Annotated in this window: 50 protein-coding genes (2 of these 50 running past the window's edge); 19 read left to right on the top strand and 31 right to left on the bottom strand. The window is 53.2% G+C overall.

Features of this window, described 5'->3' with window-relative positions:
* The 4 genes from astB to ACX1CU_RS09655 all read right to left on the bottom strand — a co-directional run.
* Positions 1–1098: the 5' portion of an N-succinylarginine dihydrolase gene (gene astB, locus ACX1CU_RS09670; RefSeq protein ID WP_459402344.1), read on the bottom strand. 243 nt of this gene lie to the left of the window's left edge; the window shows 1098 of its 1341 coding nt (coding positions 1–1098); it begins with the start codon at positions 1096–1098; its stop codon lies beyond the left edge, outside the window.
* An 18-nt stretch (positions 1099–1116) separates the two neighbouring features.
* Positions 1117–2589: a succinylglutamate-semialdehyde dehydrogenase gene (gene astD, locus ACX1CU_RS09665; protein WP_459402343.1), complete on the bottom strand. Its 1473-nt coding sequence runs from the start codon at positions 2587–2589 to the stop codon at positions 1117–1119.
* Positions 2589–3623, bottom strand: coding sequence for an arginine N-succinyltransferase (gene astA / locus ACX1CU_RS09660; protein WP_459402342.1), 1035 nt, complete (start codon positions 3621–3623; stop codon positions 2589–2591). Before astA ends, astD begins: the two co-directional genes overlap by 1 nt.
* Before the next feature lie 80 nt (positions 3624–3703).
* Positions 3704–4918, bottom strand: a complete 1215-nt coding sequence (locus tag ACX1CU_RS09655) for a bifunctional succinylornithine transaminase/acetylornithine transaminase (RefSeq protein ID WP_459402341.1) — start codon at positions 4916–4918, stop codon at positions 3704–3706.
* Between the two features lie 653 nt (positions 4919–5571).
* On the opposite strand from ACX1CU_RS09655, the gene ACX1CU_RS09650 reads away from it, so the two are divergent.
* A complete protein-coding gene (locus ACX1CU_RS09650; protein WP_459402340.1) occupies positions 5572–6546 on the top strand; it encodes an alpha/beta hydrolase in 975 nt (324 codons plus the stop codon).
* Position 6547: 1 nt separating this feature from the next.
* Here the strand turns inward: ACX1CU_RS09650 and ACX1CU_RS09645 are convergent, their stop codons facing one another.
* Complete coding sequence (locus ACX1CU_RS09645; protein ID WP_459402339.1) at positions 6548–7966, bottom strand: aminotransferase-like domain-containing protein; 1419 nt, start codon at positions 7964–7966, stop codon at positions 6548–6550.
* A 145-nt stretch (positions 7967–8111) separates the two neighbouring features.
* Between ACX1CU_RS09645 and ACX1CU_RS09640 the strand changes: the two genes are divergently transcribed.
* From ACX1CU_RS09640 to ACX1CU_RS09630, 3 genes are read left to right on the top strand one after another with little or no spacing between them, the layout of a single operon-like run.
* The gene (locus tag ACX1CU_RS09640; RefSeq protein WP_459402338.1) at positions 8112–9512 is read left to right on the top strand and encodes a cytochrome ubiquinol oxidase subunit I; all 1401 of its coding nucleotides are present in this window, start codon (positions 8112–8114) and stop codon (positions 9510–9512) included.
* Between the two features lie 2 nt (positions 9513–9514).
* Positions 9515–10522: a cytochrome d ubiquinol oxidase subunit II gene (gene cydB, locus ACX1CU_RS09635; RefSeq protein WP_459402337.1), complete on the top strand. Its 1008-nt coding sequence runs from the start codon at positions 9515–9517 to the stop codon at positions 10520–10522.
* A gap of 14 nt (positions 10523–10536) precedes the next feature.
* Positions 10537–10680 carry a DUF2474 domain-containing protein gene (locus ACX1CU_RS09630; protein WP_459402767.1) on the top strand — a complete coding sequence of 48 codons (144 nt, stop codon included), beginning with the start codon at positions 10537–10539 and terminating at the stop codon, positions 10678–10680.
* Between the two features lie 22 nt (positions 10681–10702).
* On the opposite strand, the gene ACX1CU_RS09625 is transcribed toward ACX1CU_RS09630, so the two are convergent.
* The 13 genes from ACX1CU_RS09625 to ACX1CU_RS09565 all read right to left on the bottom strand — a co-directional run bounded on the left by ACX1CU_RS09625 (position 10703) and on the right by ACX1CU_RS09565 (position 25760).
* The gene (locus ACX1CU_RS09625; protein WP_459402336.1) at positions 10703–11728 is read right to left on the bottom strand and encodes an NAD-dependent epimerase/dehydratase family protein; all 1026 of its coding nucleotides are present in this window, start codon (positions 11726–11728) and stop codon (positions 10703–10705) included.
* On the bottom strand, positions 11725–12030 hold the full coding sequence (locus tag ACX1CU_RS09620; RefSeq protein WP_459402335.1) for a hypothetical protein: 306 nt from the start codon (positions 12028–12030) through the stop codon (positions 11725–11727). Before ACX1CU_RS09620 ends, ACX1CU_RS09625 begins: the two co-directional genes overlap by 4 nt.
* A gap of 327 nt (positions 12031–12357) precedes the next feature.
* Complete coding sequence (locus ACX1CU_RS09615; protein WP_459402334.1) at positions 12358–14229, bottom strand: carbohydrate binding domain-containing protein; 1872 nt, start codon at positions 14227–14229, stop codon at positions 12358–12360.
* A gap of 5 nt (positions 14230–14234) precedes the next feature.
* Positions 14235–14978, bottom strand: coding sequence for a glycosyltransferase family 2 protein (locus ACX1CU_RS09610; RefSeq protein ID WP_459402333.1), 744 nt, complete (start codon positions 14976–14978; stop codon positions 14235–14237).
* Positions 14979–14985: 7 nt separating this feature from the next.
* Entirely contained in the window at positions 14986–16041 is a 1056-nt protein-coding gene (locus ACX1CU_RS09605) for a glycosyltransferase family 4 protein (RefSeq protein WP_459402332.1), read from the bottom strand.
* A gap of 1 nt (position 16042) precedes the next feature.
* Positions 16043–16948, bottom strand: coding sequence for a glycosyltransferase family 2 protein (locus tag ACX1CU_RS09600; protein ID WP_459402331.1), 906 nt, complete (start codon positions 16946–16948; stop codon positions 16043–16045).
* Positions 16949–16956: 8 nt separating this feature from the next.
* Positions 16957–17946, bottom strand: a complete 990-nt coding sequence (locus ACX1CU_RS09595; protein ID WP_459402330.1) for a hypothetical protein — start codon at positions 17944–17946, stop codon at positions 16957–16959.
* 165 nt (positions 17947–18111) lie between these two features.
* Complete coding sequence (locus ACX1CU_RS09590; protein WP_459402329.1) at positions 18112–18960, bottom strand: ATP-grasp fold amidoligase family protein; 849 nt, start codon at positions 18958–18960, stop codon at positions 18112–18114.
* The gene (locus ACX1CU_RS09585; RefSeq protein ID WP_459402328.1) at positions 18954–20240 is read right to left on the bottom strand and encodes a flippase; all 1287 of its coding nucleotides are present in this window, start codon (positions 20238–20240) and stop codon (positions 18954–18956) included. The genes ACX1CU_RS09590 and ACX1CU_RS09585 overlap by 7 nt, the downstream gene beginning before the upstream one ends.
* Positions 20241–20244: 4 nt before the next feature.
* Positions 20245–22428, bottom strand: coding sequence for a polysaccharide biosynthesis tyrosine autokinase (locus ACX1CU_RS09580; RefSeq protein ID WP_459402327.1), 2184 nt, complete (start codon positions 22426–22428; stop codon positions 20245–20247).
* Positions 22429–22510: 82 nt separating this feature from the next.
* The gene (gene wecA, locus ACX1CU_RS09575; RefSeq protein ID WP_459402326.1) at positions 22511–23560 is read right to left on the bottom strand and encodes a UDP-N-acetylglucosamine--undecaprenyl-phosphate N-acetylglucosaminephosphotransferase; all 1050 of its coding nucleotides are present in this window, start codon (positions 23558–23560) and stop codon (positions 22511–22513) included.
* 141 nt (positions 23561–23701) lie between these two features.
* Entirely contained in the window at positions 23702–24664 is a 963-nt protein-coding gene (locus tag ACX1CU_RS09570; RefSeq protein ID WP_459402325.1) for an NAD-dependent epimerase/dehydratase family protein, read from the bottom strand.
* 223 nt (positions 24665–24887) lie between these two features.
* Positions 24888–25760 (bottom strand): winged helix-turn-helix domain-containing protein, encoded by an 873-nt coding sequence (locus ACX1CU_RS09565; RefSeq protein WP_459402324.1) that lies wholly within the window; start codon positions 25758–25760, stop codon positions 24888–24890.
* A 763-nt stretch (positions 25761–26523) separates the two neighbouring features.
* On the opposite strand from ACX1CU_RS09565, the gene ACX1CU_RS09560 reads away from it, so the two are divergent.
* A complete protein-coding gene (locus tag ACX1CU_RS09560) occupies positions 26524–26703 on the top strand; it encodes a hypothetical protein (protein ID WP_459402323.1) in 180 nt (59 codons plus the stop codon).
* A 256-nt stretch (positions 26704–26959) separates the two neighbouring features.
* On the opposite strand, the gene cbl is transcribed toward ACX1CU_RS09560, so the two are convergent.
* Positions 26960–27913 carry an HTH-type transcriptional regulator Cbl gene (cbl, locus tag ACX1CU_RS09555; RefSeq protein ID WP_459402322.1) on the bottom strand — a complete coding sequence of 318 codons (954 nt, stop codon included), beginning with the start codon at positions 27911–27913 and terminating at the stop codon, positions 26960–26962.
* A gap of 315 nt (positions 27914–28228) precedes the next feature.
* Positions 28229–28927 (bottom strand): gamma-glutamylcyclotransferase, encoded by a 699-nt coding sequence (locus tag ACX1CU_RS09550; protein WP_459402321.1) that lies wholly within the window; start codon positions 28925–28927, stop codon positions 28229–28231.
* Positions 28928–29291: 364 nt separating this feature from the next.
* Between ACX1CU_RS09550 and ACX1CU_RS09545 the strand changes: the two genes are divergently transcribed.
* Together ACX1CU_RS09545 and chaA are read left to right on the top strand one after the other, a co-directional pair.
* Positions 29292–30110 (top strand): siderophore-interacting protein, encoded by an 819-nt coding sequence (locus tag ACX1CU_RS09545; RefSeq protein WP_459402320.1) that lies wholly within the window; start codon positions 29292–29294, stop codon positions 30108–30110.
* A gap of 434 nt (positions 30111–30544) precedes the next feature.
* On the top strand, positions 30545–31651 hold the full coding sequence (gene chaA / locus ACX1CU_RS09540) for a sodium-potassium/proton antiporter ChaA (protein WP_459402319.1): 1107 nt from the start codon (positions 30545–30547) through the stop codon (positions 31649–31651).
* 86 nt (positions 31652–31737) lie between these two features.
* Here the strand turns inward: chaA and phoH are convergent, their stop codons facing one another.
* Together phoH and putP are read right to left on the bottom strand one after the other, a co-directional pair.
* Complete coding sequence (gene phoH, locus ACX1CU_RS09535; protein WP_459402318.1) at positions 31738–32526, bottom strand: phosphate starvation-inducible protein PhoH; 789 nt, start codon at positions 32524–32526, stop codon at positions 31738–31740.
* A 717-nt stretch (positions 32527–33243) separates the two neighbouring features.
* Positions 33244–34728 (bottom strand): sodium/proline symporter PutP, encoded by a 1485-nt coding sequence (putP, locus tag ACX1CU_RS09530; RefSeq protein ID WP_459402317.1) that lies wholly within the window; start codon positions 34726–34728, stop codon positions 33244–33246.
* A gap of 643 nt (positions 34729–35371) precedes the next feature.
* Between putP and putA the strand changes: the two genes are divergently transcribed.
* The 4 genes from putA to ACX1CU_RS09510 all read left to right on the top strand — a co-directional run bounded on the left by putA (position 35372) and on the right by ACX1CU_RS09510 (position 41322).
* On the top strand, positions 35372–39343 hold the full coding sequence (gene putA, locus ACX1CU_RS09525) for a trifunctional transcriptional regulator/proline dehydrogenase/L-glutamate gamma-semialdehyde dehydrogenase (RefSeq protein WP_459402316.1): 3972 nt from the start codon (positions 35372–35374) through the stop codon (positions 39341–39343).
* 275 nt (positions 39344–39618) lie between these two features.
* Positions 39619–40287 carry a CsgG/HfaB family protein gene (locus ACX1CU_RS09520; protein WP_459402315.1) on the top strand — a complete coding sequence of 223 codons (669 nt, stop codon included), beginning with the start codon at positions 39619–39621 and terminating at the stop codon, positions 40285–40287.
* A gap of 19 nt (positions 40288–40306) precedes the next feature.
* Positions 40307–40669, top strand: coding sequence for a DUF4810 domain-containing protein (locus tag ACX1CU_RS09515; RefSeq protein WP_459402314.1), 363 nt, complete (start codon positions 40307–40309; stop codon positions 40667–40669).
* Positions 40666–41322 (top strand): DUF799 domain-containing protein, encoded by a 657-nt coding sequence (locus ACX1CU_RS09510; RefSeq protein ID WP_459402313.1) that lies wholly within the window; start codon positions 40666–40668, stop codon positions 41320–41322. Before ACX1CU_RS09515 ends, ACX1CU_RS09510 begins: the two co-directional genes overlap by 4 nt.
* Positions 41323–41394: 72 nt before the next feature.
* On the opposite strand, the gene ACX1CU_RS09505 is transcribed toward ACX1CU_RS09510, so the two are convergent.
* Positions 41395–42024 carry a TetR/AcrR family transcriptional regulator gene (locus tag ACX1CU_RS09505; RefSeq protein ID WP_459402312.1) on the bottom strand — a complete coding sequence of 210 codons (630 nt, stop codon included), beginning with the start codon at positions 42022–42024 and terminating at the stop codon, positions 41395–41397.
* 201 nt (positions 42025–42225) lie between these two features.
* Here ACX1CU_RS09505 and ACX1CU_RS09500 point away from each other — a divergent pair, with 201 nt between their 5' ends.
* A complete protein-coding gene (locus ACX1CU_RS09500) occupies positions 42226–42480 on the top strand; it encodes a YdgH/BhsA/McbA family protein (RefSeq protein ID WP_459402311.1) in 255 nt (84 codons plus the stop codon).
* Between the two features lie 23 nt (positions 42481–42503).
* Positions 42504–43442: an NAD(P)H-dependent flavin oxidoreductase gene (locus tag ACX1CU_RS09495; RefSeq protein WP_459402310.1), complete on the top strand. Its 939-nt coding sequence runs from the start codon at positions 42504–42506 to the stop codon at positions 43440–43442.
* 64 nt (positions 43443–43506) lie between these two features.
* Here ACX1CU_RS09495 and tcyN read toward each other — a convergent pair whose 3' ends face one another.
* The 7 genes from tcyN to ACX1CU_RS09460 all read right to left on the bottom strand — a co-directional run bounded on the left by tcyN (position 43507) and on the right by ACX1CU_RS09460 (position 49894).
* A complete protein-coding gene (gene tcyN, locus ACX1CU_RS09490) occupies positions 43507–44259 on the bottom strand; it encodes an L-cystine ABC transporter ATP-binding protein TcyN (RefSeq protein WP_459402309.1) in 753 nt (250 codons plus the stop codon).
* 3 nt (positions 44260–44262) lie between these two features.
* Positions 44263–44925, bottom strand: a complete 663-nt coding sequence (gene tcyL / locus ACX1CU_RS09485; protein ID WP_076941343.1) for a cystine ABC transporter permease — start codon at positions 44923–44925, stop codon at positions 44263–44265.
* The gene (gene tcyJ / locus ACX1CU_RS09480; protein ID WP_459402308.1) at positions 44925–45725 is read right to left on the bottom strand and encodes a cystine ABC transporter substrate-binding protein; all 801 of its coding nucleotides are present in this window, start codon (positions 45723–45725) and stop codon (positions 44925–44927) included. The genes tcyL and tcyJ overlap by 1 nt, the downstream gene beginning before the upstream one ends.
* Before the next feature lie 154 nt (positions 45726–45879).
* Positions 45880–46866: a D-cysteine desulfhydrase gene (locus ACX1CU_RS09475; RefSeq protein WP_459402307.1), complete on the bottom strand. Its 987-nt coding sequence runs from the start codon at positions 46864–46866 to the stop codon at positions 45880–45882.
* A 315-nt stretch (positions 46867–47181) separates the two neighbouring features.
* Entirely contained in the window at positions 47182–47691 is a 510-nt protein-coding gene (gene fliZ, locus ACX1CU_RS09470; RefSeq protein ID WP_459402306.1) for a flagella biosynthesis regulatory protein FliZ, read from the bottom strand.
* 53 nt (positions 47692–47744) lie between these two features.
* A complete protein-coding gene (locus ACX1CU_RS09465; protein WP_459402305.1) occupies positions 47745–48467 on the bottom strand; it encodes an RNA polymerase sigma factor FliA in 723 nt (240 codons plus the stop codon).
* A 173-nt stretch (positions 48468–48640) separates the two neighbouring features.
* Positions 48641–49894, bottom strand: a complete 1254-nt coding sequence (locus tag ACX1CU_RS09460) for a FliC/FljB family flagellin (RefSeq protein WP_459402304.1) — start codon at positions 49892–49894, stop codon at positions 48641–48643.
* Positions 49895–50241: 347 nt separating this feature from the next.
* Here ACX1CU_RS09460 and fliD point away from each other — a divergent pair, with 347 nt between their 5' ends.
* Genes fliD through fliT form a run of 3 tightly spaced genes read left to right on the top strand, consistent with a single transcriptional unit; the run spans position 50242 to position 52446 of the window.
* On the top strand, positions 50242–51648 hold the full coding sequence (gene fliD / locus ACX1CU_RS09455) for a flagellar filament capping protein FliD (RefSeq protein WP_459402303.1): 1407 nt from the start codon (positions 50242–50244) through the stop codon (positions 51646–51648).
* 25 nt (positions 51649–51673) lie between these two features.
* On the top strand, positions 51674–52084 hold the full coding sequence (gene fliS, locus ACX1CU_RS09450) for a flagellar export chaperone FliS (protein ID WP_459402302.1): 411 nt from the start codon (positions 51674–51676) through the stop codon (positions 52082–52084).
* Complete coding sequence (fliT, locus tag ACX1CU_RS09445; RefSeq protein ID WP_459402301.1) at positions 52084–52446, top strand: flagella biosynthesis regulatory protein FliT; 363 nt, start codon at positions 52084–52086, stop codon at positions 52444–52446. Before fliS ends, fliT begins: the two co-directional genes overlap by 1 nt.
* A 1533-nt stretch (positions 52447–53979) precedes the next feature.
* On the opposite strand, the gene fliE is transcribed toward fliT, so the two are convergent.
* Positions 53980–54294 carry a flagellar hook-basal body complex protein FliE gene (fliE, locus tag ACX1CU_RS09440; RefSeq protein ID WP_459402300.1) on the bottom strand — a complete coding sequence of 105 codons (315 nt, stop codon included), beginning with the start codon at positions 54292–54294 and terminating at the stop codon, positions 53980–53982.
* A gap of 242 nt (positions 54295–54536) precedes the next feature.
* On the opposite strand from fliE, the gene fliF reads away from it, so the two are divergent.
* The 3 genes in view from fliF to fliH are tightly spaced (each overlapping or abutting the next) and all read left to right on the top strand, a layout consistent with a single transcriptional unit that may run on beyond the window.
* Positions 54537–56201 (top strand): flagellar basal-body MS-ring/collar protein FliF, encoded by a 1665-nt coding sequence (fliF, locus tag ACX1CU_RS09435; protein ID WP_459402299.1) that lies wholly within the window; start codon positions 54537–54539, stop codon positions 56199–56201.
* Positions 56198–57190: a flagellar motor switch protein FliG gene (gene fliG / locus ACX1CU_RS09430; protein WP_459402298.1), complete on the top strand. Its 993-nt coding sequence runs from the start codon at positions 56198–56200 to the stop codon at positions 57188–57190. Before fliF ends, fliG begins: the two co-directional genes overlap by 4 nt.
* A protein-coding gene (gene fliH / locus ACX1CU_RS09425) for a flagellar assembly protein FliH (RefSeq protein ID WP_459402297.1) crosses the window boundary here: on the top strand, positions 57183–57671 show its 5' portion. 198 nt of this gene lie beyond the right edge of the window; only the first 489 of its 687 coding nucleotides appear in the window; the start codon lies at positions 57183–57185; its stop codon lies off the right edge, out of view. The genes fliG and fliH overlap by 8 nt, the downstream gene beginning before the upstream one ends.

Below are 57671 nucleotides of genomic sequence, written 5' to 3'. Positions count from 1 at the left end.
ACCGCCGTTGCGCATGCTCTCACGCAGATCGAACGCCTTGATCTCATCAATCGGGCCGCCGCTGGCCACCATTTCCGTCAGATAGTGCCAAACCCCCTTGTGCTGGCGGGACTCTTCCGGCACCACGATCATCATTCGGCCATCCGCTTTGGTCAGCAGTTGGCTGTTGAACAGGTAGGTTGCTACCGCATCCGCCACGCTAACGCGCGCGCTAGGCACTTCGATCGCCACCAGTTCAGAACCCGCCGCGGCCATCTTGCGCCGGACTTCATCCAGCCCGCGCTGCTGATGCAGGAAAGCCTGCTGATGATGAAAGAGAACCTGCTGATTGCTGACCGCAATCACATCGTTATGGAAGACCCCTTGATCGATCACCGCCGGGTTCTGCTGCAAAAAGACCGTCTGTTCTGAGTCCAACTGGTGCAAACGAGCAACCGCTTCGCTGGCTTCCCGCGTCTGCCGCGCCGGATAGCGCGTTGGTACCTGTTCCCCACCGAACTCCTGCCTGCCGTAAACGAACACCTGCACACCGCGCTGGGCGTAGTCGCCCCCTAGCCGGTTATGGTTAGCCGCCCCTTCATCGCCGAACAGCGCCACCTGTGGCAACGCCTCATGATGCACAAAGTGCTGCCGATCGCTGAAAATCGCCCGCAACACGGCAGAAGTGGTTTCAGCCTCGATCGCCCGGTGGAATTTGTTATTCAGGTTGGCAGCGGTAAAGTGCACTTTACCATCGGCGCTGTCGGCAGAAGGTGACACCGTCGCCGCATTGGCGGTCCACATGGCAGAGGCCGAACTGAGCGCAGAAAGCAGCTGCGGCGCCGTACGCATCGCCTGAGCCAGCACGCTTTCATCAGAGCCGCTGAACCCCAGTTTGCGCAGCATCGGCAGATGCGGGCGTTCCTGCGGCGGCAATACCCCTTGCTGAAAGCCCAAATCCGCCAGCGCTTTCATTTTCAGCAAGCCCTGCTTAGCCGCCAGCTTCGGGTTGGATACCGCGTTGCGATGCTGGGTCGAGGCTTCGTTACCAAACGACAGCCCGGCATAGTGGTGCGTCAAACCGACTAACCCATCGAAATTGACTTCATATCCCGACATTGTTCTCTCCTCAGGGCATCAGTTAAACGACAAACCGGGTGACAGGCTGGTTGGCAGCGTCAGGCTGGGGCTTTCCAGCGACGCCATCGGCCAGGCGCAGTAATCTGCCGCATAGAACGCACTCGGGCGATGGTTGCCCGAAGCCCCGACGCCGCCAAAAGGAGCGGCACTGGAAGCACCGGTCAACGGCTTGTTCCAGTTCACAATACCGGCACGCGCTTCCAGCAGCAGTTGTTCGAACTGCTCACGCTGCGGTGACACCAGCCCAACAGACAGCCCGTAGCGGGTGTTGTTGGCGATGCGCAATGCGTCGTCAAAGCTGTCGTAACGGATGATGGTGGTCAGCGGGCCGAAATACTCTTCGTCCGGCACATTAGCAACGCCCGTAACATCAATAATGCCAGGGCTGAGTAAGGCGCTGCCGCTCGCCAACTGCCGCAACGTCAACAAGACCTTGCCCCCTAACGCCAGCAGCTGCTGCTGTGCTGCCAGCATCTTCTCGGCTGCGGCAACCGAGATTACCCCGCCCATAAACGGCTGCGGTTCGGCATCCCAGCGGCCGATACGTAAAGCACCAGCGACTTCAACCAAACGCTCGATAAAGGCATCGCCTTCCGGCCCGCGTTTGACCAGAATACGGCGCGAACAGGTACAACGCTGCCCGGCAGAGATAAACGCCGATTGGATCGCCAGGTTCACCACCGCATCACGATCTTCAATCTGTTCGACGATCAGCGCGTTATTGCCACCCATCTCCAACGCCAGGATTTTTTCCGGCTGCCCGGCCAGTTGACGATGCAGGTGGTAGCCGGTATTGGCACTGCCGGTAAACAGCAGCCCATCGATATTCGCGCTGGCGGCCAGCGCCTCACCGGTTTCACGCCCACCCTGCACCAGATTGATCACCCCATCTGGCAAACCGGCCTGCAACCAGAGTTTCAGCGTCGCCTCCGCCGTCAACGGCGTCAGTTCGCTCGGTTTAAACACTAAGGTATTGCCCGCCAACAAGGCCGGGACGATATGGCCGTTCGGCAGATGGCCGGGGAAGTTATACGGCCCAAACACCGCCAGCACGCCGTGCGGGCGATGGCGCAGCACCGAAGCACCGTCGGCCATGGCCGTTTCTGTTATGCCGGTGCGCGTCTGATAGGCTTGCAGGGAGATCCCCACTTTGCCGATCATCGCCTGCACTTCGGTCAGGGTTTCCCAGCGCGGCTTACTGGTTTCACGGCTGATCGCTTCCGCCAACGCCTGCTTATGCTCTTCCAGCAGCGCCGCAAAGCGTTTGACCAACTGTTCGCGCTGGGCAAACGGCGTACGGGCCCAGGCGGGAAACGCACCGCGCGCGGCTTCACAAGCGGCGGCCACATCGGCTGCATCCGCCGCGTTAGCCTGCCACAACGGTTGGTTATCTACCGGATCGGTTTTACTGAATTCAGCGCCATGGCCTTCACGCCAAGTTCCGTTAATCAACAATGCTGGGTGTGACATTACGCCTTCTCCTGTGCAATAAGCGTGATTACCCGCACCTGGCTGCCTTGTTCAACGCCAAGCGCCGCTGCGGTTTCGGCGTTGATGCGCAGACGATCGTCATGCAGATCGGCATGCACCAGCAGTGCGCGGTAATGGGGATAGTTGTCGTTAGCCACCAGATACACCGGGGCATCACTGTTCATTGGCACATCATCCAGTACCACTTTTACCAGTTTGCTGCGCTTCACCGCGCGGATCTCGTCAATCTCCGCCTCCAGCGTTGGGCCACCGTCAAAGATATCCACGTAGCCCTGATAGCGCAGCCCTTCGGCCTCCAGCAACCGGCGCGCCGGGGCGGTGTGCGGATGGACTTCACCAATCACATTCCTGGCATCTTCAGCCAGGAAATCAACATATAACGGATGTTTCGGCATCAGTTCGGCGATAAAGGCTTTCTGCCCGGTGCCGCTCAGGTAATCCGCCTTGGCAAACTCAATGGAAAAGAAGTGGCGACCGACGCTTTCCCAGAACGGTGAGCGGCCGTTCTCGTCGGAAAAACCGCGCATTTCGGCAATCACTTTACGGGAAAAGTGCTCGCGGAACGCTGCCATAAACAGGAAACGCACTTTAGACAGCAGCTTGCCGTTCTCGCCGTGACGATAGTCGGGATCGAGGAACAGCGTGCACAGTTCCGAATGGCCGGTATGGTCATTGCTTAAAAACAGCGTCGGTACCGATTTGTACACGTTAAGCTGTTTTGAAGCATGCACCTGCGTGCCCACGCGGAAACTGTACCAGGGCTCAGATAACCCCACAGCCACCTCGATGGCGCTGACGCCAACCACTTGTTGGCGCTCGGTATCTTCCAGGGCAAACAGGTAACATTGTTCGCTTTTCGGCAGTTCGCCTTGCCAGGTTTTTAACGCCCGCTCAATACGTGCCGACAGCGTATCTTCATTCTGCGGCAGAGAAGTCAAACCAATACCGGATTTACCGGCAAGCGTCAGTAAGTCAGCCAGATCGCGACGCGCTATAGGGCGGATAATCATCATGATGCGAACCTCGAAAATCGTCCCCAGGGTTTTTCACGCCAGCCAGGGATAGGCTGCACCACTTGGGTGCAGCCGCTTTATTAACTGCAGATCCGCGCAACCGCACGCGCGAACCGCGCCAGCCCTTCTTTAACATCCTGTTCCGGGATGATCAGCGAAGGGGTGAAGCGCACCACATCCGGGCCCGCGATCAGGGCAATCACCCCTTCCTCGTTGGCCAGTTGCGTGATCTGTTTAGCCTTACCCGCATAATCCTTGCTTAATACACAGCCAATCAGCAGACCGCCACCGCGGATTTCCGCAAAGATCGGATACTGTTGATTGATTTTATTCAACCCATCGATAAACCACTGGTGACGCTGTTTTACCCCGTCCAACACTTTCGGGGTGTTGATCAGAGAGAACACCGTACCGGCCACCGCCGTTGCCAGCGGGTTGCCGCCGTAGGTGGTGCCGTGAGTGCCGACGCCCAGCGTTTTCGCCAGTTTGTCCGTGGTGATCATCGCCCCGATCGGGAAGCCGCCGCCCAGCGCCTTGGCGGTGGTTAACACATCCGGCACCACGCCGTATTGCATATAGGCATACAGATGCCCGGTGCGGCCCACGCCGGTTTGTACCTCATCAAAAATCAGCAATGCGCCGTGGCGATCGCACAATTCACGCAGCCCCTGCAGGAACAGCGGATCGGCGGGCAATACGCCGCCCTCGCCCTGGATCGGCTCGACGATCACCGCGCAGGTGTGGGCATTAATCACTTCCGCCGCCGCAGCCAGATCGTTAAACGGGGAATGAACGATCCCAGCGGGCAACGGTGCAAAATCCTGCGAATACTTCGGCTGGCCACCGGCAGAAACGGTAAACAGCGTGCGGCCATGGAAAGCATTGTTGAACGCCACAATCTGGTTCTTTTCGCTGCCGTTATTATCCAGCGCATACTTGCGCGCCAGCTTCAGCGCGGCTTCGTTGGCTTCCGCCCCGGAGTTGCAGAAAAACACTTTCTCAGCAAAGGTGGCGTCGATCAGCTGTTTTGCCAGGCGCAACACCGGTTCGTTGGTGTAACCATTGCCCAAGTGCCACAGCTTGCCTGCCTGTTCCACCAGCGCCGCTTTGACCTGCGGATGAGCATGCCCCAGCGCGTTCACGGCAATACCGCCGGCAAAGTCGATATAAGACTTGCCCTGCTGATCCCAGACGTGTGATCCCTCTCCCCGCACCAGAATAAAATCAGCGGGTGCATATACTGGGACCATCCAGTCATCGAAAGACTGGCGGGTAACTGCGATTGGCTGTTCCATAGTGACCTCATTAACTTCAGCAAAGGCTGAATTTTGACTGTAAGGGCCGTTCCTGCACCGGAAGCAATGCAACACCACAAAAAATCGTCTTGCTGATGAGATTTTCTGACCGACGATAATTCTTCTTATCAGCGGCCATTCAGATACAAACCTGTTACATAAAATCGATTTTTCGCTATATCTGTCGCATTTAGCACCCCGGAACGGGGAATAAATGTTAACGAGTAGTTAAAATACATGTCGTTTCATAAAGAGTGTAGAGCAGCTATCGTGCCAAATCGGGTTTTTTAGCGTATTTTGAAATTTTTTTCGTTAAAACAAGAAGTTATAATGCATAAATATTCAATATTTATGCATTGGTAATGAATGATGGAAAAAATACGGTGTGAAATCATCGTTGGCAGCGAAATCCTATTCAATCGCAAAATTCTTCTGTTTCTCTGATCGCGCTCGCAAAAATAATTTGGCCCGTTGGCGGAAGATTCACGCTTTTGCACCACGGCGGTGCATTAGGCGCACTCAATTGAGGCGTTCCGCCGCGCGATTCAGTCATTACGCGCCCTGACATATTTTTGCCCGTTCGCTGTCGTACAAAAATAAAGGCATTAACTACACTTTGATTGCGCCATCTCTCCCACTGTTGAGGCTCCAGCATGCCGAAGAAAATCGTTGATCTCAGCCAGCCAGCCGCAGAACAGGGCACCGCCGCCTTTTTGCAGGCGTTGAATAGCGGTGTGGGCAAACCCATGGAGCAAATGAAGCCGAAAGAAGCGCGTAAGGTGCTGGAGGCGGTGCAACGCAGCGTCGAGGTACCGTTGCGTGACGTTGAAATTGAAGAAAAAACTATCCGCGTGGCGGGCAAGGATATTCTGCTGCACATCGTGCGCCCGCCCAGAGTGAAGGGGAAATTACCGGCGTTTATGTTCTTCCACGGCGGTGGCTGGGTGCTGGGTGACTTCCTCACCCATGAGCGGCTGGTGCGAGATCTGGTTTACAGCTCTGGGGCGGTTGCGGTGTTTGTCAATTACACACCGTCACCGGAAGCTCACTATCCCAGTGCGATTCATCAGGCCTACGCCGCCACCGAGTGGGTGGCGGAATTTGGCGAGAAAATCAACGTCGATAGCACGCGCCTGGCGGTGGTTGGCAACAGCGTGGGCGGCAATATGGCGGCGGCGGTCAGCCTGCTGGCAAAAGAACACGCCACGCCAGCACTGCGTTGCCAGATCCTGCTGTGGCCGGTTACCCATGCCAGTTTTGATAGCGGGTCATATCATCAGTTCGCCGAAGGCCATTTCCTGACGCGCAATATGATGAAATGGTTCTGGGATCATTACGCCCCTGATAAAGCCTTGCGCAAAGAGATCTACGCCTCACCGCTCAATGCCACGCTGGAACAGCTGAAAGGCCTGCCGCCAGCGCTGATCCAAACCGCAGAGCTGGACGTATTGCGTGACGAAGGCGAAGCCTATGCCCGCCTGCTGAACGCTGCGGGCGTTGAGGTCACGGCCACCCGCTACAACGGTCTGATCCACGATTATGGCCTGCTGAACCCGCTGGCCCACGTACCGGCGGTGCATTCCGCCCTCCACCAGGTCGGGCGCGCGTTGAAACATTATTTGGCCTGATTCATGCCACCGGCTCCAGCTCACGAATCAGTCTGGCTAAGGTTTTGATCGCCATTTCAAACTTATCGCACCAGGCAAAAGAGGCATTGAGACGGAAACAGTGGTTGAAATGGTTGCCGGTGGTAAACATCCGTCCAGGGGCAATACTGATCCCTTCAGCCAAAGCACGTTGATACAGCACCATGGCCGAGAGTGCCGGATCCAACTCCAGCCAGAGAAAATAGCCGCCGTCTGGCTGGCTAACCTTAACCGTGGCAGGAAAGTGATGGGCAATCGCCTGGCACATCACGCTCTGGCGCTGGGCCAGCAAACGGCGCAGGCGGCGCAAGTGGGTATCGTAACCGCCGTGCAGCAGATAGTCGGCAATCGCCATCTGGGTCGGCACGCTGGTCGACACCGTACTCATCAGTTGCAAACGCTGGATCTGCGGTGCATAACGCCCCGCCGCCACCCAACCCACGCGAAAACCCGGAGCCAGACATTTGGAAAACGACGAGCAGTGCAGGATCTGCCCACCGCTGTCCAGCGCTTTGGCGGGTAGCGGTTGCTCTGCGCTGAAATACAGCTCACCGTACACATCATCTTCAATCAGGGAGATTTGGTGATCACGCAGCAACGTCACCAGCCGCTGTTTGTTCTCCTGCGGCAAGGTGGCACCTTGCGGATTCTGGAAGTGGGTCATCAACCAGCAGGCCTTGATCGGGTACTGTTCCACCGCTTGCTGTAGCGCATCCAGATCGATGCCGTACTGCGGATGGGTAGAAATCGCCACCGCCTTCAGCCGCAGCCGTTCCAGCGCCTGCAACGCGCCGTAAAATGCCGGGGATTCGATAGCGACATAGTCGCCCGGCTGCGTCACCGCCTGCAGGCTGAGGCTCAACGATTCCATGGCACCGGCAGTGATCACGATCTCATCCGGTGCCACCTGCATGCCGCTCAGCGCATAGCGCTGGGCAATATGACGGCGCAGCGCATCGTTGCCCGGTGGCAGGTTGGCCAGTGAACTGTGTGGGGTGAATTTGCGCGCGACGTTGCTCAACGCCCGCGCCAGCTTCGGCTGCATAAACAGCGTGGCATCGGGAAAGGCCGAGCCAAAGGGCACAATGTCTGGGTCTTTGCACGCCTGCAACACCTCGAAGATAAAGGTGTTGATATCGACCTGTTCACTCAGCAGCAGTTTCTCACCGCTTATCGGCTGCGGCAGTGGCTGCGGGCGAGCCGCGACGTAATAGCCAGACTGCGGCCGGGCGACAATCCAACCCTGGCTTTCTAACAACTGGTAGGACTGCACCACCGTCATCAGGCTCAATCCCGCGCGTTTACCGCTTTCACGCAGCGAAGGCAGTTTGTCACCCGCACGCCACACCCGATTCTGGATTTGCTCGCGGATCTGCTGAGCGAGCTGTTCGTATCTGGTCATTCGAACCCAACTGTTATAGGTAAATATAAAATATCTGTCACTATTATAGTTACTCTACTCTGTGCTCTACTGAATACCAAGCGTTGGTTTGGAAAATTACAGCTATACTGAGAAGGTCAATTTATGCACAACCGTAGGAGGCGTCATGTTTGGTCTTGACGCATTGGAATTAGCACGTATTCAGTTCGCCTTCACCGTATCCTTTCATATCATTTTCCCTGCCATCACCATCGGCTTAGCCAGCTATCTGGTGGTGCTGGAGGGATTATGGTTAAAGAGCGGTAACCGTACCTATCGCGATCTCTATCATTTCTGGTCAAAAATTTTTGCCGTTAACTTCGGTATGGGAGTGGTGTCCGGCCTGGTGATGGCCTATCAATTTGGTACCAACTGGAGTTTCTTCTCTGAGTTTGCCGGCAGCATTACCGGCCCGTTGCTCACCTATGAAGTGCTGACCGCCTTCTTCCTTGAAGCCGGTTTTCTGGGAGTGATGCTATTTGGCTGGAACCGCGTCGGCCCTGGGTTGCACTTCTTTTCCACCTGCATGGTGGCACTTGGTACGCTGATCTCCACCTTCTGGATCCTGGCTTCCAACAGTTGGATGCACACTCCACAGGGGCACGAGATCGTCAACGGCGTGGTCATCCCGGTCGACTGGCTGAGCGTGATCTTCAACCCGTCGTTCCCTTACCGCCTGTTGCATATGACCACCGCGGCGTTCCTGTCATCGGCCTTTTTTGTCGGCGCTTCCGCTGCCTGGCACCTGTTGCGCGGGCGTGATACCCCGGCCATGCGCAAAATGCTGTCGATGGCAATGTGGATGGCGCTGATCGTGGCCCCGATTCAGGCGGTTATCGGTGATGCACACGGCTTGAATACGCTGAAGTATCAACCGGCAAAAATCGCGGCAATGGAAGGACACTGGGAAAACCACCCAGGAGAAGCTACGCCGCTGATCCTGTTTGGCTGGCCGGATATGCAGCGAGAAGAAACCCGCTTCCAAGTGGCGATCCCGTATCTTGGCAGCCTGATCCTGACTCATAGCCTGACCGAACAGGTGCCCGCGCTGAAATCCTTCCCGCCGGAAGATCGGCCGAACTCCACCGTGGTGTTCTGGACGTTCCGCATTATGGTGGCGCTGGGCATGCTGATGATCCTGGCAGGTTTCTGGAGCCTGTGGCTGCGCTGGCGCGGCAGGCTCTATCACTCCAGGCCGTTCCTTCACTTCGTTTTATGGATGGGGCCATCTGGCATCCTCGCCCTGCTGGCGGGCTGGTTTACCACCGAGATCGGCCGGCAACCCTGGGTGATCTACGGGCTACTGCGCACCAAAGACGCCGTATCTGCCCACGGTGAATTGCAGATGAGCATCAGCCTGCTGGCCTTTATCATCGTTTACAGCTCGGTGTTTGGCGTGGGTTACTCCTACATGATGCGTCTGATCCGCAAAGGCCCGCAGGAGCATGAAGGTGATGAGTCCAACAGCGATGGCACACCGTCCCGTCCGCTTTCAGCGGTGAAAGAAACCTTGGACGACAGGAGCTAAACATGAATATCGATCTTCCGCTGATCTGGTTTGTGATCATCGTGTTCAGCACCATGATGTACGTGGTGATGGACGGTTTCGATTTAGGCATCGGCATTCTGTTCCCCTGGGTGAAAAACAGCCGCGATCGCGATGTGATGATGAACACCGTTGCCCCGGTCTGGGACGGCAATGAAACCTGGCTGGTGCTCGGCGGTGCGGCGCTGTTTGGCGCTTTCCCACTGGCCTATGCGGTGATCCTCGAAGCCTTGGCCATTCCGCTCACGCTGATGCTGTTTGGCCTGATTTTCCGCGGTGTCGCCTTCGAGTTCCGCTTCAAAGCCAAAGAGGAGAAACGCCATATCTGGGATAAGGCGTTTATCTGGGGCTCAATTTTCGCCACCTTCAGCCAAGGGGTGGTCGTGGGGGCAATCCTTAACGGTTTCCAGGTGGAAGGCCGCGCTTATGTGGGCGGTGCGCTCGACTGGCTGACGCCGTTTGCGCTGTTTTGCGGATTAGGGCTGGTGGTGACCTATGCTCTGCTGGGTTGCACCTGGCTGGTGATGAAAACCGCGGGCGAGCTGCAAGCGCGCATGTACCGCCTGGCGACACCGTTATTAATCACCCTGCTGCTGGTGCTGCTGGTGGTCAGCCTGTGGACGCCTATCGCTCATCAGGAGATTGCCGCCCGCTGGTTCAGCCTGCCGAACCTGTTCTGGCTGCTGCCGGTGCCGATTCTGGTGCTGCTCAGCGCCTGGGGGATTTGGCATGGCGTGCAACATGGGGCTCATTATTCACCGTTCCTGCTGACGCTGCTACTGGTGTTTCTCGGCCTGAGCGGGCTGGGCATCAGCATCTGGCCACTGCTGATACCGCCATCCATTACCCTGTGGCAGGCCGCCGCACCGCCACAAAGCTTAGGGTTTATGCTGTTCGGCGCGCTGTTCATTATCCCGATCATTCTGGTTTATACCTTCTGGAGCTACTACGTGTTCCGCGGCAAAGTCAGCCATGAAGATGGGTATCACTAATGATGAAGAAAACGATGGAAGATAAAGCGCCCGCCACTCCCTGGTGGCAACGCCTCGGCTGGCTGGTGATTATCTGGAGCGCCAGCGTGCTGGGGCTGTTTGTGGTCGCCTCGCTGTTTCGCCTGCTGATGGGCATGGCGGGGATGAAATCTCATTAAACCTGGCGGCTCTGCGGAGCCGCTACTTCCGCCCCACGGCTGCCAAAACCCCCTGCTGCTTTAGCCACTGCCCGGTCAGTTCAATCCCCTGCTCCATGCTGTAGAGCGGCCGATAACCCAGCTCTTCGATCGCCCTGGTGTTATCCAGCGTCATATCAAAATAGGTCGTCGCCACGCCATAGCGCGTCAATGCGGGCTCTTGGTCGGTGACAAAAGCCAACATTTCCATCCCGCATGCCAATGACAGCAACAGTGGATAAGGCACCGCCTGCAAGCGATATTGCCAGCCGAGTTGTTTTATCAGCAATTGATCCAGCACTTCTGCCAACGGCTGCGGCTGCTGATTGGTGATGTTATAAATGCTGCCAGAGGTCAAATTCTCCTTGCGGCTGGCCAGATCCAGGGCATGCACCACGTTGAGCACAAAGGTCAGATCCAGGCAGGCCTTGCCGCCACCCGGCAGGCGCAGCGCCCCTTTATCACGCCGCAACTGGGCCAATATTCGGGGCACGTTCACCCGATCGTGCGGCCCAAACAGGCCACGTGGCCGCAAGATAAGGTAGGTAGTTTGCGGGTAAAGATGCAGCAGCGCCGCGATGCTCTGCTCGGCGGCAAACTTGCTGGCGGCATAATGATTGGCAAAGCTGTCAGCAAACTCACCTTCCGCAATATTGTGGCGGTGTTGAAAATCAAAATAGACTGCGGGGGTTGATATATAAATGAAGCGCCGTATACCACAACGCCCGGCCACCTGAGCCAGTTTATCGGTCACATAGGTATTGATCTGATAAAATTCCGAGCTTCTTCCCCAGGGGGAAGATTTGGCCGCACAGTGCCAGACCACATCGCAACCGACCATCAATTGCTCACACTGCTCCACGCCTGCGCGGGTCAGATCCAGCTCGGTAAATTTCGCGCCCTGCGCCACCAACAAACGCCCGACAGCCTCATCGCGCCCGGTTGCATGCACCTGATACCCGGCGGCCAGTAGCCACTCCGCCGCGTTGCGCCCCAGCCCACTGGTTGCCCCAGTCACCAGCACTCTCATGGCAGCAGCACCCTGCCACCCAGAGTCCCTCCTGCGGCGATATCCATCAGCACTCCACCGCTGGCAGGGATCGACGTCGCTGGCGTGATAGGCAATCGCTTGCGCGTATGTGCGATAGAGCGCCGGTCACCGCGCAAAGTGATATCAGCAGAAACGATGGGATCATGAGTAAACTGATGGTGGGATAGCGCATCGTTTAAGGCTACCACCACAAACGATGTAACACCATGCATTGGCAACGCCGGTCCTGTGGTAATGGCTATGAGCGGCAGTACGATGTGGGAGAGACTTTCAATCGTCATTTTAGTTATTCAGTCTACTTGTCCATAATTCGACTCAACCAACATCAAGCGTTATTAATCAAAAATAACACGCTAATATTGACCAAGCCCTTGATTAAAATCAGTATAAAAAAAACGCTAAAAGTGATTTTTACTGATTGATTCCGTTCATTTAACTAATGCCTCAAACCAGGTTAATTTGGGCGCGCGACAGCGTAAATCAACGGCGAAAAGAGATCCACAGGATCTCGATAAGTTAGCTCTTAACTGATGAGTAAAAACGCACTGCGGATACAAACAAAGAATCAATATTGGCGAACCTGATAAAACAACGGTGAAAACCTTACGTTACGGGAAGGTTTTTTCTTGACGGTGCAACCATATCACATTGCTGCCAATCGAGGGTAAGTTGGCCGTTATCTGTTGTTCGCCCTGCCATGTCCAGCCGATAGGCAGCACAAAACGGGTTGATACGGGTTTATAGTAAGGATTGGCAAGCATCAGTAAACCCCGATCGCCGTGCATAAACAGACGTGCAGCAACCTCAGTATTGTCTCCTGTCAGCAACTGGCTCTGGCCAGACAGCAGATAAGGCATAAATTCGCCGATCTGCTGCGCAACCGCCGCCACATCACCCCAGATGCCATCGAACTCCTGCTGGGAAAACTGGCCGTTCTTTTGTTTATAAAACAGGTCGGTATACGAATAAAACAGCAGCCCCTGAGCGCCGCCGATCAACGCCTGCCAAGCCTGATTGCGGATTTCCTGCTGCGAAGGCTGATGCGCTTTACGGCGGCTGTCGTAAGCCGCGTGATCCATAATCTGAATCACCACCCATGCCCCTTTCACTCCGCGCGCCGCCTGGGTGGTTAGTCTGGCATAATCACCACTACGCGTTAGATCGGGATCCACACCCACCGGATAAGGATCGGTTGCCAGGATATCGGAACTGTTGAAATAGGCATTGAGATAACCGGTTCTATTCAGTACCTGAAACGTGGGATGATTGCGATCCAACCGTTTGATCTGCTGGTTTTTCTGCTCAATCTGCGCGATATATTCCTGCCCCAGTTCATCGTTGATGTACCAGGCCAACAGATTAGGCCGATCCCGCAAGCGCTCGACCAACCACTGGGTCAACGCCGGATAAGACTGGCGTGTCGGCGGCGCAAAGCGCGTGCCGGGGTACAGATCTTTGACGGAGTAGATCACCTGCAAGCCATGCTTATCGGCCTGACGAAAGAAGGCGTAAGGATCTTTACCACTGCCGTAGTTATAGTTCAGCACGGTGTTGAAACCGGCCGCCGCGATGCGCGACAGATGCCGATCCTGCGTCATATTGGCGTAAATACCCAATGGGAAAAAGCGTTTACCGCCCCGTAGCACAAAGCCCTGCCCATCAAGGGCCACGCTCGCTGCCGGTTGCCCAATCTGTAATAGCAGATCGCTGCTGTGCTGATGCCGGGTCGCCAGCTCAACGACCTGCTGATGCAAACGATACTCCCCTTGCGCCAAACCATCCGGCAGCCTGAACAACACCCGTTGCTGCTGTTCAATCCAGTAATGCTGACTAGTGACTTTCACTACCACACCATCACGGGTGAGCAAGGTGCTCTCCAGTTGCACCCGTTGCGGCTGGGCAAGCTCAATCAACGTGGTCACTACCCGCTGCTGCGGATCTGCCCACTGATAAAGCTTGGGCTGGGCTGGCCGGAGGCAGGCATAGAGATCGTCGAACCAAGCCGTGCCGGTAGTGCCTTTGCGCAGGTAAACCCCCAGCGTGGTTCGAGCAGCCTGTTCCGGCACGGTGTAAACCGCCCCGATCGGTTGCCAGCCGCTATCGCCGGTTATCCCTGGCGGATAGCTGCCCTCAAGAAAGCGCCCTTGTCGATCAAAGCTTTGCAGATAAACACTGGCACCTTGGTCTTGGGCAAACCCCTGCACATTACGGCTTTTCACCCAACCGCCGAAATCGATCGCTTGCCCCGGTTTCACGTTCAACAACTGGCTGAAGGTGTGATAACGCTCAGGGTCACTATTCTGATAACGCAGGCTGGCGCGCCCGCTGTGCGCGTCTGCCACCACCTGCGCTTCCGCCAGTTTCCAGCCGCTATTGCCTTGCTCAAAGCCGGGGTTAACCAGCAGATTCGGCGTACAAATCTCAGCCTGTAAAGCAGTTATGGTCAATAACCCGGCTAACAGCACTGCCTTACGCTTCATCGAGTTCATTGCCTTTTCATTACGGCATTAACTAAATAGGCGAAAAACAGATAGCAGGATTTCTGATACGACAGCCCCAGATAGTCGCGATAGATTTTCCACTGCCAGTCGGCGGCCTTCACTTTGTTACCGGATAACGACTGGGCCGACAGGCGATAAAACGCCAAAGGCTCCGGCACACAGTAAGCCAGCTGGTTACGCGCGTTTTGCAGGATCGCCAACCACATGGCGTAATCCTCATGGCCGATACTTTTCTGATACACCTTGCCGATCCGCCGCTGGTTGTAGATGCCGGTCAGGTTGCCAATCCAGTTGCTTTTTAGCAAGTCCTGATAGCCGATAATCTCCTCAGAACCCCGGTAGTTTTTCACCCGTTCAGGATCATCTTCGAAGGTATAGTAATGGGAGCACACCACGTCGTAGCGGCCGGATCGCAGGATCCCCACCTGCCGCGCCAGTTTGTCTGCACGCCAGACATCATCGCTGTCGCAAAAAGCCAGATAGTCGCCGCGTGCGGCTGCAATCCCGATGTTGCGCGTTGCGGCCACGCCCTGATTGTGCGCATTGCGAATATAGCTCAGGCGCGGGTGAATGTAGGGCCGTACGATGTCTGCCGTCTGGTCGGTGGAGGCATCATCAATCACATACAGGTGATAATCGGTAAAACTCTGATTCAATACGCCCAAGATCGACTGCTCAATTGACGCCGCGGCATTGTAGGCGGGCATAATGATCGATACTTTTTCCATGTGTTCCTCACGTAATAATCTGCTGCCATTGGGGATAAATACGTTCGGGCGTAAAGCGCCCGGCTTTGAGCAGCGATGCCTGTGAACAGCGCTGGCGTAGATCGGGATTGGCAATTAGCGCCAAGGTTTTGGCGCAGAACTGGGCCTGATCGCCATCGGCAATCAAATAGCCGTTAAGCTCGTCATCTATCAGTTCCGCCGGCCCGGTCTGGCAGTTATAAGCCACCAGCGGCAGGCCGAAACTCATGGCTTCAATCAGCACCATCGGCAACCCTTCATAGCGTGAGGTCATCAGATACAACCCTGCACGCTGGTACCAGGCCGCTATATCAGCGGTAGCTGGCAGCAGTTGCACCGACTCCTGCAATTCAGCCTGATCGATTTGCCGTTGTAATGCACCACGCTCGGGGCCGTCGCCGATGATCACCAACCGCCACTCAGGGGCCTGCTGGGCGATCTGTTGCCAAGCGGTAATCAACCGGTCAAACCCCTTCTGATGGCTTAACCGCCCGATCGCCAGCGCCAGAGGTTGCTGTTGCTCGGCCCGTGGAGATTGCACCGGAAAAGGAGACACGTTTTCGATCACCAGACACTTGCGCCGTGGCACCCAACGGGCAATGGCATCGCGATCCTGCCGAGTAAGGAAAATCACCCGATCGCTGAACCGATATACCGCCAGCTTGAGCCACTTCATCAGACGCGGATATTGGTGAAAACTGACGTGTTCACTGAGCAGCAAGCGGCTGTTAGGGCATAACAGGCGTAAATAAGGCGCAATCATCACCGAAAGACGCCCCATCGACACCGGGATGATGGCGTGGAAGCCGCCACGGCGCAGCGCCAAAGCCAAGTGCCAGGGCCAACCGCCGCGGCGGCCCGGCATAAAGCGCAACGTAACGGCGGTGTCGAGTGGGAAAAACGCCCGATCGCCGCTAATAGAAAACAGCGTGACCGCATAGCCAGGTAACCGTGCCAACGCGTTAGCCAAGCCGCTGGCGACACGCTCAGTGCCCCCTTTACCCGCGATATTTTCAATCACTATCGCCACCTTACGCTGCTGCATGTTATCTCCTAAAATTGTTACGAGCGCCGCGCAGCAGTCTGCCGCCCAGCGGAAATAGCCCTAACCGGGTCAGGCAATCGCCATAGAGCTTGATCAGTTTGAATTTACTGCTGAGGGTGTGGCGCAAGATGCGAGAAGAGTAATAGTTGAAGGCCAACTGATTCTCGTTGTAGAGCGATACCAGCAGGTGTTTGCAGGCAAAGCCGCTGATGTGGCGATCGCTGGGGTGTAGGAAGGCATCGATAAACTGTTCGCTGGCCTCCAGATTCAGCTTGGTGGTCATACGCCCGCGGCGGCCGACATCGAGAAACACCCCGCTGCCCGTATCATGCACCACATTCGCCCCCTGCTTGGTGGCATTGACCAGAAACCCCCAGTCCTGATGTTTGCCAAGAAATTCCGGGAACAGGAAACGACGATCGCGTTTTTTGCGCAGGCTGATAGTGGAAGAGCGAATATCCCCCATTTCCAGAAACAGAAAGTCCTCGCCTGCCGAGCCTTTTTTATAATTAAAGGCAAAGTCCCTGACCGAATCACCGCGGACTTCAGCATAATTGCCAAAAATAATGTCGATATGCTGATCTTCATGGCGCTTCAACCGGCGCATAATATAGTGCGTGGTGAAGTAATCGTCAGAATCCAGAAAAAAAACCACCTCCGCCTGTGCCAGCCTGGCACCAATATTGCGGGATTCGGCGGCATTACTTTTCTTTTTTTTCTCATACAGCATAATGTGACGATGAGCTGCCACCAGTTGCTTGATCTGGGCAATATCCTCGTCGTCCGAACAGTCATCCACCAAAATAATTTGATAATCAAAACCGCTGCAAGCAGCGAAAATACGCGCCAGATTCCTTTCCAGATAATCTGCGCTGTTATATATCGGCATAACAATTGAGAAATCCATTCCCTACCTCAGTTTTTTAGTTGATAAAAACTTTTAGCCTGGTAAAGCAATAACAGCGAAATATTAAACACCGGCACCAAAAAATACGTTTCGGTCAGGGTGGTTAACAAAAAAACCGCGACTACCCAGCGCATAAAACGGCTGAGAAATACCAAGTTGCGTAATAGTTGGTAATAGCAGAACAACAACAAGAGTGAAGCGATGACACCTGCGGAATAAAACAGGGCAAAGTAAAAGAAATCAATCGGCTTATAGGCTTCTATATTCTGCCCAAACAGCAGATTGGGCAGCCCTTGAGCCTGGTACATCTGCCAGGAAAACCATATCCGGCCGGTCAGTGCCTGATTAAGCAATTCATCCAGCAGCGGATTTTCCCCCCAGCGCAACACGCTGATAAACTGCATGCCGAGTATCAGGCCCAGCAGCAATGTGCACAGTTTTCTACCGGGTGTGATGCGTAATAATGGAGCCAGCCAAAACAGGGCCAGCAGCAACAGCGCCAGCGCCAGATAGGTCCGCGAATAGCTGTAGACCAATAGTGGCAACAGGAGCAGTGCGTAAGCCAACGCAATAATATTTTTCATCCCGACACTCATCGCCACGCGGTCCAACAAACACAGCAGTACGGCAAACAGTGAGAATAGGTAATAAGCCAGCGTATTGGGATTATCAAACCCTAACGTTAATCGGTTACCATAGCGCTCATCCAGATAGACAAAACTGTCGGTATAAAAAATAAAAGGAACGGCCACCAATATTACTGCTGAGAAATAGGCCAGAATAAATATCACCCCGCCACGAGCAAACCCTATTCGCTTGAACAAAATCAGAAAGGCAATGCTGTACACCACACCAAAGAGATAATCTCCGTGCCCGCTGGAAAAGTTGATCATAAACAGCAATATCACCATGCCCAATAATACTTTCTCACGTAGCGTAGCGATCACCAAGGCATAGCCGATATACAACAGCAATGCGCCATTAAAACCCTTTACCACCTCACTCACCAAAACATTATTAAATGCCCCGGAAGTCAGGAACGTTTTACAGAAAAAACTCAACAAAAAAGTAAATACCACCGCGGGCATTACCTGAGTTTGTGCCGATTGATCCAACAACCGGGTTACGAATATCGGTTTGGGAAGTATTTTCTGCATAGGTGATTACTCAGTAAAATAGCTACCCCATTCCTGCTCGATATTCTTCGGCATCAGCCTGCATAACCCGGCACCGGCAGTAAACGTCAGTTCACCGAAATAAACGCGCTCATCAATCTGATAAAAATCCACTCGCACATAGGAGAACTGCTCTGCTACCTGCTGCGCCAGAAACAGCATTTCATCCAACCGACTCGGGCACTCCGCCGGTATTTCGGCATTCGGCAGACCGAGGCGGATCTCGGTCCGATTCCAGTTAACGTCGAAGATATCGCGGCGAGGAGAGCCGTAGCGCTGATAGTCCACCTGGATGAAAAAGCGGATTTCGCCGTCGCGGTTAAAACAGTGGAATTTAAAATCCTTAGGCACCTCGCCATTTTCCAGCAGCAGGCGCTCCACCATGATGCAAGGCTCAATGCCCTGATAATGTTTTTCGCGGCTTTGATGATAGAAATTGCTGCGCATCCAGTGGCAGGCCAGATCGTACAGTTCGGCGTAGCTGACCTGACTTTTATCAAACACCAGTTTGTTGTAGCCGCTGCCATGATTTGCTTTCAGCACAAAGGCCTGAGGCAGCTTGCTGAAGGTGTCATAGCTCAGTTCATTACCATGGGCATACAGCTCCACCAGATACTCTTCCCCCCACAGACCCGCGATAAATTCTCGTACTTTGTATTTGTCTGACAGCGTGGTGTAGATGCTGCGCGGGTAAACCTTACGACGCATGATCTTTTCGCTGAAGCCGACGGGATGTGCAAAACGAGGGAGCCTTTTGTAAAACATCGCGTACTTCACCTGGTGATGCAGCGCATCAGGCAAACGCCTGGCAATGCTTTTAACTAATGTACTTAACATGCTCTTTCCTTAAGCTTGCTGATAAGACGTGGCAGACAGTAAAAACAGGTCAGTTGCAGCCGGGTAATCTTTCCGCCACGGAAAAAACTGTTCAGAACGAAAAATGACAGGAATTCAGCCAGCAGTGTGGAAACCGCTGCCCCCGTTAGGCCGTAGCGTGGGATCAGCACCAGATTCATCAGCACATTGGCCAGCGCCACCAGCGGCATCTTGATAGCGATAAAACGGTAGCCGGAGAACAGGACGATGCTGCGGTAGGACACCGTTCCCAATAGCGAAAACAGCGAAGTTAGCGCACCGATGGCCAGAATATCCGCCGCCTGCTGGAAGGCCTCGCCGTACAGTAATTCGACGATCGGCCCGGCAAACAGCAGCGATACCAATAGCACCGGCACAGACAGCACCAGCACCAGCAGATACAACGCCCGGATGCGATCTTCCTGCTCTTGTGGCTCACGGCAGCCCGCAATGCCCGGCATCAGCGAAGTGATTAACGCCATCGGCACAAACACCCAACCCTGGCTCAGCGTCATGGCCGCGCTATACCAGCCAACGGCCCGATCGTCCATCAGGTTGCCGAGCATGATTTGATCGATGCGGATATAAATCACGATCGATAGGCTGGAGATCGCCAGTGGCAGCCCAACCGACAGCAGATAGCGGCCATAGCCTCGCGCCTGGCGGCGTGAAAACGTTGGCTCTGCTGGCTGTTCCCGCTGAAACAGCCAGCGGCGCACCAGGTAAGGCAGCGCACTGCTGAGGATATAGGGCACGGCAAACCACACCAGCGGCAACGCCGCGCTCACCAGTAACAGCCGGACGGCGATGGAGAGCAATAGCGCCAGATTATTGATCAAGGTATTGCGTTTCGACTGCAATCTGGCGTCGTAGTAAATCTTGTACACGTCCTGAATGGAGAAATAGGCGCTGACCAGCAACAACAGCGTCATCAACTGCTGGGGTAGCGCCTGAGTCGCGGCACTCCACGCCAGCAAGGGCAGCGTTACCAGCAAGAACAACCGCTGACGCAAGCGCATCGACGCCAGCATTAATCGGATACCGCTGTGCGGCCGCCGGGCGATGCGATTAAAAATGATGCTGTCGGCCCCCAACTGCACCAGCGGCACCACAATCGCGACGGTTGCCAGCAGGTAGTTGAGTGTGCCGAACTGCGCTGGCCCCAGATAACGCGCCACGTAGATCGACACAAAGATCCCCGATAGGCTGAGCGAGACTCGCTCCAGCATCAGCCACAGGGTATTGACGAGGATTGCCTTCATGCCGCTATGCATCCCCGCCCGGCTTCGCCGCTGCCGAGTGGCTCGGATAGGCAAAATGGTAATAACCGGTTTCCGCCGCCGTTTTCTTCACCACGCCGTTGAGGATCACCCCTTTGACCAGCACACCATTTTGCTCAAAGCGCCGCAGGCTGGTATCGACCTGCTTGAGGGTATTGACGGCAAAATGCACCACCATCATCACCGTTCCGGCATGGTGGCCAATAATCGCTGCGTCGGTCACCGCCAACACCGGCGGAGTATCGATCAGCACCAGATCGTAATGTTGCCCGGCCCAGCGCAGGAAATCGGCAAAACGCGGATGCATCAGCAGCTCCGATGGGTTCGGCGGCACCTGCCCGCGTGGCACAAAATCAAGATGGGAAATATCGGTAGTTTTGATCGCATATTCGGGGGCGATCTGCCCCGCCAACATATCAGACAACCCGTCCTCACAGCGGATGTTCAACCAGCGATGCAGGAAACCTTTACGCATATCAGCGTCTATCAGCAACACCCGCTGGCCAGCTTGTGCGATCACCACCGCCAGATTGCTACAGGTAAAACTCTTGCCGCTGGCCGGGCTGGCACCGGAGACCATCAGAACATTGTTTTTCGCTTCCATCATGGCGAAATGCAAGCTGGTACGCAGGCTGCGAAAGGCCTCCACCGCCAGATCCCCCGGCTCTTCCCGCGCCAGAATCGGCAGCCTGTCACCGCGGTTTTTGCTTAATTGCTGTTGCTGGCTACGGTTGCGCTTCTGCTGCCACAGGGATAGCGGTACGGTGACGTATACACTGATACCGTTTCTTTCCAGCACATCGATCCCGCTGATGCCGCGATGGAATGCGGCTCGCAGTAATACCACGCTGGCTGACAATACGCCGCCCACCAGCACCGCCAGGATCACAATCAGTATTTTTTGCGGTTTCACCGGTTTCAGGGTGGTTTCCGCTTCATCAACAATGCGGATATTCCCCACCGTGCCAGCCTTGGTGATGCTCACTTCCTGCTGCTTGTTCAGCAATTGCAGATAAACCTGCTGATCCACCTGTACGTCACGGGTCAGGCGCAGGATCTCTTGCTGGGTTTTCGGCAGTGTCTGTACCTGATTGCCCAGACGCACTTTCTCTGACTCTAACGTGGCGCGTTTTTCCAGCAACGCGCGGTAGGCCGGGTGCTGGTAAGTGTAGAGTTTGGAGATTTCCGCTTCTTTGAACGTCAGTTCATTGAGTTGAGATTCCAGTTGCACCTGGGTATCCAGCACCGATTTGGCCTCCAGCGACAGGTCCACCGAATCATTCTGCTGGCGAAACTGGTTCAACTGATTCTCTGCCTGGGTCAATCTGGCCTGCGTCTCTGGCAATTGCTGCTGTAGAAACGCCAGCGTTCGCTGCGCCTCTGCGGTTTTGCGATCGACATTCTGTTGCAGGTAGTGGCCGGTGAGGCTATGCAGGATCGCCTGTGCCTGTCGCGGATCTTCACTTTCCAGCTTGAAGCTCATGATGCCGCTGTCTTTGCCACCCGGCACAATACTCAGGTTCTTGCGCAAATCATCGGCGGCGGTCTGCCGAGCCACTTTGGTGACGGTGAACGTGGTACCGGGCAGCGCATCCAAGGCCTTGAGCTGAATACGCCATGGCCCTTGCTGCTCTGGTTGCCCAGCGCTGCCGCTCAACAACACGCGATCGCCTTGACTCAGGCTGAAACGCTGCTGATCCAGCACCGTCAACGTCAGTTTTTCTCCCAGCATCAACGCCGGGACCACCAACTCGGCAATGGTCACCGCAGGCGGCGTATCGCCCTGCAAGCGGGCAATACCTTTGCCAAACAGCGGGAAATAATCTGCCTGAACCCGCACCGTCAAACCCAGTTCATCGACGGTTTTCCCCAGCACAAAGCGCGAGGTCACCAGGGCAATTTCATCCTGAGTGGCCAGAGTCTGGCCAAGCTTCGCGTTCTGGGACTCCTGCAGCAGTGAGGCACCGCTATTCGGCTGCTCCACCTGCACCAGCGTGGTGGCCTGATACACCGGCGTTGCCAGCAGGGCATAACCGACCCCGATCGCCGCTGCCAGTACGGTGGCCAGCAAAATATGCCAGCGGCTATCCCATAAAGGGCCAATCAGCCGTTCCCAATCCAGTTTTTCATCCGGTTCTGCCAACACAATCGGCATTACGTTATTCTTCATGGTTTCATTTCCCTGATTACCCGTCTGTGCGCATAACGCCAGCCTCAGCGAGGCCGCTTAAACAAAGTTGCTGAGGTAAAAATCAGCCGTCCACAGAGGGATCCCCCGCATAGGATGGGCTCTGGCAAGATTCGCGTAGCAATACGAAATAACCGAGGAAACAAAAGATGTATGCCAGCAGCATTAAATTTTCCGGCAGCAACAGCATTTCACTGATAATGCCCACACAGGCCATGGACACTGCCAGCAGGCTGCTCATCCCCAAAGCCTGACGAGAATTGAGGCCCCGTCGCATCAGGATATGGTGCAAATGATCGCGCCCGGCACGGAACGGACTCTGGCGGCGCAGCAGGCGGCGAGCCATCACTTGCACCATATCCATCAAGGGAATCGCGATCGTCCACAGCACCGTGACCGGCCGCATGGCGGGTTGCTCCCCTTGGGTAGCCAATAAGAGCAACCACAGCACGGTAAACCCCACCACCATGCTGCCAGCATCGCCCATAAAGATTTTGCCAGCAGTGCCAAATACGCCAAGATTGAACAACAGGAAAGCCGCTAGTGAAGCCATCAGCGCCAGGCACCACAACGCCAGATCGCCCTGTTGATTCAGGCTAAACAGTATCGCCAGCGTCGAGAGAGTAATGCACGACAACACCGCCAACTGCCCATCGATACCGTCAACCATATTGAACGCATTGATAGCCCCCCAAACCGCCAGCGGCGTGAGTAACAAGGAAAAATCCCCCAGCCGCCATTCGTCATGCCCCCATAAATAGCCTAGCGTATTCAATTGCATCCCAGCACTCCCTATCATGATCAGCGTTATCACTCCCTGGACGATAACGCGCGGGGTGACCGGTAAATCGAAACGATCGTCCAACACGCCCAGCAGGAGCAGTATGCTGACACACAGTAGGTAAGAGGCGCTGTGTGGCAACCACTCTGGCTGCCACAGGGTGACCAATAGCATGGTCAGGTATAGAGCAATCCCACCGACCAGCGGAATATGCCCGTGATGCTGTTTGCGGGCATTAGGTTTATCCATCAACCCAATCCACGGTGCGGCATAACGTATTATCGCCAACAACAATAACGCAAGAATAAATATTCCTCCTTGTTGATATAACATGCTTCCCCCAGCCAATAAGTGCATTATCATCCTTGAACTACTGCCCCTGAACGTTATCAACAAGCACAGGCAAACGTGTCGCTGTGCAATACTCCTGCTGCCGCTGTTAACCTGCGCAATTACGGCACTCTCGATATCGGTTTATCTTTGAATAAACTCATGCTTAATCGTTTTTTCGATTGCCAAATTGAGATCAACCGGCGCGACAAAATTATTCTTTATATTGGATTTAAATTGAGTTCTGGCGCAGAATTTTTGTACTCTGACGCGGCTGACCGGGAACTTCTTGCGACTGACTTTACTGATAAGATCAAAAGCCGCCGCACCGCACATTCCCAATAAATAGGGAATGCGAATCATCTTATTTTTTTGACCAAGAGAGGACGAGATAACGCTGACCAGTTGATTCATGGTCAAATCAGGTTTATCGGCATAATTACTCACCAGATAGGCTGATTGTTGATCTAATGCGTGTTCCAGCCGGGCGGCAATATTTTCCACATACGCCATCGATTTCATATTATTGCCACTGCCGATCATCACGAAGCGGCCACTGGCAATTTGCCGAAATAGATTATAAACATTACCGCGATTCCCTTCGCCAAATACCACCGTCGGGCGGATAATGGTCAATTTGTTAGCATTATCCGCTGTACGCCATGCCTCATAAACGTATTCAGCTTCCAGCTTAGATTTGCCGTAATGGTTAAAGGGTTCAAAAACCCCTTGTTCATCGGTTTCTTGCTCCACAAAACCATAGACCGCCACCGAGGAGGTAAAGATAATCTGCCGGATCCCCTGTGCCGCTGCCGCCATGCAAACGTTGCGTGCGCCTTCCACATTAACCTGATAATACAGTGAAATAGGATCAACATTGTCCTGATGCTCAGCCGCCAGATTGATCACCGCATCATAGCCGGCCAGCACCTGTTGCAGGCTCTCAGGCTGAGTCACATCCCCATACTGATACCACTGTGGAAAATGTTTGCTCTCCTTAATATCAATGATTTTCAACAGCAGATCGTGACGAACACTCAGGCGTTTCACCAGCCAGGTTCCAATAAAACCGGAGCCACCGATAATAGCTATTTTACGCTTGTCCATAATTTATCGCTCAGTCTCAGTCAGGTTTCCCATGTGTCAATATCTTCCAACACCTCTCGCGGTAAAGCACAAATAGGTATCAGAGAATGTTCATCAGACTGAGCAATTTACCTTCGGTTTTCAAATAATATATAATGAAATAACAGTACCCTGTGATTGTAAAATTAAAATCAAAGATGAAATTGTTCTAGAGACTAACTTTAGCATCATACTTCACCTGATATTATTGAGTTTGACTCGCTAAAGCTAACCGGGCTTTACTGTTGTTATCATGCATAGCCGAAAGCTCATACCTCGTTTGCTCTTGGAACGAGGTAAGCTTAGGATCAATACATTCAATTCGCACTTCCATCTCAGTACCTTCATGGTATAGACAAATCAGCGCCTGTGGAGAAGAGCTACGGGAACCATTAAGCGTCAACGAAAGCACCAGCTGCGGCTTTTTTTGAATATCATTCACCATCGGTTGGTGGGTCTGATAACCCAGAACATAGGATAAATGTGAAATAACCAATAGCGAGATAAACACCACCAGATATTTCATGCCCCGGCTCAGCAGTACCGGAGAAAAACCATTTTTAGAAGGTGGCTTGCTGGTAATGAACTTTTTTTCTGATAGATCTGATTGCCCTGGTACTAATGTGTCATGCAACTCTCTATTTTCAGAGGTCGCTATCGCATTCATTTCATCATCATCTTTATCTATAATTCCAGACGATTCTGATTGAATATCAATTTCAGAATCATCTTCACTGCTTAATAAATCATCAAGGACGTACGCATCTTCCTCAGAAATAAACTGGAAGATTTCTTTGTTTTCCACCTTATACCCCAAACGAGGAATGGTTCTGATCATTGTATGACCATTATCCCCAATTTTTTGACGGATGGATTTAATGGTCTGATTTATCGTAGAATCTGAACAGTAGGTTCCTTTCCATATATTTTCTATAATTTCCGAACGGCTGACCAGTTCAGGTGAACGGGAAACAAGAAGTGAAAGTATCTGGTACTCCTTCCAACGCAGTCGAAATTTTTTTCTGGAAGGTATCAGAACGTCGAGATTTCTGATTTTTATTCTTTTTTCAATATTCACTTTAAAATTCCTTAATGTACTCGTCCTAAACACTTTGTATAGAAATATGAAAAAATGTTCAAGGTATTAAAACTAAACTCGGCGAGTTATGCATATTTTATGGTTTGTTTTCCCTAACACACGTTGATTTTATTTTATAATTATACAATCACCTCAAATGAATAAAGGATAATTCTTATTATTACACAAGAAAATAGGATGTTAAATGGCGAAACCACAAACTATAAAAAAACATATTTTATTGATAAGTATCAATAAATAAATTTACTGCTACTTTTTACATTTGAAATTTTCTTGTGAAACAAGAGTTAAACCTCATCACTAAAAATAATTTTCCACCTAATCTTATTGCCTATTGCCATATAAAGTGCTTAGCCATTAATATATAGGAATTATCTCATCAGATTTAGCTTGCGTAATTTATATAACGTTAATAACGGGGAGCATATTGCGCTTAATAACACCAGTGTGAGTACCTACGAACAATTAGGATTTGAAATTGTGATAATTCATTAGCATTATGGGTTTCTATTTTTACAATTTTATAATGTTCTTTAGACAATAAGGTAATGGAGATTAAATATCGTAATGCAGGTTATTTTTCCAGCAACCTTGGTTTGCTGATAACATCTATTACTCCCTTAACTTGGGAAGCACCCTTCAAGTCTCTACACCGTAACGGTCAATCAGGTAAAACCTACTTTTATCTTACCGCTGGTAGAATTTTACACGTAAAATCATTACATAAATCAGCCGTATCAACATGAAATATGAAACCTTAGTGGTTTTATCAAAAAAACCTGTTCCGTTTGCCCTCGGCGTGGGTTCTTACCTGCATACCGCCCTAACTGACGTGCAGCGGTTCTGCTATCGCGATCTCCATGCCTTGCTGACCAATAGCCTGCCGTCCGTCGTCGATAAGTTGGGCATTACACCGGCGTAAAATAAAAAAAGCGTCCGAACAGCACACTCGACCATTGGGGTAAGCATGCTGAACGGACGCCTTTAAGCGAATCATGGTTAGTTGCCCGGTTGAACAACCCAGGCTGTTACTGAATGCAGTTTGTATGCCAGTTTATTTAGGTCGAAATCTCGGACATAACGCCACTAAACCCGATACAACTGCACAACAGTCATGCATCTGTTGCACCACGCGAAGGCAAACCTGCCAACATTCGCCATGATAAAGGCTTCCGACATCAAATCTGATAATCAATCACCGGTTCCAGTTGGGCTGAGAACACTTTCTCTTTAATTTCCGTTAATGAAAGCGTGGGATTACAGAGCTGGATAAATTTCCAGGCATAATTGCGTTGTAACTGACTGCGCTTCAACCCCAACCAGACGGTATTCGCGGCAAATAGATGTTCTGCATTAAGGCAAACCAAACCACGATCGCGCTCTTTTTCAAAAGAGATATCGGCGACGATGCCCACTCCCAGCCCTAATTCAACATAGGTTTTGATCACGTCAGAATCCTGGGCGCTCAGAGCAATATCCGGCGTCAGCCCTGCCGCCTTAAATGCCTCATCCAGCCGCGAACGCCCGGTGATCCCCTGGCGATAGGTAATCAACGGCAGCGTACTGAGCATTTCCAACGTCACCCGTGGCTGGCGCGTCAGTTCATGCCCCTCCTGCACCAGAATGGCATGGTGCCAGCGGTAATAAGGAAAAGCCGCCAGCGACTCATCATTGATCAAGCGTTCGCTGGCGATACCGATATCTGCCTCGCCGGAAGCCAGCATCGCCACAATCTCTTCCGGGTTGCCCTGATTGAGCACCACTCGTACGCGCGGATACAGCGCACGAAACTCTTTGATCACGCCCGGCAGGCTGTAACGCGCCTGAGTATGGGTAGTGGCAATATGCAACTGGCCGGAATCATTGTTGCTGAAAACATCGGCCAGGCGGCGAATATTATTCGCATCGTTCAGGATACGCTCGGCCACTACCAGCAGTTCTTTACCCGGCTCCGTCATGCCTAATAACCGTTTCCCGCGACGGATAAATATCTCGATCCCCAACTCTTCTTCCAGCTCACGAATATGGCGGCTAACCCCAGATTGCGAGGTAAATAAAGTGTTGGCAACGTCCGTCAGGTTGTAGTTGCAACGTGCCGACTCACGGATAATTTTTAATTGCTGAAAGTTCATCCAACGCCCTCTTGCGACCCATATTGTTAACAACATTGATACGGAATCTGCTCAGGAGGGACAAATAAGAAATAACCTTTACTTATGCCTTTTAATACTAAATGCCTCTTGCCGTGTGGCTGATTAATCATTTTCCTTTAAAGAAATAAATAAAATACTATAAATCAATTGGTTAAATCATTTAATCTAAGTGTGATTAAAAAAGTCATGCAGGGAAAAGTTATTAAATAGAGGGATTAGATATATAAGCCGTGAGATAAAAACCAGCATGGCGCAACAAAGTGCGCCATGCAGATAAACCCTGAGCGATCTTGTTCAGGCGGTGGCTTCACCACCGATCGAGCCAGATCTGTTGTGCTGCTGCAACCATTGGCGCACCGTGTTGACCAGATCGCCGATGCAGTCATCCTGCATGCCGTAGTTTTTTAACTCCTTATCCAACGCAAACAGGTACTGCGCATTGGTGCCCAACGGGCCGCTGGCACTGGCGATCAACGGCGCAATCACCTGATGGCGCGTATCTTCCTCAAACAATGGGTGCTGGCGGTTCATCACAAACGCCAACGCGGTCACCACTCTGCCATCTTCCAGCGTCAGGTCACACCAGGTTGGCAGATAGCAACCGGTGATCATCTCGCGTTTCCACAACAGCTCCAGCTCTTCACGCAGTTTCTCTTCCGGCAACCGAAATGCCAGGCCGGTGGTCTGCCCGCCTTCGCTCAGTGCCAGCATGCGCCCAGGCTGATGCAACGTGCCGCGCCCGGCGGTCAACCGCAGGCAGAACGCGCGGTGCCAGCCCTGCAAGGTGGCAGGCCTGACTTCGTCGGATTCAAATACCGGGTTCCACATCAGTGAACCGTAGCCAAATATCCACACCGGGCTATTATCCGGCCGGCGTGACAGCGTACACTCCAATGATGCCAAACGCTGTTCTGGTGTCAGCAATAGCGACTCTTCAATCGTGCCGAATGCAGTTTTGCAATCTGCCTTTTGCAGAAAATCTCGTGTTAACACCGACTACAACCTCCTGGGAATAGGATTGCCCTAATCCCTTTTCGCCACTGTATCTTTAAAATTTAGTTTTGCGGAAATTTATTAATTCAATAACACCGCTGTTATATAAATAACCTTATTCGGTTCTTGCAGCGTAATCAAGTTTCCAAGCGAATTAAGTGTGAGAAAGTATTGGGATGTAACAGCGATAATATTAATAGCGGTAATATTTTACTCCTGCATTCATATCTCCGACGTTTTTTTAACAAAGTGACCCGTACAAAAAACAGTCTCCCTCTCGGGAAGCGGACGCAAACCAAAATCAAACGATTCTCATTATCATATGGCGTGATATACTCGGCGCAGAATGATAAAGGAGAACACTGTGACTGCCGATACCCCACGCATCCGCGCCCCCTATTTGATCGAAGTAACCCGTCTGCGCGATATTACGCCACACCTGCGCCGTATCACCTTCAGCGCTCCGGACTTATGCCATTACCCGGCAGATGCCGCCGCTGCCCATATTAAGGTCTTTCTGCCACTCGCAGGCCAAACACAGCCAGATCTCCCCACGCTGAGCGACAATGGGCCGGTATGGGCTGCCGACGCTTTGCGCCCGATAATCCGCACCTATTCAATACGTGCCGTGCGGCCACAGCAGACGGAGATCGACATTGAATTCGCACTGCACGATCACAGCGGCCCGGCGGTGAATTTTGCTCGCCAGGCCAAACCGGGCGATAAAATCGGTATCAGCAACCCTGGTGGCCCGAAACCCATGCTGCCCGCCGCAGATTTTTATTGCCTGGCAGGTGACCCGTCGTCACTGCCCGCGATCGCCGCTCTGCTGGAAAATCTACCCTCCCACAGCGCAGGCCAAGCGTTTATTCGCGTCGATACCCCGGCGGACGTGATTGACCTGAAAAAACCGACCGGTGTTGAACTAAGCTGGATTATTGGCAGCACCGAAAAAACCGCAGAACTCATCACCCAATTTTGCTCGCAAGCGCTACCGCAAGCGGGTACGCATTTCTGGCTGGCGGGTGAAGATCGTCTGGTGGTAGAACTGCGCCGTTACCTGCGCCGCGAGTGCAAATGCGATCGTAATCAGCTTTATGCCGTACCTTACTGGCGTGAGGGGCTAAATGAGGAGGGTTATCATCATAAAAGGCATGAGATTATGGATAACATTGATGCCTGATGGTTAATTTCTGTCTGATTTACCACGATAATGCATGGCTAAATTGATTTTATGGTCACTTAGCATAAAAAAAGCACTTTCTTACGTAAAAGTACGTAAAAAAAACCGCATAAACTGCGGTTTTTTTGCTACGCTTGTCACATAAAGCAACCCATTGCTTTCCCATGTTAAAACAACATCACATCATTACCCGGTGTCATACGCAGGGTGTATCCTATTATTATTGTCCCCTTCGCCTTTCAAGCAGCAGGGGTTGGTTGCCTTTGCACGCTCCGGCTACTTGGTTTATCAAGCTTCGGGGGATCCGCTGAGTCGCTACCTGCCTGCGGTATGAAACTCTTGGGGTGTAACAACGTTCTGGATACGCAGAATGGCCACTTGGCCGGGTGTTCTGCGATGACGGGCCATGCAGTTTGAGAAGGAGAATCACCGAAATGAAGTCGCACAACGATCCTGGCAGATCCAAGTCCCGCCATACCGAATATTCACTCATGTTTCCTATTGCTGCGCTGGTTGTGCTCAACCTGTGGGGCGGTACCGGCAGTTTTCCGCTGATTGTCGCTATTAATATTGTGGCGCTGGTGGGGATCCTCAGCAGTGCTTTCAGCGTGGTGCGCCATGCCGACGTACTGGCCCATCGGCTGGGTGAACCCTACGGCTCGCTGATCCTCAGCCTGTCGGTGGTCATTCTGGAAGTGAGCCTGATTTCAGCGCTGATGGCGACCGGTGATGCCGCGCCTGCACTGATGCGCGACACGCTGTATTCGATCATCATGATTGTCACCGCAGGCCTGGTTGGCGTTGCTCTGCTGCTCGGTGGGCGAAAATTCGCCACCCAGTACGTTAACCTCGGTGGTATCAAACAGTATCTGATGGCGATTTTCCCGTTGGCGATCATCGTGCTGGTGCTGCCAAGTGCGCTACCGGGCGGTAACTTCAGCGTTGGCCAGTCATTGCTGGTGGCGGCGATTTCGGCGGCGATGTACGGCGTCTTCCTGCTGATCCAGACCAAAACCCACCAGAGCCTGTTCGTGTATGAACACGAAGATGACGGTGACGATGGCGACCCTCATCACGGTAAACCCTCTTCTCACAGCAGCCTGTGGCATGCGGTTTGGTTGATCGTGCATCTGGTGGCGGTGATTGCCGTAACCAAGTTCAACGCCAATCCGCTGGAAGGCCTGCTGACCAAGCTGAATGCCCCAACGCAATTCACCGGCTTCCTGGTAGCGCTGCTGATTCTGTCGCCAGAAGGGCTGGGGGCGTTACGTGCAGTGCTGAATAACCAGGTGCAGCGCGCCATGAACCTGTTTTTCGGCTCCGTGTTGGCGACGATCTCCCTGACCGTGCCAGCGGTCACGATTATCGCCACCCTGACCGGCCAGACGCTGATCTTCGGCCTGCAAGCACCGCATATGGTGGTGATGCTGACGGTGTTGATCCTGTGCCACATCTCCTTCTCTACCGGCAGAACCAACGTGCTAAACGGCACCGCGCACCTGGCGCTGTTCGCCGCTTATATGATGACGATTTTTGCCTGACGTCTCTACCCTGCATGCTTGAAGTTGCTAGAGCCTAGACAAAACGGGGTGCCAACTTGGCACCCCGTTGATTAACAGCGGTTAGGCTAATCGTAAGCATTAAGCGTGTGCTGGCACAGTGCCGAGCGGACGCAGTCTTGTTTATCAAAGCGAATAATACCCACCATCTCGTCCTCTTCGAAGCGCTCCAACGCGTCGCTAAGGCCGGATTTCACACCGCGTGGCAAATCGCACTGGGTAATATCCCCATTGACGATCACCGTCACATTCTCGCCCAAACGGGTCAGGAACATCTTCATCTGGCTTGCCGTGACGTTCTGGGCTTCGTCCAGGATCACCACCGCATTTTCAAAGGTACGCCCGCGCATATAGGCGAAAGGCGCGATCTCTACCTTGCCGATTTCCGGGCGCAGGCAGTATTGCATAAACGACGATCCTAAACGGCGCAGTAAAATGTCATACACCGGCCGGAAATAAGGGGCGAATTTCTCAGCGATATCCCCAGGCAAAAAGCCGAGGTCTTCATCCGCCTGCAAAACCGGACGCGTCACAATGATCCGATCCACCTCTTTATGTATCAGGGCCTCTGCCGCTTTGGCGGCGCTGATAAATGTTTTGCCGCAGCCGGCTTCGCCAGTGGCGAAGATCAACTGTTTGTTTTCTATGGCTAATAAGTAATGACCTTGAGCTTCGGTTCTCGCCTCGATGGTAGAAGTATCCCGGCTGTCACGTGCCATGCCGATAGACTCAACACCACCCATTTGTACCAGCGTGGTCACGCTTTCTTCTTCACGCTGGCGATGGCTACGTGCGTCACGACGAATAACGCGTTTGGCTTCGCGACGTGCTTTGATCACTGCTTTTTGTCTTCCCATAGTTGGCACCTTACAGTTTGTTTCACCTACCGCAGCGGCATCAGATGTCGCGCGATTATGTTTCACACACGTATTAGGTTTTGGCTTCCTTTAGAGCCAATATAAGCCGATGAATAACGCGAATACGCGGCAGCATGGCAATGCACCGTTTCTTCGCAGGACAACGCGGTTTGTCGATAACAAGAGAGTGTGACAGCCAGATTAGGGCGAAAGGAAAGCCAGGATTCAGTCAGAAATTGAGAGGCGGAGGAGGCACCCTCGTTATAACGAGTAATCAGGGAGGAGATGTTATTTGTCTTTTGTAGCCCAACCAAGGACTTTACCATTAGCGATCCCCGCAGTGATATTTACAGCTTCGAGCTGTGCACCGTGTGAAACTACCGCCAGATGATTACAGTATAATGACATTCAAACTCGTCGTGTTACTAAAATGTAAAAATTTTTAATTTTCATTCTTCCATATCATGCAAAAGCACTATATCACGCCGTTTACGCCATTCCAGATAAATTTAATTATTTCATTAAATCATATGGTTACCATTAACTCTCGCTAATGGCACTTGTGTTGGTAGATTAAAATTCAAACAACTAAAAAGGCACTACTTGTATTGGAATACTCTCTTTAGCGGCGGTTGAATAATGCTATAGGTTGTTGCGAGGATAAAACCAAAAGGGTTGAAACCTCTCCCCGATGGTCAGGGAGAGGTTAAACAGGCATTACACCGTTTTAAATTCGGCTTCAGCCAGGTCAAAACGTTCGGTTATCGTTGCCGAAGGCTTACGGCCCATCAGGCTAACCAGCACGATAGAGATACTGCCGAACAGGAAGCCCGGGATGATTTCATACAGATCCAGCCAGGCATAGTGCTTCCAGACGATCACGGTGATCGCCCCCACCAGCATGCCAGCCAGTGCGCCGTTGCGGGTCATGCGTGACCACATTACCGAGATCAACACCACCGGGCCAAATGCGGCACCGAAACCTGCCCAAGCGTAGCTGACCAAGCCCAGTACGCGGTTTTCCGGATCCGCTGCCAGAGCAATTGCCACCAGGGCAACCACCAGCACCATGGCACGCCCAACCCATACCAGTTCACGCTGGCTGGCACCTTTACGCAAGAAGGCTTTGTATAAATCTTCCGTGATGGCACTTGAGCACACCAACAACTGGCAGCTCAGGGTACTCATCACCGCAGCCAGAATCGCTGACAGCAGAATGCCTGCAATCCAAGGGTTGAACAGCAACATCGCCAGTTCGATAAAGACCCGTTCACCGTTTTGTGACACATTCCCCGCCAGTTCCGGGTTATTGGCAAAATAGGCGATACCGAAGAAGCCCACCGCAATGGTGCCAGCCAGACACAGGATCATCCAGGTCATACTGATACGGCGTGCGCTGCGGATAGTACGGTGGGAATCTGCCGCCATGAAACGCGCCAGAATGTGCGGCTGACCAAAATACCCCAACCCCCAACCCATCAGCGACAGGATTGCGACAAAATTCAGCCCTTTCATCATATCGACGTTGGCCGGGTTTTGCGCAGCAATCACCAGCATCGAACTGTCGATCCCGCCAACGGCGAAAATCACGATCACCGGCGTGAGGATCAGCGCAAAAATCATCAGGCTGGCCTGCACGGTATCGGTCCAACTGACCGCTAGGAACCCACCGATAAAGGTATAAAGGATGGTCGCGGCCGCACCGGCCCACAGCGCGGTGGCATAGCTCATACCGAAGGTGCTTTCAAACAGACGTGCACCGGCAACGATGCCGGAAGCACAATAAATGGTGAAAAATACCAGAATGACGATGGCGGAAATAATCCTCAGCAGCTTGCTGTTGTCTTCAAAACGGCTGGTGAAATAGTCTGGCAGCGTCAAAGCGTTGTTGTTGGCTTCGGTATGCACACGCAACCGACCGGCCACCAACTTCCAGTTGAAGTAAGCCCCAATCGTCAGGCCGATGGCAATCCAGCTTTCCGAAATACCCGAAAGGAAGACCGCCCCCGGCAAGCCCATCAGCAGCCAGCCGCTCATGTCGGATGCCCCTGCGGAAAGCGCAGTGACCACGCTGCCCAGGCTGCGGCCACCCAGAATATAATCATCAAAGTTTTTAGTCGCCCGGTAGGCGAGTAAGCCGATTAAGATCATCCCGAAGATGTACACCAGGAAGGTCACCAGCATTGGTGTGCTCATTGTCATTCCACTCTCCACTTTCATTATTCCCTTCGTCTTTCAGGCGGCAGCGCTGTCGGCCACCGCTTGAAATCTATCGGGTATTTTTATTCACGCAGTTTGCGATGCGATGTATTTCACCCACCAAAGTGCCGGAAGCTGGGCGGGTGAATAGAGTTTCTGCCCGGTATTGCCTATACCCTCAATAATTCGCGTTGTAGCAAAGCAGCGATGCACCTGCAACTTGAAGTATTACGGTGATAAACGTTGGCTATCCTAGATGACGACCTCAACAACCAACAAGACATTTAACAAACAAGTTACACAAAGTTTACCCTGCGTCACATTTAACCACCTCACAGGTTGCACTCATTAGCCATGAAGTGAGTTGCACCTCTCCTTTATCCCTGTCTAAAACAGGGAAATAGCGCAATGACCGATAAACCGCTAGCGATACCCGCAAGAAACCTGCCGTAGTTTCATGTTAAAAAACCGATTGAAATCACACTTCGCTCACGGGCCTGTTTTAACAAGGTTGCACAAAGTTGCAACATGCTGGATATTATCCGCATTAATGACACAACCTATCCACGAACCTATCCCAGCAGGCCTCTCTGCACGCGGTTTTAGGCCTGCTGGGATAGGTTCTACACACAGGAGTTGGATTGGCATGGCCACTACCACTATGGGCGTGAAGCTTGATGAAGCCACACGCGACCGGATTAAAAGCGCGGCACAACGTATCGATCGCACACCGCACTGGTTAATCAAGCAAGCTATTTTTAATTATCTCGAACGCCTCGAAAGCGGCTCCGATATTCCTGAGCTCCCAGCGCTCGCTGCTGCCGGGCTGGCCGAAGCGGACGACATTATGCAGCAAACCTACGAAGAGTCCCACCAGCCATTCCTGGAGTTTGCCGAACAGATCCTGCCGCAGTCCGTCGCCCGTGCTGCCATTACCGCCGCCTATCGCCGCCCGGAAACCGAAGCGGTGCCAATGCTGCTCGAACAGGCGCGGTTATCGGCCGATCTGGCTCAAGCCACCCACAAGCTGGCGTATGGCATTGCCGAGAAGATGCGCAACCAGAAAACGTCGACGGGCCGCGCTGGGATGGTGCAAGGGTTGCTACAGGAGTTCTCGCTGTCTTCGCAGGAAGGCGTGGCACTGATGTGCCTGGCGGAAGCGCTGCTGCGTATCCCAGACAAACCGACGCGCGATGCGCTGATCCGCGACAAAATCAGCAACGGCAACTGGCATTCGCACCTTGGCCGCAGCCCGTCGCTGTTCGTCAACGCCACGACTTGGGGCCTGCTGTTTACCGGCAAGCTGGTGTCTACCCACAATGAAACCAACCTGTCGAGCTCGCTGAACCGGATTATCGGCAAGAGTGGCGAGCCCTTGATCCGCAAAGGCGTGGATATGGCGATGCGCCTGATGGGCGAGCAGTTTGTCACCGGCGAAACCATCGCCGAAGCGCTGGCCAACGCCCGTAAGTTGGAAGAAAAAGGTTTCCGCTATTCTTACGACATGCTGGGCGAAGCCGCTTTTACCGAAGCCGATGCACAGGCGTATCTGGTTTCCTATCAGCAGGCGATCCACGCCATCGGCAAAGCCTCCAACGGCCGTGGCATCTATGAAGGCCCTGGTATCTCGATCAAGCTTTCGGCACTGCACCCGCGCTACAGCCGCGCGCAGTACGATCGCGTGATGGAAGAGCTGTATCCGCGCCTGCTGTCGCTGACCTTACAAGCGCGCCAGTATGATATCGGCATCAATATTGACGCCGAAGAAGCCGATCGTCTGGAGATCTCGCTCGATCTGCTGGAAAAACTGTGCTTTGAGCCGCAGTTGGCCGGCTGGAACGGCATTGGCTTCGTGATCCAGGCTTACCAGAAGCGCTGTCCGTTTGCCATTGATGCAGTTATCGATATGGCCAGCCGCAGCCGTCGCCGCCTGATGATCCGCCTGGTGAAAGGCGCTTACTGGGACAGCGAAATCAAGCGTGCCCAGATGGACGGTCTGGAAGGTTATCCGGTTTACACCCGCAAGGTGTATACCGACGTTTCCTATCTGGCCTGCGCCCGTAAACTGCTGGCCGTACCGAACCTGATTTACCCGCAGTTTGCCACCCACAACGCCCACACCCTGAGCGCCATCTACCATCTGGCCGGTAACAACTACTATCCGGGGCAGTATGAATTCCAGTGCCTACACGGCATGGGTGAACCGCTGTACGAACAGGTGGTGGGTAAAGTGGCCGATGGCAAGCTGAACCGCCCTTGCCGCATCTATGCTCCGGTGGGTACTCACGAAACCCTGCTGGCCTATCTGGTACGTCGCCTGCTGGAAAACGGCGCCAACACTTCGTTCGTTAACCGTATCGCCGATGCTACCTTGCCGTTGGATGAACTGGTGGCCGATCCGGTCAGCGCCGTTGAAGCGCTGGCAGCCAGCGAAGGCCAGATCGGCCTGCCGCACCCGCGCATTCCGTTGCCGCGTGAGCTGTATGGCGACAAACGCGTCAACTCCAGCGGGTTGGATCTCTCCAACGAGCAACGTTTGGCTTCGCTGTCCAGTTCGTTGCTTACCAGCGCAGCGCAGCCATGGCGGGCCGAACCGATGATTGACGCCGCTCTGGATCAGGGAGTGGAACAACCGGTGCTCAACCCTGCAGAACCGGGCGATATCGTCGGTTACGTGCGCGAAGCCACCGAAGGTGAAGTCAGCCGTGCGCTCGATGCCGCCGCTGCCGCCGGGCCGATCTGGTTTGCCACCCCGCCCACTGAACGCGCCGCCATTCTGGAGCGCGCGGCCGAACTGATGGAAAACCAGATGCAAACTCTGCTGGGCATTCTGGTGCGTGAAGCCGGCAAAACGTTCAACAACGCCATCGCCGAAGTGCGTGAAGCGGTTGATTTCCTGTACTACTACGCGGGTCAGGTGCGAGATGACTTCGCCAACGACAGCCATCGCCCGCTCGGCCCGGTGGTATGCATCAGCCCGTGGAACTTCCCGCTGGCGATCTTCACCGGCCAGATTGCTGCCGCGCTCGCCGCAGGCAACAGCGTGCTGGCTAAACCGGCCGAACAAACCCCGCTGGTGGCCGCACAGGCGGTGCGGATCCTACTGGAAGCCGGTATTCCTCAGGGCGTATTGCAGTTGCTTCCAGGCCAGGGTGAAACCGTAGGCTCACTATTGGTTAACGACGCCCGCGTGCGTGGCGTGATGTTCACCGGTTCCACCGACGTGGCCGGTATTCTGCAACGCAGTATCGCTGGCCGCCTGGATCCACAGGGCCGCCCAACGCCGCTGATCGCCGAAACCGGTGGCCTGAACGCGATGATCGTCGACTCTTCGGCACTGACCGAACAGGTGGTAACCGACGTGGTGGCCTCCGCCTTCGACAGCGCGGGCCAACGCTGCTCTGCCCTGCGTATCCTGTGCATTCAGGAAGATGTGGCAGAGCACACGCTGCAAATGCTGCGCGGAGCCATGGCCGAGTGCCGCATGGGCAACCCGGAACGCCTGGCTACCGATATCGGCCCGGTGATCGATATTGAAGCCAAAACCGGTATTGAACGCCATATTCAAGCCATGCGAGCCAAAGGCCGCAAGGTTTATCAGGCTGCCAAAGACAACGTGCTGGATGAAAAAGAGTGGGCGCGCGGCACCTTTGTTAAGCCAACGCTGATCGAACTGGAAAGCTTCGATGAACTGCAAAAAGAGATCTTTGGCCCGGTATTGCACGTGGTGCGTTATCAGCGCGCCAATCTGGACAAGCTGGTTGAGCAGATCAACGCCGCCGGTTATGGCCTGACGTTGGGCATTCATACGCGTATCGATGAAACCATCGCCCGCGTAACCGGCAACGCCAAAGTCGGCAACCTATACGTTAACCGCAATATGGTTGGCGCAGTGGTTGGCGTACAGCCGTTTGGCGGCGAAGGCCTGTCCGGCACTGGCCCGAAAGCCGGTGGCCCACTCTATCTGTATCGACTGCTCGCCAGTCGCCCAATGGATGCGGTACAACGCACGCTCAACCGTCAAGACAGCGAACGCCCGTTGGAAGCCACGGCGCGCCCGGCACTGCTGGCCGCGCATCAGGCGTTGGAACAGTGGGCCGTTGCCGAAAACCAGCCCGCACTGGTGGCGCTGGCACAGCAGTATGCCGAGCTCGGCCAAGGCGGCACCGTTCGCCCGCTGCCGGGCCCGACCGGGGAGCGCAACACTTACGCCCTGCTGCCGCGTGAACGCGTGCTGTGCTTGGCCGATAACGAGGCCGATGCGCTGATCCAGTTAGCTGCCGTGCTGGCAGTGGGCAGTCAGGTGCTGTGGCCGGAAGCCGAGTTGCAACGCACGCTGTGCCGCCGCCTGCCCGCCACCGTACAGGCACGCATCAGCTTCAGCAAAGACTGGCAACAGGATAAGGTGGAGTTTGATGCCGCGATCTACCACGGTGATGCCGACCAGCTACGCACCCTGTGCGAGCAAGTTGCCCAGCGCAGCGGTGCCATTGTCTCGGTGCAAGGCTTCGCCCACGGCGAAACCAATATTCTGCTGGAACGCCTGTTGATCGAACGTTCATTAAGCGTCAACACCGCCGCCGCGGGTGGCAACGCCAGCCTGATGACGATTGGTTAAGTTCCGCAGTCAGTAAAAATCCCCAGGAGCTCAGAAAACCGAGTGACTGGGGATCTCCAAAAAAACTCATCCCGTTATGCGATAAAAATTTCATATAACGTGCACGGCGATATCCTTTAAGAAACTTCTTTCTGGTAGGATATGCACCGTGAAACTATCACGTTTACAAAAGCATACTGATACCTCACTTAAATATACATTAGCTAAATAACTCTCCTGTAATTATGCATGAGGGGTATTTCCCGAATTAGTCATCATGGAGAGATTTCATTTCGATGAAAAAATCACTCATTATTTGTTCAATTACCCTAACCAGCCTATTGGCAGGTTGTGCTTCAGAGTCTTCTCGTTCGCTCGAAGTACCCAAGGTCGCTACCTATAACACCAGTTATCAAGGTGTACGCAGCCCAATCTCTGTCGGCAAGTTTGATAACCGCTCCAGCTATATGAACGGCGTATTTTCCGATGGCGTTGATCGCCTGGGCAACCAGTCCAAAACCATCCTGATCACCCATCTGCAACAAACTGGCCGTTTCAACGTACTGGATCGCGCCAATATGGATGAATTGAAAGCCGAAGCCGGTATCAAGGGCCAGCAACAGACCCTGAAAGGCGCAAGCTATGTGATCACCGGTGATGTTACCGAGTTCGGTCGCAAGGAAGTGGGCGATCAGCAACTGTGGGGCATTCTGGGGCGCGGTAAATCACAGGTTGCTTATGCCAAAGTCAATCTGAACGTGGTTAACGTGCAAACCTCTGAAGTGGTTTACTCCAGCCAAGGTGCCGGGGAATACAGCCTGTCGAACCGTGAAGTGATCGGTTTTGGTGGCACGGCAAGCTACGACTCCACCTTGAACGGTAAAGTGCTGGACTTGGCCGTGCGCGAAGCGGTTAACAACCTGGTTGCAGGGATTGAAAGTGGTGCATGGCGCCCAACCAACTAACGGATTATAAAAAAGAATCATGATGATTAATAAAAAAATTGGCGGAGTGCTGCTGGCAGCCACTCTGCTGGGTGGTTGTGCTACGCCCGAAAAACCTCTTTACAACTGGGATGGTTATCAGAAGACGGTATACCAATATTATCAGCAGGACGCTTCCAGCCCGGAAGAGCAGATCGCCTCGTTAAAAGAGATCCTCGAAAAATCTCGCGCGAAAGGTCAGGCCGTACCACCGGGTCTACATGCTCATCTCGGTATGCTGTACGTTAAAACCGGCAGAACCGAACTGGCAATGGCTGAATTCAGTACCGAAAAATCACTGTTTCCAGAATCAGCACCGTTTATGGATTTCCTGATGAGCAAAGATAAAGGGAGTTTCAAATGAAACGTGCATTAGGTCTTTTGGCGGCAGTTGCCGTACTGCTGCTGGCGGGTTGCGCCAAGAAAGCCCCCTACGACTACGCTGCCTTCCACGCCAGCAAGCCGAAATCGATTCTGGTACTGCCACCGATCAGTCAGTCTCCTGATATCAAAGCCAGCCACAGCGTACTTTCTAGCGCTACCTTGCCGCTGGCAGAAGCGGGCTACTACGTGCTGCCCGTCGCCGTCGTGGAGGAAACCTTCCAGCAGAATGGTTTGACCAATGCTAACGATATCCGTGCGGTCAGCACTCAGAAACTGCATAAGATCTTCGGCGCTGACGCTGTGCTGTACCTGGATGTGACCCAATACGGCACCAGCTATATCGTGATCGACAGTGAAACCCGTGTCACCGTCAATGCCAAACTGGTCGATCTGCGCACCGGCAAACAGCTGTGGGCAGGCAGCGCTACCGCCTCCAGCAACGAAAACAACAACAATTCCGGTGGCGGTCTTGTTGGGATGCTGATTACTGCGGCTGTTGCACAGGTCGTTAATACCATCAGCGACAAAGGATACGATATTGGTGCCATTACCAATACGCGTCTGCTTGCCGCCGGGCAAGATGGCGGTATCCTTTATGGCCCGCGTTCACCTAAATACGCCAATCAACGCTAGTGAAAAGTCAGGCAGCCATCCGGCTGCCTTTTCTCCAACCGCAGCTCACTCCCCGCCCCGCCCCGCCCCGCTCTAGGCAGCAGCAATCGCACTCCACTGGCTCATAAAAATATCCACCAGCCCGGAAAGTTCGTCCCGGGTTGCGCCATTACGCGCCTGCACTGACATGCCCTGAATAACGTTAACGATATACTTCCCTAATAAAGCACAATTCGTGTTATCCGGAAGTTCTCCTTTGCCAACACGGCATTCGAGGCATTCAATCACCTTTTTTTCGGCGGAATTTCGCTGCTGGCTAAGTTGGTGGAATAACGCGTCATCCGTAGCAGACATACCAAAGGTTGCTGCCACCATAAAACAGCCGGGAGGCATCTCGGCGTCAGTGAACCATTCCACGCTCGCACGCAGCAGTTGCTCAATCACCTGCGGCAATGGCAGTTCGTCCTGATCGAGGATCGCATCTCTGGCCTGGCCGTAAGTCGCCAGATACTTTTCCACCGCCGCGCAAAATAACCCCTCTTTACTGCCGAACTCCGCGTACAGCGAAGAAGGTTTGGTTCCCGTGCCTTCAATCAGTTCAGACATCGATGTAGGCTCATAGCCAAAGCGCCAGAACAGGTTCATCGCCTTTTCCAGTACGCTATCGCGATCAAATTTTTTCGGCCTGCCGCGCACGCTCACCTCTTTTAGATTTTTACTCATATCCACGGCTCCTGAACCCTTTATGGAACGATCATGATAAAGCCTCACCCTGAGAACAAGCGCTATTCTAAATTAAAATAATGATCATTACAAAAAATTATTGCACAAGGCTGATTCTTCACGTAGGGTTTAAATAACAAACGTTACGAAAATAAAAAAGTAACACATCTTGCTGTTTTAACTGTTAAAAGGATATTGCACATGAAAAAAACCACCGTAAACCTGGCCATTGCCGCCTGCCTGTTCTCAGCATCGGCTTTGGCGGCGCAACCGCAACAAACACCGCCGCAAAATCTGCACCGCGTGGGTAGCGTGACGGTTTCAGCAATGACAACGCTGAACGAGGTTGAAAAGGGCATTGCGCAACAAGCCAAAGCGAAAAACGCCAGCCACTACAGAATTATTTCTGTCTCCGGCAATAACAAGCTTCATGCCAGCGCTGTGATTTACCGCTGATTAATTTTTATGTGAGGAATGGAATGATGAAACTACAAGCACTATTAGGGATCGATACACCGGTGATTCAAGCTTCTATGGTGTGGCTAAACTCGGCTGAACTTGCGGCTGCGGTTTCCAATGCCGGGGGTTTGGGCGTATTAGGCCCGAATGCCGGGCGAAAAGTGGCCGATGGCGGGATAGCTAAAACTACAGAGGATTTTCGTCAGGAAATCATTAAAACCCGAGCATTAACGGATAAACCCTTTGCCGTTAACTACCTGCTGCCGATTGAGGGCGTCGAGATCAGCTTTCAATATGCAGAACCCTTGCTGGAAGTGATCCTGCAAGAAAATATTAATATCGTCATTACCAGCGGCAAAGATATCACCAAAGGCGAAAAGTACATTCGCAGGCTGAAAGAGGCCGGTGTTATCGTGATTCACCGCGAAATTTCACCAACGGTTGAGAACTCGATACTGGCAGAAAAGATGGGGGTGGACGCGATTATCATCACCGGGCATGAGGCCGGGGGCCACCTGAGCGAACACCGCATCAGTACTCTGGCCCTGCTGCCTCAGGTCACCGATGTGGTTAAGATCCCGGTAATTGCCGCAGGTGGCATCTATAACCAGAAAACGGCAAAAGCCGCCACGGCCATGGGCGCTGTGGGGGTCTATGTGGGCACGCGTTTTATCACTACCTTTGAATCACCGGCAAGCCTCAACACCAAAGAGGCGATCGTTAACGTTTTGTCTGAGGATCTGATCGAGATTAATACTCCGGCAGGAGACGTGCGCGTTATCGCCACCGAGAGCATCCGCGCTGGGCGAGGAGACAGTGAGGTTGGCATCATCAAGAAAGGCATGCTGGACGGCGATCACCAGCACGGCGTGATCACCGTTTCCGCATCAGCGGGAGGCATTGAAAAGATCAGCAGTGCAAAAGACGTGGTCTGTGAGCTTTCTTACGCTTTTAATTAACAGTAAAACGCCCCCAACCATCAGGAAGGGGGCGCTTCATTTCCTGCCAGCTTAAAACTACTGGCTACTGATTAAGAAACTTATCCAGAAACTGTTTAGTACGCTGATGCTGCGGGTTGGCGAACAGCTCTTTCGCTGGCCCCTGCTCAACGATGCGGCCATGATCCATAAAGATGGCGCGATCGGCAACGTCGCGGGCAAAGCTCATTTCGTGCGTCACAATCACCATGGTGCGCTTCTCTTCGGCCAGCGCACGGATGGTGTTGAGCACCTCGCCCACCAGCTCTGGATCAAGCGCCGAGGTCGGTTCATCAAACAGAATCACCGCCGGTTGCATCGCCAACGCGCGGGCAATCGCCACGCGCTGCTGCTGGCCACCGGAAAGACGTTTCGGGTAAGCCTGCTCTTTGCCGCTCAGCCCGACCTTGGCCAACAATGCGCGGGCACGCTCTTCTGCAACAGCTTTCGTCTCCCCTTTAACTATCACCGGCCCTTCAATGATGTTTTCCAGCACCGAACGGTGCGGAAACAGGTTGAAGCTCTGGAAGACAAAACCCACCTGCTGACGCAGGGCACGTACCTGATGTTTCTGCTTACTCAGCGGGCGCGAACCGTCAATCTCGATATCCCCCACGCGGATAGTGCCCGATTCAGGCACTTCCAGCAGGTTGATACTGCGCAGCAAGGTGGTTTTTCCAGAGCCGCTCGGCCCGATAATCGCCACCACTTCGCCGGAATTCACCTCAAGATCGATACCGTGCAGCACCGTGTTCCCTTTGAACTGCTTGACCAGTTGCTTTACTTCAATGGCACTCATCGGTTACTCCTGATCCTGACGGTTAACGTGCGCTTCCAGGCGATTTTGCAGCGCAGAAAGCAAGGTTGCCATCACCCAGTAGATCAGCGATGCCGCCAGATACATAGCAAACACCTCAAGCGTGCGTGAGGTGATCAACTGCGCCTGCCGGAACAGCTCCGGCACCTGGATGGTCGCCGCCAGCGAAGTATCCTTAACCAGCCCGATAAAGCTGTTACCCAACGGTGGCAACGCGGTACGGGCGGCCTGCGGCAGGATCACCCGGCGCATCGTCTGCCATGGCGTCATGCCGATACTGGCAGCCGCTTCCCACTGCCCTTTGTCGATCGAGGAGATCGCCGCACGCAGGGTTTCCGAAGTATAAGCCGCGGTATTGAGCGAAAGGCCAATCAGCGCCGCTGGGAACGGATCCAGCTCAATGCCAAACTGCGGCAGACCGTAATAGATCATAAACAGTTGGGCGATCAGCGGAGTACCACGGAACAGCGAGACATAAATGCGAGATAACCAGGACACCGGCCACAATGGCGAAAGGCGCATCAGCGCCAACAGAAAACCAAGCATTAACCCCAGTGCCATGCCCCCCAAGCTGAGCTGGAGAGTCAACAGGGCACCCTTTAATAAAAATGGCGCTGAATCCAGCGCCAGTTGAATACTCTCATGCATTATTTAGTTACGTCCGCGCCAAACCATTTTTCAGAGATCTTCGCCAACGTCCCGTCTTTCTGCATTTCGGCGATCGCCTGATTGATCGCAGCCAGCAGTTCCGGGTTGTTTTTACGCACCGCAACACCCGCTTCCTGACGGGAGAATGCCTCACCGGCAACGGCCAGCGTATCGCTGGTTTTCTTCACCAGATCCAGCGCCGCCAGGCGATCGACCAGAATGGCATCGATACGGCCAACGCGCAGATCCTGGTATTTGGTTGGGTCATCATCGTAAGTGCGCACATCAACGCCCTGCACATTTTCACGCAGCCATTGCTCGTAGTTAGTGCCCAGGCCAACCCCGACTTTCTTACCTTTCAGATCCTCAGCCTTGGTGATTTTGCCTTCGTTACCTTTTTTCACCAGCGCCTGAATACCGGATACGGTATAAGGCGTTGAGAAGTCGTATTTTTTCTTGCGATCGTCGGAGATCGTCACCTGGTTAATCACCACGTCGATACGCTTGGATTCCAGCGACGCCAGCATGCCATCCCATTTGGTTGGATTCAGCTTGGCCTTCACACCCAGGCGCTCTGCCAGCGCGTTGGCGAAGTCCACTTCAAAACCGGTGAGTTTGCCGTCTTCACCCTGGAAGCTGAACGGTGGATAGGTGCCTTCCAGCCCAACAATCAGCGTACCGCGCTGTTTGACCTGATCGAGCAGATTATCAGCCGCGTAGGTTTTCACGTTCAACCCGGTGACCAGCGCAACAGCCATCACGCCCAGCAGGCATTGACGACGGATTTTAGAAAAGACCATAGACACCCCATCAGTTGTTTATCTTTTTTGATATCAGGACTTTAACAGTCATCTTGACTGCATAAAGGAATATAAATTAATAAATATAGTTCAAAGTGGAATATATCAACATTCTGCGTAAAACGGATATATCTCCTATGAGGTATACCTCATCTCACACCTGTGGGTGATAAGCAAACAGCGCGGGTGCTCCACCGGTATGAATAAACAGGATCGGGCCTTCGTCGCGGAAACGTTTCTGGGCGATACCGTCAATCAGGCCAGCCATGGCTTTACCGGTATAAACCGGATCGAGCAGCACCCCTTCCTGCTGCGCCAGTAGTTGCACCGCCGCCATACCTTCATCATTCGGCATGCCGTATTGCGGCGCAAAATAGTCGTCCCACAGGGTGATCGGAGCCAATGCCTCAATGCCCAATGAACACGCTAGCGCTTGCTGGATTTGCTCAACCTTCGGCAATTGATCGATCACTTTGCGCGAAACGGTTACGCCAATCAGTTCGCTTTCCGGCAACAACTGTTGCAGGCCAACGGCCAAACCGGCATGAGTGCCTGCGCTGCCAGACGCCACGACGATCGAACTGAAGGCTGTCTCACCGCATTGCGCAGCAATTTCCAGGGCACATTGCACATAGCCTAATGACCCCAGCGCGTTAGATCCCCCGACCGGTACCACATAGGGCCGGAACCCCTGCGCTTCCAGGCGAGTCGCCAAGTCCGCCAACTGTGTCTGCGGATCGTGCAAGGCATCGCACATCACGACATCCACGTTGAACAGATCGAGCAGCAGGCGGTTACCGTTGCTGAGGTAGTTTTCCGCTTTGGTATCAATCGGATTTTCCAGCAGCGCCACGCAGTGCAGGCCCAGTTTGGCCGCCACCGCAGCCGTCTGGCGCACATGGTTTGACTGAATAGCACCGGCGGTGACCAAGGTATCGGCCCCCAGGCGCAACGCGTCAGCGGCCAAAAATTCCAACTTTCTCAGCTTGTTACCGCCCATCGCCATCGGCGTGACATCGTCACGTTTGATGTAGATTTCGCGACCGAGATAATCAGAAAGGCGAGATAACTTTTCGAGCGGTGTGGCTGAGCCAACCAAATCCAGGCGCGGGAACTGCGCCAGTTGCTGTTGCAGATTCACAACTTCCCCCCAGGGAATGAAAATAAAGACATCCAAAGCATTAATGCCGGTCAGTTAAACGAAAAACGGCATAATTATGCAGCAGGTGTAAAGGTGTGCCCTTCTTCTCCCACAGGGAGAGGGAACGGGTTAGCCTTAACGGACCGGCATTCTCCAAGGCATAGATTTATCAGATGTGCTCTGAATAATCACTCTTTATTCGTGGAGGGAGATAATGAGGTAATGATCTGATCGGCAACAAAATAACGCGCTATAACCCCCGTTCGCCAACAGGCACTCGCAGAGCCCATCTGATAGGCTTTGCGAGTTCAGGTGTCAGTAGCTCTTCTGCCAGGCCAGATACTGATCGTATTTGCGCAGCGCGATGCGGTAGTTGTCGTGCGCTACCGATGGCAGGTCGTCAACAATACGCTGGTAGCTGATCCCCTTGGCAAACCGCTCGGTAGGATAGTTGTGCGCCGCCAGCATTTCATCCAGCCGACGCAGGCGCACAACGTATTCGCGGATAGTGCTGTGGCTCATCTCGGTCTGTTCAAACAGATACTGTTTAAACGCCACAATATCGAAGTAGCTGGGATCGCTGTTATACGCGATTTCGCTACAGAAACGGCACAGCGCGGTCAGTTCGCGTTGCAGATTGCACCAGACCTGCTCGTCAATCTGCTGATCCATCCGGGCGATGGTTTCTTTACTGATAATCTTGCCGCGGAACACCAGCGCTATGCGCTCAAGCGCCTTAGCACACTGAGAACAGTGGGTCTGGCTGTGTTTATAATCTTTCAGGTAGCGGCTGAGCGGCCGCTTTTTCGATGTTATTCCCGGCATAGTTTGCAATCCGTTTCAGACATCAGGTTGAAAAAACGCAGGCTGTATCAACGTCAAACATCATTGGCTAGGCGCGCGCGCAGGCGTTTGATCGCCTGGCTGTGCAACTGGCTGACTCGCGATTCGCCCACATTGAGCACTGCACCAATCTCCTTCAGGTTCAACTCCTCCTGGTAATACAGCGTCAGCACCATTTTTTCGCGTTCCGGTAGTGCCTCAATGGCGTCCACTACCCGCTGGCGCAGATTGCCCTCCAGCAATTGATGCAGCGGATTGCCCTCTTCATGCCCTGCCAGCACGGCTTCCAGGCTATCGCCATGTTCTTCCCGCCATTCATCGTAAGAAAAGAGCTGGCTGTTGTTGGTATCCAACAGGATCTGACGATACTCATCCAGGGGAATCTCCAGCGCCTGGGCTAATTCCCTCTCACTGGCCGGGCGGCCATGCCGCTGTTCCAGTTGCTGCATCACTTTCGATACTTCACGGGCATTGCGCCGCACGCTGCGTGGTACCCAGTCGCGGCTGCGCAGTTCGTCAAGCATCGCTCCGCGGATGCGTTGCACCGCGTAGGTGGTGAAAGCCGTTCCTTGCAGGGCGTCGTAGCGTTCAACGGCGTTCAGCAGCCCTATTCCCCCGGCTTGCAGCAGATCGTCGAGCTCCACGCTGGCAGGCAGCCTGACCTGTAGGCGTAGCGCCTCGTGGCGTACCAGCGGAACGTAGCGCTGCCAGAGAAAATTTTTGTCCATGACGCCTTCGGCGGTATACAGATCGCTCACGATGTCTAAACCTGCAAATCAGAGGGTCATATCCATTATCCACAGGGGCAAAATAGCAATCGGCAGAACAACCGTATAAAACCGGCTTTATTTGTGTCATGTAGTCTAGCGCTGGCGAACGGGCACAAAAAACCCCGCTAAAAACGCGGGGGTGATAAGATAGGGAGGAGCGATTAACGCAGCAGGCTCAATACGTTCTGAGTTGACTGGTTGGCCTGTGCTAACACTGACGTCCCCGCCTGTTGCAGGATGTTGGCGCGGCTCATGTTAGACACTTCGGTCGCGTAGTCAGCATCCTGAATGCGGGATTGGGAAGACGACAGGTTATTCACGGTACTGTTCAGGTTATTGATCACCGAATCGAAACGGTTCTGTACCGCCCCCAGAGAAGAACGCAGGGAATCCACCTGAGAAAGCGCTTTATCCAGCGTCGCCAGCGGATCGGCCGTTTTGGACTGGGCAGACTGCTGAGCACCTTTGGTCACTGCGCCCGATGCATCAACAGTCGCGCTGAAGTAAGTGTCGTTACCATCAGCATCTTTACCTTTGACCATATATCCTGCTTTGCCCGTCGCATCGATATAGCTATGCAGTGCATCAGTCCCACTCAGGCCGCTGACGGTGGTGTTACCCACTTTAACCTGAGCCACTTCAGCCATATCGGTGGTCGTTTTAGAAGTGGCGGTAGTAGAGCTCCAAGCCACTTTTCCATCTGAACCAACAGTAGCATCATAGATGCCGCCATCGGAAGATTTTACGAAGTAGTCGCTTCCCACAGCGTACAATTTACCATCACTGGTTTTTGCCGCAGCGTTGCCATCAGCCTGGATAGACGGAGCGCCCATCTTATCAACAGCAGTCAGTGCGGTAGCGCCAACCTTGCTGGTATCAATGCCATCAGCAACGCTGAACTTATCCAAGCCTAGCGTTTTGGCATTGATATTTTCCAGACTGATATCAATGGTTTCACCATCGTTAGCGCCCACCTGAATGGTCAGTTTCTGATCGCTGCTCAGTACTTTCACGCCGTTAAAGTCGGTCTGTGCGGAGATGCGGTTGATCTCGTTCAGGCGCTGTGAAATTTCATCCTGGATCGACTGCAAGTCACTGGAAGAGTTGGAGCCGTTCTGCGCCTGCACGGTCAAACGACGGATGTTCTGCAGGTTGTTGTTCACCTCGTTCAGCGCGCCTTCGGTGGTCTGCGCCAGAGAGATACCGTCGTTAGCATTACGGGAAGCCTGAGTCAGCCCCTTGATATTCGCGGTGAAGCGGTTTGAAATCGCCTGACCTGCCGCATCATCCTTCGCGCTGTTGATACGCAAACCAGAAGAGAGACGCTCAATCGCCGTACCCAGGGCAGATTGAGATTTATTCAGGTTATTCTGCGCCATCAGCGACAGGCTGTTGGTATTAATGACTTGTGCCATAGTTTGCTTTCCTTACGAATCAGCTGCGATATTTCCGTCATACTTCAAGTTGCTTGGGTGTTGGCTGCGCTCTGTCGCCTACAAGCAACTCGAATTATTTAGGGCATATTCGCATTCACAATTAAAAGGTCTGGGTTTATTTCGCCACGGCGTCAATCACCGTCCCTTCAGGTATCGGCGCTCCTTCTGCAACCTTTAAATTTTTTTATTTTTCGGCAATGGCGCAAATAACGCCGCTTTTCCCTCTTCTACTGCGCCATCGATTTTCTGATTTTGCCGTAAACTTTTCTGCTACTGGGCCGATAACGCTGAAAGTGCATAATTCATTGACCTTGGGAGAATCACGAATGGCATCGATCAGTTCATTAGGCATCGGTTCGGGGCTGGATCTTAACGGTTTGCTGGATAAACTGAGCCGAGCAGAACAACAGCGCCTAACGCCCTATACCACTCAGCAGAGCAGCCATAACGCCAAGCTGACCGCATACGGTACGCTGAGAAGCGCGTTAGAAAAGTTCGATAACTTGAGTAAAGACCTAGCCAAACCTGACTTCTTTGACAACACCACCGCCAGCACCCACGATCAGTTCAGTGTCACCACCAACGCCAAATCGGTGCCGGGCAACTACCGCGTTGATGTGCTGCAACTGGCTCAGCCACAAACCCTGACTTCCACAGCCGATATCAAAGATCAAACTGCCGCATTGGGCACTGACGGTGCCGCCGATCGCTCCCTTTCCATCACCGCAGGCTACCCCCCTAAAAGCGTGACCCTCTCGCTCAGCGACGGCCAAACCTCGCTGGTAGAAATGCGCGATGCGATTAACGCAGCTAACGCCGGTGTTAAAGCCACCATCATGCGCGTAGGGGATAACCAATATAAGTTGGCGATAAGCTCGTCTACCCCTGGAGCAAACAGCCAGATTGCTCTTCAGGTTAATAACGACGATAAATTGGGTGAAGTGCTTAATTACGATCAGGCTAAGGGTAGCGCTAACCCGATGTTTGAATCGACCAAGGGGCAGGATGCGAAAATCAACGTCAATGGCACCGAAATTACCCGCAGCACCAACTCCATTGCCGATGCATTACAAGGAGTGACACTCGAACTGAAGTTCACCACCAAACCCGGCGAGCCGCAAAACCTGATCATCAGCGCCGATAAGAGCGGTTCCGCAGATAAGATCAAGAGTTGGGTTGATAGCTATAACGCACTGCAAGATACCTTCAATTCCCTGACTAAATACACCCCGGTCAAAAGTGGTGAAAACCAGAGTAGCAAAAACGGTGCCTTGCTCGGTGACTACACGCTGCGTGGTATTCAGTCATCAATTAAAAGTGCCCTCAGCGCCGCACAGGATAACCCTGAACTGAAAGGCTTGGGCAATCTCGGCATTACCACCAATAGCAAGACCGGCAAGCTGGAGCTCGACAGCGACAAGTTGAAAAAGACGCTTGAAGAAAAACCACAACAGGTAGCGAATTTTTTTGCCGGTAACGGTAAAGACAGCGGCATGGCCACCGAGATCCACCATGAAATACAGACCTATATTAAAACCGATGGCGTGATTGAGGAATCCACCAAGAGTATCAACAGCGATCTCAAAGATCTGAGCGATCAGATCACCCGCGTCAGCGACAGTATTCAAAGCACCCTTGAGCGTTACAAACAGCAATTTGTCCAACTGGATGCCATGATGTCAAAACTGAACGGTACCAGTAGTTATTTAACCCAACAGTTCTCAACTAAGTAAGAGCTTTTAACTAGGTAAACATAGCATGCATAACCGTAGCGGAACTCAGGCTTACGCCCAGATCGGCCTCGAAAGCGGCGTAATGAGTGCCAGCCCGCACCAGTTGATCGTGATGTTATTCGACGCGGCACTCAGCGCCCTGCTGCGTGCCCGCATCCTGATGGATCAGGGGAATATCGCAGGCAAAGGCCAAGCCATTTCGAAAGCGATCACTATTATCGATAATGGCCTGAAGAGTGGGCTTAATCATGAGCATGGCGGGGAAATTGCCGCCCACCTTGCCGCGTTATATGACTATATGAAACGCCGTCTGATGCAGGCCAATCTGCATAACGATGTTGCAGCGATTGAAGAAGTCACCAAGCTGCTGGAAAACATCGCCGACGCCTGGCGCCAGATTGGCCCGAACTATCAACCTTCACAGGAGGTCGTATAATGCAACAACAACTGTTGTCGGCCTATCAACAGATTTACACCCTGAGCAGCCAAATGATTGCCCTGGCACAGTCCAGCCAATGGGAAGATCTGGTTGAACTGGAAATGGCCTACGTTAAAGCCGTGGAAAAAACCGCCGATTTTGCCGATGCCTGCGGATCATCCATAGCATTACAGGAAAGCTTGCACCGCAAGTTGCAGCAAATTTTGGACAACGAGAACGAATTGAAGCGATTATTACAACTGCGTATGGATGAATTGAAAGTATTGATTGGGCAGTCTACACAGCAGAACGTCATCAACAACACCTACGGGCAGTTCCATGATCAGGCTCTGCTATTAGGGGAACCACAGTCAAGATAATTCCTACGCAATATACTCTCGTTTAAGCGTGAAATAGCACCAATCGCTATTATTAGCCTGCTGTATAATAACACCAACGTACAGTATTTGAATAACGCAAATGGCAGGTAATATTCCAGGCATGATTCTTTCTTGTATGGATAATCCTCCTGCCAAATTGGGTATTTTCTGTTCGCTTGACGGAGCCCTACGGTAATACATAGACATCAGTGGATAATGTCACCCGCAACAACGTTGCCCCCCATTGCCACGATTGAACCGCGAAGAATAGTACAAGGCTGAACCCGAAAATCAGGCAGGGTGGCCACCAGCAGTGGCCCTGTATGTCAACTGGACTTAACCAGCACAATCGTCAATAGGATTAGCGCAATCAGCATAATAAAACTGAAAAAACGCCATCTCATCTCACTTTTTGTACTCATCGTTTTCCCTACATCAGAAATATTTAACCAAAAAAGTTTCTTAAATTCGCAATGATTTGTATTAGTAAAAACCACTTTCAATCATTTTTCACTCACTCATTATAACCACCAAGATATTAAAAAAACAGACACAGATCACTTAAAAACCGTTCTGTTCCAGTAAAAAACAACCGCCGACTCTCTGATTGCCATCATATTTATTCGTATATTTTTAGTTAAAACATAAACGTTATCTGGATGCTTAAAATTAAGTTGAGTTTTCAGTTTATTTACCGTATGAACCTCCTAATCCCACTCTATATTTCCTCATTCCCACCAACAATAAATTTCCAAAGGAGTAATCTGTGAAAAAAGGTGCCTTTTGGATGCTACTTTCTGGATTGCCTCCCCTTCTCCGCAGGCGTTCACACTGCCTGTTGGGTTCAATACAACAGCACCTACAATCACGGCAAATGCAAAAACCCAAGTATCTCATTGCTAGAAAGCTTGGCGACCTGATGCCACTTCGTTCAATACATATCTGCTATAAATATTTTCACTCAGCAATTAATTAAATTATGTATGTTTCTTTCGAATAAATAAGAAAAAAAACCTTATATAAACCGAATAAAAAAACAGGTCAAATCCTAAAAAAAACAGGAAAAAACCTATTTTCAGATAATTACATTGACAGTTCGTTCGATTAGCTTAAGTATTAGCCCCACTAATCAATTATCATGGAGGGTAGTGAGATGGAGTTTTTGGTGGCGTCACTGATGGCACTGTGTATATTTTCCTTTAGAAAACACTCTAATATCATTGACGCAAAAAAAATTGGTACTTCGCGCAGAAAACATCGGCGGCGCTCAAGAAACAGACTTTCTTTAATATATTAAGAAATACAACTTGATACCTGAATATAATTTCTAAAATATTGCTCTCTGCGCTTATTGAAACCGATAATGGTTCAGACCATAAAAAGTATGTTTTATCAGCTATCTTTATGTTGCATAACGTGTTGTTTTTCAACCAATTAGCAACCTAAACGCCAGGGAATGCATTTGATTACTGTTCATCTGTCAATCAATTTCAGACATGTTGCACAGACTCAACGCCACCGAGCGTTTTTCGACTACACCGGCATATTCATAATATCCTGATAAGCCGCTACCAGCTTATTACGCACTTGTACCCCCAGTTGCAGCGAAACCGAAGACTTCTGCAAATCAACCATCACATCATTCAGGCTGATGCCCGGCACACCCAATGCGAAACCCTGCGCCTGTTGGCGTGCGCTCTGCTGGGTGTCACTAATTTTGCTAATCGCAGCCTTCAGTTCACTGGCAAAGCGGGTGCCCTGCACCGAGTTACCCGGTGCCACGCCGCCAGCCTGTATCGCCGTAGCCTGCAACTGCTGCACAACCCCTTCAACACTCTGAATTGTCATAGAGACCTCAATGCGCCGCGCATTTTCCGCTGTTGTACAGCCTAGCACTGCTTATTCCACTTAAAGCGCTTAATTGGCAGCAAAAAACCCGGCTTATCGCGCCATCAATATTGGCCTTGAGGGCAAATAATGGCGTGCCCAAAGAAGGGAAAAGCCCTTTTGTCAGCCCGTAAAGCTATCTGTCTCAGGGAGCCTGCTTTGTCACCACACAACGCTAACCATCATACTGAGAAGCTGTCAGCATGAGTGCCTCAAGCAACACCAGCGCAGCCCAGAGTCATGGTTTTCCAGCCATGTGGCACCGCCTGCGTGCCAGCTCGAAAATTCCACTGCTGATCGCCGCTTCAGCGGCAATCGCCACCGTGGTCGCGCTGCTGTTATGGGTGAAAAGTGCGGATTATCGGGTGCTGTACAGCAATCTTAGCGACCGCGACGGCGGAGCCATCGTCACGCAACTGTCGCAGATGAATATTCCATATCGCTTTACCGAGAACGGCTCTGCGCTGATGATCCCGGCAGAAAAGGTGCACGAAACCCGGTTACGGCTGGCGCAGCAAGGGTTGCCCAAAGGCGGTGCCGTCGGGTTCGAACTGCTCGATCAGGAAAAGTTTGGCATCAGCCAGTTCAGCGAGCAGATCAACTATCAGCGTGCGCTGGAGGGCGAACTGTCGCGTACCATAGAATCACTGGGGCCGGTACAAAATGCCCGCGTGCATCTGGCGCTGCCAAAGCCTTCGCTGTTTGTTCGTGAACAAAAACCGCCTTCAGCCTCGGTCACCCTAACCCTGCAATCTGGCCGAGCGCTGGACGATGGCCAAATCAACGCCATCGTCCATATGGTAGCCAGCAGCGTCGCGGGCTTGCCCCCTGCCAACGTGACCGTCGTCGATCAGGCTGGCCGCCTGCTGACCCAGTCCGACGGCAGCGGGCGCGATCTCAATACGGCACAGCTGAAGTATGCCAACGACGTGGAAAACCGCTACCAACGCCGCATCGAAGCCATCATTGCGCCCATTGTCGGCCGTGCCAACGTGCGCGCCCAGGTCACCGCGCAGATTGATTTTGCCACCCGCGAGCAAACCGACGAACAGTATCAGCCCAACCAGAACCCGGATAAGTCTGCGATACGGTCAAAACAGCTCAGCCAGAGCGAACAGCTTGGTGGACAAGCGATCGGCGGCGTGCCGGGTGCCCTATCCAATCAACCCAGCATCCCCGCTAGCGCACCGATCGAAAAGCCCAAACCCGCGAAAGCAGCGAAGACGCCAGCCAACGCCAATACCTCCACGGCAAATGCCAACAGCAACCAGCCGCAGAATACCCGCCGTGACGAAACCACCAACTATGAGCTGGATCGCACCATCCGCCATACCCAGCAAAAGGCCGGGGCGGTAGAGCGTCTGTCGGTCGCCGTAGTGATCAATACGCTGGGTACCGATCAAGACGGTAAACCGGTGCTCATGAGCAAAGAGCAGTTGGCCCAGGTGGAATCGCTGGTGCGTGAAGCAATGGGCTATTCCAGCAGCCGTGGCGATACCCTGAACGTGGTGAATACGCCGTTCAATGATGTGGAACCCGCTCGCAGCGAATTGCCGTTCTGGCAGTCGCAGGCATTTATTGAGCAGGTATTTAAGGCGGGCCGCTATCTGCTGGTGTTGCTGGTGGCCTGGCTGCTGTGGCGCAAGCTGGTACGCCCGCAGTTGCAAGGCCGCCCGGTAGCCCTTGCCGCCGCCAATTTGCCCACAGCCGATATCAACAAGCCCAACCACGAAGAGTTAGCACTGCGTAAAAAATCCCAGCAGCGCGTCAATGCCGAAGTCCAGGGCCAGCGGATCCGCGATCTGGCCGACAAAGATCCGCGCGTGATCGCTCTGGTGATCCGCCAATGGATGAGTAACGAGCTATGAGCCTGTCAGGGACTGAAAAGAGCGCCATCCTGCTGATGACGTTAGGTGAAGATCGCGCGGCCGAGGTATTCAAACATCTCTCCTCGCGTGAAGTGCAGCAACTGAGCGGCACCATGGCCAGCATGCGCCAGGTGTCGCACAAACAGTTGGGGGAACTCCTCACCGAGTTTGAAGATGACGCCGACCAGTTTGCGGCACTCAGCGTCAACGCCAACGACTACCTGCGTTCAGTGCTGATTAAGGCTCTGGGGGAAGAACGTGCCGCCAGCCTGCTGGAAGACATCCTCGAATCGCGTGAAACCACCTCCGGCATGGAAACGCTCAACTTTATGGAGCCGCAGAGTGCCGCCGATCTGATCCGCGATGAACATCCGCAGATTATCGCCACCATTCTGGTGCACCTGAAGCGCGCTCAGGCGGCAGACATTCTGGCGCAGTTCGACGAGCGCCAGCGCAACGACGTGATGCTGCGTATCGCCACCTTCGGCGGGGTACAACCGGCGGCGCTGGCGGAGTTGACCGAAGTGCTGAACAACCTGCTGGATGGGCAAAACCTCAAGCGCAGCAAAATGGGTGGGGTACGCACCGCCGCCGAGATTATCAACCTGATGAAAACCCATCAGGAAGAGGCGGTGATGGGGGCCATGCGCGAATACGACGGTGAACTGGCGCAGAAAATTATCGACGAGATGTTCCTGTTCGAAAATCTGGTGGACGTGGACGATCGCAGCATCCAGCGCCTGTTGCAGGAAGTGGAAGGCGAATCGCTGCTGATCGCCCTGAAAGGTGCCGAACAGCCGCTGCGCGAAAAATTCCTCAAGAACATGTCACAACGCGCCGCCGAGATCCTGCGCGACGACTTGGCCAACCGTGGCCCGGTGCGCATGTCGCAGGTGGAGAACGAACAGAAAGCCATCCTGCTCGTGGTGCGTCGCCTGGCGGAAACCGGCGAAATGATTGTCGGCGGCGGCGAGGACACCTATGTCTGAACGCCTCAATACCCTGCCCTGGCAGCGCTGGTCGCCCAAGGATCTGGCCGCGCCCACGCCGTTAACTGTCGCAGAACCGCCGCCAGAGATTCAACTCGCCCCACAGGGGAACGCTGCCGATGAGCAGCAACGGCTGGAACTGCTGCGCCAGCAAGCGCAACAGCAGGGTTATACCGAAGGCCAGCAGCAAGGTTACGCCGCCGGTTTTCAAACCGGGCTGGAGGAAGGGCGTCAGCAAGGCATTGTCGAAGGCCAGCAGCAGCAACAGCCGCTGACGGAACAGTGGCAACAAATGGTCAGCGAGTTTCAGCACACGCTGGATGCACTCGACAGCGTGATTGCCTCGCGACTGATGCAACTGGCCTTGACCGCCGCCAAACAGGTGATCGGTCAGCCCCCGGTCTGCGACGGCACCGCCCTGCTCAGCCAGATCCAGCAGTTGATTCAACAGGAACCGATGTTCAGCGGTAAACCGCAGCTA

It is taken from the genome of Serratia sp. D1N4 (assembly GCF_054552755.1).
This window is presented reverse-complemented; position numbering and strand designations above follow the sequence as displayed.

Coding starts and splice junctions, on each gene's coding strand:
- ACX1CU_RS09610 (WP_459402333.1), bottom strand. CDS start 14,978: ATGGAAAAAGTATCGATCATTATGCCCGCCTACAATGCCGCGGCGTCA.
- ACX1CU_RS09630 (WP_459402767.1), top strand. CDS start 10,537: ATGGAAGATAAAGCGCCCGCCACTCCCTGGTGGCAACGCCTCGGCTGG.
- chaA (WP_459402319.1), top strand. CDS start 30,545: ATGAAGTCGCACAACGATCCTGGCAGATCCAAGTCCCGCCATACCGAA.
- ACX1CU_RS09560 (WP_459402323.1), top strand. CDS start 26,524: ATGAAATATGAAACCTTAGTGGTTTTATCAAAAAAACCTGTTCCGTTT.
- ACX1CU_RS09500 (WP_459402311.1), top strand. CDS start 42,226: ATGAAAAAAACCACCGTAAACCTGGCCATTGCCGCCTGCCTGTTCTCA.
- ACX1CU_RS09570 (WP_459402325.1), bottom strand. CDS start 24,664: ATGGACAAGCGTAAAATAGCTATTATCGGTGGCTCCGGTTTTATTGGA.
- ACX1CU_RS09645 (WP_459402339.1), bottom strand. CDS start 7,966: ATGACCAGATACGAACAGCTCGCTCAGCAGATCCGCGAGCAAATCCAG.
- ACX1CU_RS09640 (WP_459402338.1), top strand. CDS start 8,112: ATGTTTGGTCTTGACGCATTGGAATTAGCACGTATTCAGTTCGCCTTC.
- cbl (WP_459402322.1), bottom strand. CDS start 27,913: ATGAACTTTCAGCAATTAAAAATTATCCGTGAGTCGGCACGTTGCAAC.
- ACX1CU_RS09620 (WP_459402335.1), bottom strand. CDS start 12,030: ATGACGATTGAAAGTCTCTCCCACATCGTACTGCCGCTCATAGCCATT.
- fliS (WP_459402302.1), top strand. CDS start 51,674: ATGCATAACCGTAGCGGAACTCAGGCTTACGCCCAGATCGGCCTCGAA.
- ACX1CU_RS09580 (WP_459402327.1), bottom strand. CDS start 22,428: ATGAAGAATAACGTAATGCCGATTGTGTTGGCAGAACCGGATGAAAAA.
- wecA (WP_459402326.1), bottom strand. CDS start 23,560: ATGTTATATCAACAAGGAGGAATATTTATTCTTGCGTTATTGTTGTTG.
- putP (WP_459402317.1), bottom strand. CDS start 34,728: ATGACAATGAGCACACCAATGCTGGTGACCTTCCTGGTGTACATCTTC.
- fliG (WP_459402298.1), top strand. CDS start 56,198: ATGAGCCTGTCAGGGACTGAAAAGAGCGCCATCCTGCTGATGACGTTA.
- ACX1CU_RS09515 (WP_459402314.1), top strand. CDS start 40,307: ATGATGATTAATAAAAAAATTGGCGGAGTGCTGCTGGCAGCCACTCTG.
- ACX1CU_RS09495 (WP_459402310.1), top strand. CDS start 42,504: ATGATGAAACTACAAGCACTATTAGGGATCGATACACCGGTGATTCAA.
- fliE (WP_459402300.1), bottom strand. CDS start 54,294: ATGACAATTCAGAGTGTTGAAGGGGTTGTGCAGCAGTTGCAGGCTACG.
- ACX1CU_RS09605 (WP_459402332.1), bottom strand. CDS start 16,041: ATGCAGCAGCGTAAGGTGGCGATAGTGATTGAAAATATCGCGGGTAAA.
- fliZ (WP_459402306.1), bottom strand. CDS start 47,691: ATGCCGGGAATAACATCGAAAAAGCGGCCGCTCAGCCGCTACCTGAAA.
- fliF (WP_459402299.1), top strand. CDS start 54,537: ATGAGTGCCTCAAGCAACACCAGCGCAGCCCAGAGTCATGGTTTTCCA.
- tcyJ (WP_459402308.1), bottom strand. CDS start 45,725: ATGGTCTTTTCTAAAATCCGTCGTCAATGCCTGCTGGGCGTGATGGCT.
- fliT (WP_459402301.1), top strand. CDS start 52,084: ATGCAACAACAACTGTTGTCGGCCTATCAACAGATTTACACCCTGAGC.
- ACX1CU_RS09655 (WP_459402341.1), bottom strand. CDS start 4,918: ATGGAACAGCCAATCGCAGTTACCCGCCAGTCTTTCGATGACTGGATG.
- putA (WP_459402316.1), top strand. CDS start 35,372: ATGGCCACTACCACTATGGGCGTGAAGCTTGATGAAGCCACACGCGAC.
- ACX1CU_RS09585 (WP_459402328.1), bottom strand. CDS start 20,240: ATGAAGGCAATCCTCGTCAATACCCTGTGGCTGATGCTGGAGCGAGTC.
- ACX1CU_RS09460 (WP_459402304.1), bottom strand. CDS start 49,894: ATGGCACAAGTCATTAATACCAACAGCCTGTCGCTGATGGCGCAGAAT.
- tcyN (WP_459402309.1), bottom strand. CDS start 44,259: ATGAGTGCCATTGAAGTAAAGCAACTGGTCAAGCAGTTCAAAGGGAAC.
- tcyL (WP_076941343.1), bottom strand. CDS start 44,925: ATGCATGAGAGTATTCAACTGGCGCTGGATTCAGCGCCATTTTTATTA.
- ACX1CU_RS09505 (WP_459402312.1), bottom strand. CDS start 42,024: ATGAGTAAAAATCTAAAAGAGGTGAGCGTGCGCGGCAGGCCGAAAAAA.
- astA (WP_459402342.1), bottom strand. CDS start 3,623: ATGATGATTATCCGCCCTATAGCGCGTCGCGATCTGGCTGACTTACTG.
- ACX1CU_RS09590 (WP_459402329.1), bottom strand. CDS start 18,960: ATGTTAAGTACATTAGTTAAAAGCATTGCCAGGCGTTTGCCTGATGCG.
- ACX1CU_RS09510 (WP_459402313.1), top strand. CDS start 40,666: ATGAAACGTGCATTAGGTCTTTTGGCGGCAGTTGCCGTACTGCTGCTG.
- ACX1CU_RS09625 (WP_459402336.1), bottom strand. CDS start 11,728: ATGAGAGTGCTGGTGACTGGGGCAACCAGTGGGCTGGGGCGCAACGCG.
- phoH (WP_459402318.1), bottom strand. CDS start 32,526: ATGGGAAGACAAAAAGCAGTGATCAAAGCACGTCGCGAAGCCAAACGC.
- ACX1CU_RS09520 (WP_459402315.1), top strand. CDS start 39,619: ATGAAAAAATCACTCATTATTTGTTCAATTACCCTAACCAGCCTATTG.
- ACX1CU_RS09650 (WP_459402340.1), top strand. CDS start 5,572: ATGCCGAAGAAAATCGTTGATCTCAGCCAGCCAGCCGCAGAACAGGGC.
- astD (WP_459402343.1), bottom strand. CDS start 2,589: ATGTCACACCCAGCATTGTTGATTAACGGAACTTGGCGTGAAGGCCAT.
- ACX1CU_RS09615 (WP_459402334.1), bottom strand. CDS start 14,229: ATGAAGCGTAAGGCAGTGCTGTTAGCCGGGTTATTGACCATAACTGCT.
- fliD (WP_459402303.1), top strand. CDS start 50,242: ATGGCATCGATCAGTTCATTAGGCATCGGTTCGGGGCTGGATCTTAAC.
- ACX1CU_RS09600 (WP_459402331.1), bottom strand. CDS start 16,948: ATGGATTTCTCAATTGTTATGCCGATATATAACAGCGCAGATTATCTG.
- cydB (WP_459402337.1), top strand. CDS start 9,515: ATGAATATCGATCTTCCGCTGATCTGGTTTGTGATCATCGTGTTCAGC.